General features: G+C 71.8%; 58 protein-coding genes and 1 pseudogene (1 of these 59 only partly in view). 28 read left to right on the top strand and 31 right to left on the bottom strand.

Annotated features, from left to right (window positions below):
- The 6 genes from IE290_RS23670 to IE290_RS23645 all read right to left on the bottom strand — a co-directional run.
- On the bottom strand, positions 1-422 hold the beginning of the coding sequence (locus IE290_RS23670) for a monocarboxylic acid transporter (RefSeq protein ID WP_191246863.1). 1,177 nt of this gene lie to the left of the window's left edge; the window shows 422 of its 1,599 coding nt (coding positions 1-422); the start codon lies at positions 420-422; its stop codon lies beyond the left edge, outside the window.
- Positions 419-754 carry a DUF485 domain-containing protein gene (locus IE290_RS23665; RefSeq protein WP_094004135.1) on the bottom strand — a complete coding sequence of 112 codons (336 nt, stop codon included), beginning with the start codon at positions 752-754 and terminating at the stop codon, positions 419-421. The genes IE290_RS23670 and IE290_RS23665 overlap by 4 nt, the downstream gene beginning before the upstream one ends.
- 77 nt (positions 755-831) lie before the next feature.
- The gene (locus tag IE290_RS23660) at positions 832-2,571 is read right to left on the bottom strand and encodes a sodium/solute symporter (RefSeq protein ID WP_191246862.1); all 1,740 of its coding nucleotides are present in this window, start codon (positions 2,569-2,571) and stop codon (positions 832-834) included.
- Positions 2,571-2,915, bottom strand: a complete 345-nt coding sequence (locus IE290_RS23655; RefSeq protein WP_191246861.1) for a hypothetical protein — start codon at positions 2,913-2,915, stop codon at positions 2,571-2,573. The genes IE290_RS23660 and IE290_RS23655 overlap by 1 nt, the downstream gene beginning before the upstream one ends.
- Positions 2,915-3,679 (bottom strand): LytR/AlgR family response regulator transcription factor, encoded by a 765-nt coding sequence (locus IE290_RS23650; RefSeq protein ID WP_191246860.1) that lies wholly within the window; start codon positions 3,677-3,679, stop codon positions 2,915-2,917. Before IE290_RS23650 ends, IE290_RS23655 begins: the two co-directional genes overlap by 1 nt.
- Positions 3,676-4,755: a sensor histidine kinase gene (locus tag IE290_RS23645; RefSeq protein ID WP_373300501.1), complete on the bottom strand. Its 1,080-nt coding sequence runs from the start codon at positions 4,753-4,755 to the stop codon at positions 3,676-3,678. The genes IE290_RS23650 and IE290_RS23645 overlap by 4 nt, the downstream gene beginning before the upstream one ends.
- A gap of 150 nt (positions 4,756-4,905) precedes the next feature.
- On the opposite strand from IE290_RS23645, the gene IE290_RS23640 reads away from it, so the two are divergent.
- The 3 genes from IE290_RS23640 to IE290_RS23630 all read left to right on the top strand — a co-directional run bounded on the left by IE290_RS23640 (position 4,906) and on the right by IE290_RS23630 (position 7,525).
- Positions 4,906-5,958 carry a hypothetical protein gene (locus tag IE290_RS23640; RefSeq protein ID WP_191246859.1) on the top strand — a complete coding sequence of 351 codons (1,053 nt, stop codon included), beginning with the start codon at positions 4,906-4,908 and terminating at the stop codon, positions 5,956-5,958.
- Complete coding sequence (locus IE290_RS23635) at positions 5,939-6,439, top strand: TetR family transcriptional regulator (protein WP_191246858.1); 501 nt, start codon at positions 5,939-5,941, stop codon at positions 6,437-6,439. Before IE290_RS23640 ends, IE290_RS23635 begins: the two co-directional genes overlap by 20 nt.
- Positions 6,440-6,658: 219 nt before the next feature.
- Positions 6,659-7,525, top strand: coding sequence for an SAM-dependent methyltransferase (locus tag IE290_RS23630; protein ID WP_191246857.1), 867 nt, complete (start codon positions 6,659-6,661; stop codon positions 7,523-7,525).
- A 4-nt stretch (positions 7,526-7,529) separates the two neighbouring features.
- Here IE290_RS23630 and IE290_RS23625 read toward each other — a convergent pair whose 3' ends face one another.
- Positions 7,530-8,582, bottom strand: coding sequence for a hypothetical protein (locus IE290_RS23625; protein ID WP_191246856.1), 1,053 nt, complete (start codon positions 8,580-8,582; stop codon positions 7,530-7,532).
- A gap of 385 nt (positions 8,583-8,967) precedes the next feature.
- Here IE290_RS23625 and IE290_RS23620 point away from each other — a divergent pair, with 385 nt between their 5' ends.
- Complete coding sequence (locus IE290_RS23620; RefSeq protein WP_191246855.1) at positions 8,968-9,654, top strand: histidine phosphatase family protein; 687 nt, start codon at positions 8,968-8,970, stop codon at positions 9,652-9,654.
- Positions 9,651-10,427: an SAM-dependent methyltransferase gene (locus IE290_RS23615; protein WP_191246854.1), complete on the top strand. Its 777-nt coding sequence runs from the start codon at positions 9,651-9,653 to the stop codon at positions 10,425-10,427. The genes IE290_RS23620 and IE290_RS23615 overlap by 4 nt, the downstream gene beginning before the upstream one ends.
- Positions 10,428-10,473: 46 nt before the next feature.
- Here the strand turns inward: IE290_RS23615 and IE290_RS23610 are convergent, their stop codons facing one another.
- Together IE290_RS23610 and IE290_RS23605 are read right to left on the bottom strand one after the other, a co-directional pair.
- The gene (locus IE290_RS23610) at positions 10,474-10,839 is read right to left on the bottom strand and encodes a hypothetical protein (protein WP_191246853.1); all 366 of its coding nucleotides are present in this window, start codon (positions 10,837-10,839) and stop codon (positions 10,474-10,476) included.
- A gap of 36 nt (positions 10,840-10,875) precedes the next feature.
- A complete protein-coding gene (locus IE290_RS23605; RefSeq protein ID WP_191246852.1) occupies positions 10,876-12,060 on the bottom strand; it encodes an MFS transporter in 1,185 nt (394 codons plus the stop codon).
- Between the two features lie 148 nt (positions 12,061-12,208).
- Here IE290_RS23605 and ybiA point away from each other — a divergent pair, with 148 nt between their 5' ends.
- Positions 12,209-12,748 carry a riboflavin biosynthesis intermediates N-glycosidase gene (gene ybiA / locus IE290_RS23600; protein WP_191246851.1) on the top strand — a complete coding sequence of 180 codons (540 nt, stop codon included), beginning with the start codon at positions 12,209-12,211 and terminating at the stop codon, positions 12,746-12,748.
- 3 nt (positions 12,749-12,751) lie between these two features.
- Entirely contained in the window at positions 12,752-13,090 is a 339-nt protein-coding gene (locus IE290_RS23595; protein WP_191246850.1) for a hypothetical protein, read from the top strand.
- Positions 13,091-13,116: 26 nt separating this feature from the next.
- Here IE290_RS23595 and IE290_RS23590 read toward each other — a convergent pair whose 3' ends face one another.
- The 6 genes and pseudogenes from IE290_RS23590 to IE290_RS23565 form a co-directional block, all read right to left on the bottom strand.
- Entirely contained in the window at positions 13,117-14,256 is a 1,140-nt protein-coding gene (locus tag IE290_RS23590) for an alpha/beta hydrolase family protein (protein WP_191246849.1), read from the bottom strand.
- 86 nt (positions 14,257-14,342) lie between these two features.
- Positions 14,343-14,943 (bottom strand): annotated as a pseudogene (locus IE290_RS23585) (SDR family NAD(P)-dependent oxidoreductase).
- A complete protein-coding gene (locus tag IE290_RS23580) occupies positions 14,940-15,890 on the bottom strand; it encodes a fumarylacetoacetate hydrolase family protein (RefSeq protein ID WP_191246848.1) in 951 nt (316 codons plus the stop codon). Before IE290_RS23580 ends, IE290_RS23585 begins: the two are co-directional and overlap by 4 nt.
- Before the next feature lie 10 nt (positions 15,891-15,900).
- A complete protein-coding gene (locus tag IE290_RS23575; RefSeq protein WP_191246847.1) occupies positions 15,901-16,839 on the bottom strand; it encodes a VOC family protein in 939 nt (312 codons plus the stop codon).
- Between the two features lie 14 nt (positions 16,840-16,853).
- Positions 16,854-17,975 (bottom strand): FAD-dependent oxidoreductase, encoded by a 1,122-nt coding sequence (locus tag IE290_RS23570; protein ID WP_191246846.1) that lies wholly within the window; start codon positions 17,973-17,975, stop codon positions 16,854-16,856.
- Positions 17,976-17,983: 8 nt separating this feature from the next.
- Positions 17,984-18,949 carry a cyclase family protein gene (locus tag IE290_RS23565; RefSeq protein ID WP_191246845.1) on the bottom strand — a complete coding sequence of 322 codons (966 nt, stop codon included), beginning with the start codon at positions 18,947-18,949 and terminating at the stop codon, positions 17,984-17,986.
- Positions 18,950-19,057: 108 nt separating this feature from the next.
- On the opposite strand from IE290_RS23565, the gene IE290_RS23560 reads away from it, so the two are divergent.
- The 8 genes from IE290_RS23560 to IE290_RS23525 all read left to right on the top strand — a co-directional run bounded on the left by IE290_RS23560 (position 19,058) and on the right by IE290_RS23525 (position 28,468).
- The gene (locus tag IE290_RS23560; RefSeq protein ID WP_191246844.1) at positions 19,058-19,975 is read left to right on the top strand and encodes a LysR family transcriptional regulator; all 918 of its coding nucleotides are present in this window, start codon (positions 19,058-19,060) and stop codon (positions 19,973-19,975) included.
- Between the two features lie 14 nt (positions 19,976-19,989).
- The gene (locus tag IE290_RS23555; protein ID WP_191246843.1) at positions 19,990-20,472 is read left to right on the top strand and encodes a DUF3237 domain-containing protein; all 483 of its coding nucleotides are present in this window, start codon (positions 19,990-19,992) and stop codon (positions 20,470-20,472) included.
- A 65-nt stretch (positions 20,473-20,537) separates the two neighbouring features.
- The gene (locus IE290_RS23550; protein ID WP_229874663.1) at positions 20,538-22,367 is read left to right on the top strand and encodes a glycoside hydrolase family 3 protein; all 1,830 of its coding nucleotides are present in this window, start codon (positions 20,538-20,540) and stop codon (positions 22,365-22,367) included.
- Positions 22,364-23,644, top strand: coding sequence for an MFS transporter (locus tag IE290_RS23545; RefSeq protein ID WP_191246841.1), 1,281 nt, complete (start codon positions 22,364-22,366; stop codon positions 23,642-23,644). Before IE290_RS23550 ends, IE290_RS23545 begins: the two co-directional genes overlap by 4 nt.
- A 37-nt stretch (positions 23,645-23,681) precedes the next feature.
- On the top strand, positions 23,682-24,029 hold the full coding sequence (locus tag IE290_RS23540) for a hypothetical protein (RefSeq protein WP_191246840.1): 348 nt from the start codon (positions 23,682-23,684) through the stop codon (positions 24,027-24,029).
- 34 nt (positions 24,030-24,063) lie between these two features.
- Positions 24,064-25,515, top strand: a complete 1,452-nt coding sequence (locus IE290_RS23535; RefSeq protein ID WP_191246839.1) for a CYTH and CHAD domain-containing protein — start codon at positions 24,064-24,066, stop codon at positions 25,513-25,515.
- 48 nt (positions 25,516-25,563) lie between these two features.
- The gene (locus IE290_RS23530) at positions 25,564-27,174 is read left to right on the top strand and encodes a LuxR family transcriptional regulator (protein ID WP_191246838.1); all 1,611 of its coding nucleotides are present in this window, start codon (positions 25,564-25,566) and stop codon (positions 27,172-27,174) included.
- Between the two features lie 124 nt (positions 27,175-27,298).
- Positions 27,299-28,468, top strand: coding sequence for a flavin-containing monooxygenase (locus IE290_RS23525; RefSeq protein WP_191246837.1), 1,170 nt, complete (start codon positions 27,299-27,301; stop codon positions 28,466-28,468).
- 26 nt (positions 28,469-28,494) lie between these two features.
- On the opposite strand, the gene IE290_RS23520 is transcribed toward IE290_RS23525, so the two are convergent.
- On the bottom strand, positions 28,495-29,271 hold the full coding sequence (locus IE290_RS23520; RefSeq protein WP_191246836.1) for an IclR family transcriptional regulator: 777 nt from the start codon (positions 29,269-29,271) through the stop codon (positions 28,495-28,497).
- Positions 29,272-29,418: 147 nt separating this feature from the next.
- On the opposite strand from IE290_RS23520, the gene IE290_RS23515 reads away from it, so the two are divergent.
- On the top strand, positions 29,419-30,135 hold the full coding sequence (locus IE290_RS23515; protein ID WP_191246835.1) for a CoA transferase subunit A: 717 nt from the start codon (positions 29,419-29,421) through the stop codon (positions 30,133-30,135).
- A gap of 2 nt (positions 30,136-30,137) precedes the next feature.
- Positions 30,138-30,779, top strand: a complete 642-nt coding sequence (locus IE290_RS23510) for a CoA transferase subunit B (protein ID WP_191246931.1) — start codon at positions 30,138-30,140, stop codon at positions 30,777-30,779.
- A 216-nt stretch (positions 30,780-30,995) separates the two neighbouring features.
- Here the strand turns inward: IE290_RS23510 and IE290_RS23505 are convergent, their stop codons facing one another.
- The 4 genes from IE290_RS23505 to IE290_RS23490 are packed head-to-tail and all read right to left on the bottom strand — an operon-like array spanning position 30,996 to position 33,870.
- Positions 30,996-31,583, bottom strand: a complete 588-nt coding sequence (locus IE290_RS23505; protein ID WP_229874662.1) for a hypothetical protein — start codon at positions 31,581-31,583, stop codon at positions 30,996-30,998.
- Between the two features lie 23 nt (positions 31,584-31,606).
- Positions 31,607-32,050: a GNAT family N-acetyltransferase gene (locus IE290_RS23500; protein WP_229874661.1), complete on the bottom strand. Its 444-nt coding sequence runs from the start codon at positions 32,048-32,050 to the stop codon at positions 31,607-31,609.
- Positions 32,051-32,059: 9 nt separating this feature from the next.
- On the bottom strand, positions 32,060-32,458 hold the full coding sequence (locus IE290_RS23495) for a cupin domain-containing protein (protein ID WP_191246834.1): 399 nt from the start codon (positions 32,456-32,458) through the stop codon (positions 32,060-32,062).
- 11 nt (positions 32,459-32,469) lie between these two features.
- Complete coding sequence (locus IE290_RS23490; RefSeq protein WP_191246833.1) at positions 32,470-33,870, bottom strand: APC family permease; 1,401 nt, start codon at positions 33,868-33,870, stop codon at positions 32,470-32,472.
- Positions 33,871-34,085: 215 nt separating this feature from the next.
- Between IE290_RS23490 and IE290_RS23485 the strand changes: the two genes are divergently transcribed.
- From IE290_RS23485 to IE290_RS23475, 3 genes are read left to right on the top strand one after another with little or no spacing between them, the layout of a single operon-like run.
- The gene (locus IE290_RS23485) at positions 34,086-35,324 is read left to right on the top strand and encodes an acyl-CoA dehydrogenase family protein (RefSeq protein ID WP_191246832.1); all 1,239 of its coding nucleotides are present in this window, start codon (positions 34,086-34,088) and stop codon (positions 35,322-35,324) included.
- 50 nt (positions 35,325-35,374) lie between these two features.
- Positions 35,375-36,259, top strand: a complete 885-nt coding sequence (locus IE290_RS23480) for an alpha/beta hydrolase (RefSeq protein WP_229874660.1) — start codon at positions 35,375-35,377, stop codon at positions 36,257-36,259.
- Positions 36,256-36,723, top strand: a complete 468-nt coding sequence (locus tag IE290_RS23475; RefSeq protein WP_191246830.1) for a flavin reductase family protein — start codon at positions 36,256-36,258, stop codon at positions 36,721-36,723. Before IE290_RS23480 ends, IE290_RS23475 begins: the two co-directional genes overlap by 4 nt.
- Here IE290_RS23475 and IE290_RS23470 read toward each other — a convergent pair whose 3' ends face one another.
- Both IE290_RS23470 and IE290_RS23465 read right to left on the bottom strand, forming a co-directional pair.
- Positions 36,724-37,332: a TetR/AcrR family transcriptional regulator gene (locus IE290_RS23470; protein WP_191246829.1), complete on the bottom strand. Its 609-nt coding sequence runs from the start codon at positions 37,330-37,332 to the stop codon at positions 36,724-36,726. It abuts the gene before it with no gap.
- Positions 37,333-37,378: 46 nt separating this feature from the next.
- Complete coding sequence (locus IE290_RS23465) at positions 37,379-38,329, bottom strand: GlxA family transcriptional regulator (protein WP_191246828.1); 951 nt, start codon at positions 38,327-38,329, stop codon at positions 37,379-37,381.
- A 130-nt stretch (positions 38,330-38,459) separates the two neighbouring features.
- Here IE290_RS23465 and IE290_RS23460 point away from each other — a divergent pair, with 130 nt between their 5' ends.
- The gene (locus tag IE290_RS23460) at positions 38,460-38,918 is read left to right on the top strand and encodes a DUF2269 family protein (protein ID WP_191246827.1); all 459 of its coding nucleotides are present in this window, start codon (positions 38,460-38,462) and stop codon (positions 38,916-38,918) included.
- Here the strand turns inward: IE290_RS23460 and IE290_RS23455 are convergent.
- The 3 genes from IE290_RS23455 to IE290_RS23445 form a co-directional block, all read right to left on the bottom strand.
- A complete protein-coding gene (locus IE290_RS23455; protein WP_191246826.1) occupies positions 38,915-39,289 on the bottom strand; it encodes an STAS domain-containing protein in 375 nt (124 codons plus the stop codon). The genes IE290_RS23460 and IE290_RS23455 overlap by 4 nt on opposite strands.
- Positions 39,290-39,372: 83 nt before the next feature.
- Positions 39,373-39,789 (bottom strand): hypothetical protein, encoded by a 417-nt coding sequence (locus IE290_RS23450; RefSeq protein WP_191246825.1) that lies wholly within the window; start codon positions 39,787-39,789, stop codon positions 39,373-39,375.
- A gap of 105 nt (positions 39,790-39,894) precedes the next feature.
- A complete protein-coding gene (locus IE290_RS23445; protein WP_191246824.1) occupies positions 39,895-40,857 on the bottom strand; it encodes a sigma-70 family RNA polymerase sigma factor in 963 nt (320 codons plus the stop codon).
- A 66-nt stretch (positions 40,858-40,923) separates the two neighbouring features.
- Here IE290_RS23445 and IE290_RS23440 point away from each other — a divergent pair, with 66 nt between their 5' ends.
- Both IE290_RS23440 and IE290_RS23435 read left to right on the top strand, forming a co-directional pair.
- Positions 40,924-41,715, top strand: coding sequence for an alpha/beta fold hydrolase (locus IE290_RS23440; RefSeq protein ID WP_191246823.1), 792 nt, complete (start codon positions 40,924-40,926; stop codon positions 41,713-41,715).
- A 359-nt stretch (positions 41,716-42,074) separates the two neighbouring features.
- Complete coding sequence (locus tag IE290_RS23435; protein ID WP_191246822.1) at positions 42,075-43,409, top strand: MFS transporter; 1,335 nt, start codon at positions 42,075-42,077, stop codon at positions 43,407-43,409.
- Here IE290_RS23435 and IE290_RS23430 read toward each other — a convergent pair whose 3' ends face one another.
- Both IE290_RS23430 and IE290_RS23425 read right to left on the bottom strand, forming a co-directional pair.
- A complete protein-coding gene (locus IE290_RS23430) occupies positions 43,410-44,399 on the bottom strand; it encodes a YihY/virulence factor BrkB family protein (RefSeq protein WP_191246821.1) in 990 nt (329 codons plus the stop codon).
- Between the two features lie 59 nt (positions 44,400-44,458).
- Positions 44,459-44,857, bottom strand: coding sequence for a MarR family winged helix-turn-helix transcriptional regulator (locus tag IE290_RS23425; RefSeq protein WP_191246820.1), 399 nt, complete (start codon positions 44,855-44,857; stop codon positions 44,459-44,461).
- 85 nt (positions 44,858-44,942) lie between these two features.
- Between IE290_RS23425 and IE290_RS23420 the strand changes: the two genes are divergently transcribed.
- Complete coding sequence (locus IE290_RS23420) at positions 44,943-46,367, top strand: MFS transporter (RefSeq protein ID WP_191246819.1); 1,425 nt, start codon at positions 44,943-44,945, stop codon at positions 46,365-46,367.
- Positions 46,368-46,451: 84 nt separating this feature from the next.
- On the opposite strand, the gene IE290_RS23415 is transcribed toward IE290_RS23420, so the two are convergent.
- Together IE290_RS23415 and IE290_RS23410 are read right to left on the bottom strand one after the other, a co-directional pair.
- Entirely contained in the window at positions 46,452-47,669 is a 1,218-nt protein-coding gene (locus IE290_RS23415) for a phthiocerol/phthiodiolone dimycocerosyl transferase family protein (RefSeq protein ID WP_191246818.1), read from the bottom strand.
- Positions 47,670-47,728: 59 nt separating this feature from the next.
- The gene (locus IE290_RS23410) at positions 47,729-48,688 is read right to left on the bottom strand and encodes an HpcH/HpaI aldolase/citrate lyase family protein (RefSeq protein WP_229874659.1); all 960 of its coding nucleotides are present in this window, start codon (positions 48,686-48,688) and stop codon (positions 47,729-47,731) included.
- A gap of 78 nt (positions 48,689-48,766) precedes the next feature.
- Here IE290_RS23410 and IE290_RS23405 point away from each other — a divergent pair, with 78 nt between their 5' ends.
- From IE290_RS23405 to IE290_RS23390, 4 genes are all read left to right on the top strand, one after another.
- Positions 48,767-49,678 (top strand): hydroxymethylglutaryl-CoA lyase, encoded by a 912-nt coding sequence (locus IE290_RS23405; RefSeq protein WP_191246817.1) that lies wholly within the window; start codon positions 48,767-48,769, stop codon positions 49,676-49,678.
- 102 nt (positions 49,679-49,780) lie between these two features.
- Positions 49,781-50,020, top strand: a complete 240-nt coding sequence (locus tag IE290_RS23400; RefSeq protein ID WP_191246816.1) for a hypothetical protein — start codon at positions 49,781-49,783, stop codon at positions 50,018-50,020.
- A gap of 98 nt (positions 50,021-50,118) precedes the next feature.
- A complete protein-coding gene (locus IE290_RS23395; protein ID WP_191246815.1) occupies positions 50,119-51,075 on the top strand; it encodes an ATP-binding cassette domain-containing protein in 957 nt (318 codons plus the stop codon).
- Complete coding sequence (locus tag IE290_RS23390) at positions 51,075-51,854, top strand: ABC transporter permease (RefSeq protein ID WP_191246814.1); 780 nt, start codon at positions 51,075-51,077, stop codon at positions 51,852-51,854. Before IE290_RS23395 ends, IE290_RS23390 begins: the two co-directional genes overlap by 1 nt.
- Here IE290_RS23390 and IE290_RS23385 read toward each other — a convergent pair.
- Both IE290_RS23385 and IE290_RS23380 read right to left on the bottom strand, forming a co-directional pair.
- On the bottom strand, positions 51,832-54,957 hold the full coding sequence (locus IE290_RS23385) for an ATP-binding protein (protein WP_191246813.1): 3,126 nt from the start codon (positions 54,955-54,957) through the stop codon (positions 51,832-51,834). The two genes, IE290_RS23390 and IE290_RS23385, sit on opposite strands and share 23 nt — an antisense overlap.
- A complete protein-coding gene (locus tag IE290_RS23380) occupies positions 54,954-55,358 on the bottom strand; it encodes an MmcQ/YjbR family DNA-binding protein (RefSeq protein ID WP_191246812.1) in 405 nt (134 codons plus the stop codon). Before IE290_RS23380 ends, IE290_RS23385 begins: the two co-directional genes overlap by 4 nt.
- Between the last annotated feature and the right edge of the window lie 326 nt (positions 55,359-55,684).

The raw sequence follows: 55,684 nt of genomic DNA, 5'->3' as shown, positions 1-55,684 counted from the left end.
TAGAAGAAGCTCACCGCGAGCGTGGACGTCGCCGCCGCCGCGCGCACCGGCCGCTGCCGCATCCGGAACGCCAGCACGTCGCCCATGGTGAACTTGCCGGTGTTGCGCAGCAGCTCGGCGACCAGCAGCAGCGCGACCAGCCACGCCACCAGGAACCCGATCGAGTACAGGAACCCGTCGTAGCCGTAGACGGCGATGGCGCCGGCGATGCCGAGGAACGACGCGGCCGACAGGTAGTCACCGGCGATCGCGATGCCGTTCTGCGGACCGGTGAACGCGCGACCGGCCGCGTAGTAGTCCGACGCGGTCTTGGTGTTCCGGCTCGCGCGCAGCACGATCACCAGGGTGATGACCACGAACAGGGCGAAGATGCTGATGTTGAGCGCGGGGCTGCTGCCCGCGACTCCCGCGGCGAGGGTCATCGCGCGCCTCCCTCGACTTCGTCACGGATGCGGTCGGCGATTGGGTCCAGCTTCCGGTTGGCGAAGCGGACGTAGAGACCGGTGATCAGGAACGTGGACACGAACTGCAGCAGTCCCAGCAGCAGCCCGACGTTGAAGTTGCCGACCAGCTTGATCGACATGAACCCGTGCGCGTAGTCGGCGAGCAGGACGTAGAGCAGGTACCAGCCCAGGAACAACGCGGTCATCGGGAAGACGAAGCCCCGCAGCCTTCGGCGCAACTGCGCGAATTCGGGGCTGGAGTGGACGCGCGTCCACTCCTCGTGGCCGAGATCGTGCTCGGTGGCCGCCACTGGAGACCTCCTTGTCGTGTGGTGGCGGACACGTTAGGAGGTCACGACGTGCGGTGCCGCGCCGTGACGACCAACCGTCAGCGGGCGCGACGAACGGTCGACAAGCGGTAGCGGAAACCGGTCGAACGGCGGCGCGGCCCGGCCTGGTGCGGCGGGTTCTCGTCCAGGTGCAGCCGCAACATGGCGGTGATCGCCCAGGCCGGCGGCCGTCCGCGCAGGGACACCACCACCATGGTGCCGAAAGCCAGCGGAACCGACCAGGGCGCGGGCTGGGCGAGCAGGATGGCGAGCACGCCGTGCACCTCGGCCCCGGCCATGGTCGCGAGGATCGCGCCGGAGGAGGCGAGCAACCCGGTGAGCACCCCGGCGATCGCGCCGCGCGCGGTCAGCCGCGACCACCAGATCCCGAGGACGAGCAGCGGGCAGAACGTCGACGCGGCGACGGTGAACCCCCACGTGACGAGCACCCCCGCGTCCAGGTGCACCGCGAACAGGGCGAGCAGCACCACCGCGGCCGCGGCGGCGACCACGGTGCCGCGCAGACGGGCCAGTCCGCCCGGCGCGAGGTCGTGCGCGATCGCGCCGGACACCGCGATCAGCAGGCCGAGCGAGGTGGCGAGGAACGCGGCGAACGCGCCCGCGGTGAGCAGCCCGGTGAACAGCGTGCCCGCCCAGCCGGTGTCCACCTGCAGTGGCAGCGCGACGACCGCGGTGTCGGTGGCGCCGGACAGGTACAGGTGCGGCACCAGGACCCGGCCGAGCACGCCGTAGACGCCGGGGAAGACGTAGAAGGCGGACAGCAGCGCCACGGTCAGGGCGGCGGTGCGGCGGGCGGCGCGGCCGTCCGGGCTGGTGTGGAAGCGCATGATCACGTGCGGCAGGCCCATGGTGCCCAGCACGATCGCGACCAGCACGGCGAGCGTGCCGAGCAGCGGGTGGCCTTCGTTGTTCAGGTTCAGCAGTGGCCGTTCCCAGCCCGGCGCGCCGGGCGCGGCGACGCCCTGGACCTGGGGGACCGGTTGCCCGGCGCGGAAGACGAGTTCCTCCCCGGCGGCGAAGGTGTGCGGGCCCGGGGCGAGCGTGACCGGGGTGCCGTCGGGTTGCCTGGCCTGGATGGGCTGGGCGGCCTCCAGGGTGACGTCGACGCGGAAGACCACGCGGGTGTCCTGGCGCAGCTGGGTGAACTCGGCGGGGTGCAGGGCCTCGTCGCGGACGGCGGCGCCGGCGGTGATCGCCAGCCACAGCGCGGGGACGGCGAACAGCACGACCTTCAGCACGAACTGGAAGGCCTGCACGTAGGTCGCGGCGCGCATCCCGCCGAGCGCGAGCGTGGTGGCGACCGCGGCTCCGGCGAGGACGACGCCGACCCAGTAGGGCGTGCCGCTGACCACGCTCAGCACCAGGCCGGAGGTGCGGAACTGGGGGACGAGGTAGAGCGCGCCGATGACGAGCACGACGACGGCGGCGAGCCGGCGCAGCGCGGGTGAGGCGAGGCGGGCCTCGGCGAAGTCGGGCACGGTGAGCGCGCCGGAGCGGCGCATGGGCGCGGCGACGAGGACGAGCATGGCGATGTACCCGGCGGTGAAGCCGACCGGGTACCAGAGCGCGCCGACGCCGTCCTTGACGACGAGCCCGGCGACGCCGAGGAATGAGGCCGCGGACAGGTACTCGCCCGATACGGCGGCCGAGTTGAGCAGCGGGGTGACCCGCCGGGAGGCGACGAGGAAGTCCGACGTGGTGCGCATCGCGGCGACCCCGCGCAGCCCGATGAGCAGCGTGACGAGGACGACCGGGGCGACCGCGAACAGACCGGTCATCAGCGCCGCTCGGCCCGTTCCGCGCGGCGCAGGTGCCAGTGCCCGAGCGCGATGAGCAGCGGGTACGGCCCGACCGCCAGGACCAGCCAGGAGACCGGCACCCCGGCCAGGCGGGTCCGGTCGAGCGCGGGCCAGAGGGCGAACAGAACGGGCAGCCCGGCGAGGATCGCGAAGAGCAGCAGGAGGGCGGCCACGGCGCGGCGGCGTTGCAGGCGGTAGTTCCGCAGGGCGCGCTCGGCGTCGGCGGCTTCCAGGCGCGGCAGCCGCCAGCGCCCCCGCTGCCGGCGGCGCGCATGGGCGAGCCGGGTCTGCGGACTCATCACGGCGACGCGACGGTTGGGCATCAACGCCCCCGCTGGTTCAGCTCGCTGCGCTGGGCCGCGCGCAACAGGCGTTCCCGCAGCTCACGGGCATGCCGGCGGCTCACCGGGACGTCCCCGGCCGCGGTGTGCGCCAGCAGGCCGCCCACCGAATCGCTGCGCAGCTCGCGCACCGCGTCCAGCGCGACCAGGAACCCGCGGTGCACCCGCACGAACCCGCTGCCCTCCCAGTACTCGGCGAGCCGCGAGATCGGCATCCGCACCTCGTGCACCCCACCGCGCGTGTGCAGCTTGACGTAGTCGCCGTGCGCCTCGACGAACAGCACCTCGCTGCGCCGCACGTACCGCGTCCGCCCGCGAGACTCCACCGGCAGCGCGGCGAGCGCGTCGGCCAGCTCGGGGGACCGCGGCGCGCCCGCGGGCAGCATCCGCAGCACCTTGCCCAGCGCGGCCGACAACCGTTCCGCGCGCACGGGTTTCAGCAGGTAGTCCACCGCGCCGATGCCGTAGGCGGTCACCGCGTGCCCGTCGTGCGCGGTGACGAACACGATCACCGGCGGTTCGCTCAGCTTCGCCAGCAGCCCGGCCAGTTCGAGACCGTCCAGGCCGGGCATCGAGATGTCCAGGAACACCGCGTCGAACCGCTCGCTCTGGATCATCCGCAGCGCGGTCAGCGCGTCACCGGCGCCGGTCACCTCCGCCACCTCGGGGGCTTCCCGCAGCAGCTGGCAGATGTCCTCGAGCGCGGGCGGCACGTCGTCCACCGCGAGCACGCGCAGCCCGCTCACGGCAGGATCACCCCGGGCTGGAACATCGGCACCCGCACCACGACCCGGGTGCCCGCGCCCGGCGCGGTCTCCACCACCAGGCCGTACCACGGGCCGTACACGCTGCGCAGGCGCCGGTCGACGTTGGCCAGCCCGACGCGCTCGCCGTCGCCGGAGAGCACCGCTTCGGCGTCCGCGGGCGGCATGCCGACGCCGTCGTCCTCCACGCTGATCACGCAGTCGTTCCCTTCCGCCTCGCCGCGCACCGAGACCGTGCCGGGCTTGCCGAGCGGCTCGATCCCGTGCCGGATCGCATTCTCGACCAGCGGCTGCAGCACCAGGTAGGGCACCGGCACAGCGAGCACGTCCGGCGCAACGCGGATCTGCACGCGCAACCGGTCGCCGAGGACGGCGCGCTGCAGGGCGAGGTAGGTCTCGATGGCGTGGAACTCGTCCGCGAGCGCGGTGTACTCGCCGTGCTTGGCGAGACTGTGCCGGATGTAGTCGGCGAAGTCGAGCATCAGCTCGCGGGAGCGGTCCGGGTCGGAGCGCACCAGGGATGCGATGACGGTGAGCGCGTTGTAGACGAAGTGCGGGGAGATCTCCGCGCGCAGGGCCCGCAGCTCCGATTGGGCGGCCCGCTCGGCGGAGGCCTCCAGCCTGCCCCGTTCGAGCGCGGCGGACACGAGTTTCGCGACCTCCTGCACGGCTCTGCGCGGGGCGTCGCCTTCGACGACGAGCACGCCGGCGAGCTCGTCGTCGACGTCGAGGGGCACCGCCCGCAGCGGCGCCTTCCCGCCGGGGGTCTCACTGTGCAGGACGGCGGAGACGAGTTCGCGGGCGGCGTCCTCGTCGGCCGGGTGGCCGGCCCAGGTGATGGCGCCGGAGAGGTCGGCCAGGCCGGCCGCGGGCACGCCGAGCAGGGAGCGGACGCCCTTGGCCGCCGCCCGGGTGCCCGGCGCGGTCAGCCCGTCGGCGAGGTGCCCGCCGATCCGCCGAGCGGCGGCGAGCACGTCGGCGGCGTCCGGAACACGCCGGGCATGCCACAGCGCACGCACACCCGCCGTCTCCTCCTCGGCGACCACCAGTCCTCCCATCGACCAGATGAGTGCCGGTCGATCCTACGGGTCGAACGTGCCCCGCGCGGGGGTTGGCGGGGGCGGCGGTCCTGGTATACAAAGAGGTGAGCCCGTCCCCGCGATCATGGGGTGTGGCAGCCGTGAACCCTCGCCGAACGGGATCCTGCTGTGACATCGGGCTTCGTCCACTCCCTGCGCGACCTCGCCGCGCTCGAGATCAGCCACGTCCGCCGCTACTCCTGGTGGACGACGCCGTCCCTGCTGGACGACCGCGTCGAGCTGTGGACCTCCTCCGCGGCCCTGGCGTTCGGGGACGAGGTGGGCCACGTGGAGCTGGCCGTGGTGGATCTGGCGGAGCGCACGCTCGAGCAGATCGACCTCGCGTTGTTCGACGGGCTCGCCGACGGCGTGCGCGGGTTCCTCGCCGAGCACGTGGACCTCGCGACAGGCAGGTTGACCGCTGCCATGGACGCACTGGTCACCGCGGGTCCGGCGCGCGCGGTGGTGGTGCGGGACGTGTGGGTGGAGCGCGACTGGGGGGAGCTCGGGCCCGCTGTCCTCACGAGCGTGCTGTGGGACCTGCGCCGGGTCGCCCGGTTCGCGCTCGTCGGCCCGGAGCAGCTGGGGCGCGTGCGTTGGTGGCCCGGGCAGCGGGAGCACGCCGGTCTGCGGTCGTGGGCCGGTCTGCACGTGGCCGACCTGCAGGACCAGCGGCTGCTCCGGCCGACGCGGGAGGTGCTGCGCCATTACGAGGGGGCCGGGGTCTGCGGCGCCGTCACGACCCTGCCGGAGGAGGCGTTGCGCGAGCTGGCCGCGGTGCCCGGCGGGCGGCTCGTGCCGAGGCTGGACGCCGAGTGCGTCCTCGAACCCGGTCACGGCGGCGCCGACCCGCGGCACTGCGCACGCGTGCAGATCGCCGGCGACGAGCACCACTGGGTGCTGTGGGACGAGTGCGGCCGGGACCTGGTGGTCCGGCCGCAGTGCCTGATCCCGCCGCCGCGGCGGGGCGGGCCCGCGTTGCTGCGGGCGGTTCTCGACCCGGACGCCGAGCATCCGCCGCTCTGCGCGTTCCCCGCCGGGCACAGTGGGCGGCACCAGTTCGAGTTCGGCCAGGGCCGGCCCCGCCCGCGCATCGACTTCCACACCCGCGGGGGCGCGGAGATCGAGGTCCGGTACAGCGAGAGCGGCATCGAGGTCCGGGATGTCGACGCCCATCCGTGAGCGCGCGCCGATCACGCCTGCCGTGGTCGTCACGGCCGCACTGGACCTGACTCGGCGGCGGGGCCTGTCCGGTTGGACACTGCGCGATTTGGCCACCGCGGTCGGCGCGCGCACCAACGTGATCCGCTACCACGTCGGCAACCGGGCGGACGTGGAGGCGGCCGTCGTGGCGGAGGTGTGCGCCGCCATCCGACTGCCCGAGCGCGGCTCGTGGACGGACTGGATCCGTGTGCTTGCCGCCCGGATGCGCGAGGTGTTCGACCGGTATCCGGGTGCCGGACGGGCGGTGGCCGCCGGAACCGGTCCCGCCGCCCCGCTGCTGGAGGCTGTGGTGGCGGAGCTGGAACGGGCCGGCTTCGGCGCGGAGAGCGAGCTGGCCGCGCTTGCGGTAATGGTGGAGATCTGCCTGTCCCGCGGGCCCGGGCTGGAGCTCCTGATCACCGGGCTGACAGCACGGCTGACCGAACTGCGACGGAGGTGAGCGCCGGTGACCGCGCGAATCACCGAGGTTCCGGCCCGCGGCACCGGACCGGTCACCAGAAGCGGTCCCGCGTGGAGGTGGCGGGGGAAGCTGATCCTGTCCCGTCTGTTCGGGCGTCAGCCGGTCCCGGTGCGGTTCACTCCGCCCGGATGAGCGGCAGGACGTACTTTGAGCGGGAGATGTTGATGTTCCACCACGAATGGCGGAATCGGGGGAGCCATGGCGAGTGATTCGGGCGGCGGGTCGACCGGGATCGTCTACGGTCCTCGCCACACCACGGACCGCGCCACCTGCGGTGGTGTCTACGACGTCCAGTTGGGCGGTAGCGGCGTCACCGAGCACGACCGGGAAGCGGCTCGCCGCATGCTCGCGGAATTTCCGCCGGAGCATCGCGACGTGCCGGAGAACGTGGCCCGGTTCAACCGTCAGTTCCTCGTCCGGTCCGTGCGGTACGCGCTGAACGCGGGTGTCCGCCAGTTCCTCGAGCTGGGCTGCGGATTCCCCCGGTGGGGCAACGTGCACGAGGTCGCGCAGCCCGGCCAGCCCGACGCCCGGGTCGTCTACGTCGACTACGAGCACGCGCCGGTGCAGGAATACCGGCGGTTGCTGGCGGGGAACGCGAAGACCGCGGTGGTGCACGCCGACCTCCGGGAACCCGAGATGATCTTCGACGACAGCGCGGTGCGCGCCCAGTTGGATTTCAGCGAGCCGGTTTGGCTGGGCATGCTCTGCGTCCTGTCGTTCGCGCAACTCCGCGACGGTGAGGACCTTTACGACGTGGTGGGGCAGTACACCGACCGGTTGGCGCCCGGGAGCTGTTTCGCGCTGTCCCTTGGCTGCGGTGAAGATCTTCCCGCGGAAGCTCTCGCACCGTTCATCGCGCTTTCGCAGGTGTACGAACAGGATCTCGGCACCCCGTTCGTGTTGCGCAACGTGTCGCAGGTCGAGCGGTTCTTCGACGGGATGACGCTGGTCACCCCAATCACGTACCTCCCGGACTGCCTGCCCGAGCCGGGAAGCCACGTCAGTCACGCCGACTGGGCCAAGCGCACGATGCGCGGTGCGGTGGCCATAGTGGACAACTAGGCCATCACGCCGGTTCGGTGATCCGGCACACGACGTAACGAACCTCGTCGCCCCGCGTGGGCGCGTCGCCGACGGCCAGGAACTCGAATTCGCGCCACACCTCCGCGGACAACGTGGCGAGGCGCAGCCGTTGCGGACCCACCGGGTGTTCCGGTGCTGCTCCGGCTTCCCCCAAGAGTTTGGTCAGGGCGGGCACGTCGAACGGGTGCACCAGTTTGCGCACGTGGTGGTCGGTCGGCACCGCGAGGTTCAACCCGTCGAAGAGCGAGTTCGCGGTGTCCAGCTCTTCCAGCATCCGGTCGACGACGATCAGCGGGTCCCGGGACGCTTCGAGAAAGGCCTGGGCCAGTGGGCGAGGCGTCGGAGAAGTCGCGTTCTCCCGCGCCCCGACGTCGATGGTGGCGATGCCGTGGAACCACCCCGGCATGCCGGCGGCGGCCCGTCCGGCGAGGCGAAGTGCGACCGGTTGGCCGGTCACCCGGTGCTGGGTCTTGAAGCTGCAGAGGTGCAGGCCGCCACTGTTGTCGTGGAGGAGCCGGTCCCGGAACTCCTGAACGGCGGGCCGCCACGAGTCCATCACCAGGTTGTGCAGGAAGTAGGTGCCGTCCCACCAGCGGCCGTGCGGAAATCGCCGGCGAACCGCGGGCTCCTCCGGCGCGCCCGGCTGGCGTTCCTCGTCCGGTGGGGCCAAGCCGTACAGCTCGAACAGTTCGTCGGTCCAGGCGATCGTGTTCTGGTGATCGGCTCCCGCTTCGGTGATCCGCCACTCCCAACTGCCCACGAGCGGGGGCGGCACCGTTGCCCAGTCCGTGGCGGCGTCGAGGTAGCACCCCATCGCCGCGACCACCGTTCCAGTGACGGGGGAGGTGATCGGCAGGACGCGGACTTTCCACTCGCGGCCCGCGTAGGTCACCCGGTCCGCTTCGACCCGGTTCCCCTCGCGCACGGCCTGCTCCAGCCGGTACCTGAGCAGGTGCTGGGCCAGGCGATGGTCGAGCGCGTTCCGCGGCGCGACTCCGTGGTAGCTCGCCTGGCCCACCGCCAGGAGGAGTCCCACCTTGCGCCCGCGGTGCCTGTCGCGCCGAGGATCGTCGGGCCGGGTGTCGACCAGTACCCAGTTTCCTTCCGCGGTCCCCGGCTGTCGCCGAGCGGCGTTCACGTTCTTCACCGACCTTCGTCCGGTCAGGTACCGATCGATTCGGAACCTCGGTTCAGAGGTTAACCAAATGTGAGGCCAGGTGAAACTGATCCACCCGACCAGGCCTAGACGGGGTGGTGGGACGGTATTTACCGTTTTACGCGGCAGCACCGTAGGACGCGGTGCTGCCGACACATTGTGCCCGTCCCGTTGCCATTCCGGGCGTGGCCGAAGCGGTATTGCCCTGCGCGTACGCCGTGCGGGGCGATTCGTCAAGGCTGCGGAATCCGGCGGGAGGGCCAGGATGGAGAACACTGGTTTGGTTATCGCGCGCCACGGGGAGTCTCGGTGCGGCCGAGAAGGGGTTGTGGGAGGCCCTCGCGGATGTACCGGACTGACCGAGTTGGGGCGGTGGCAAGCCGCCCGGCTGGCTGCCGTCCTCGCGAAGGAGCACGACGCCAAGCGGTTCGCCGCGCTGTACGCCACTTCGGTGCGGCGTGTTGCGGAAACGGCCGAGATCGTCGCAGCACGGCTCGATCTTCCGCTCACCGTCGCCGACGACTTGCGCGATCCCGACTACGGCGAGGCCGACGGCCGTCCCTGGCGAGAAGTGCTCTCCGAGGTCCGCGCGGGGCCCGAGGACGGGCTGGAGATCGCCATCGCGCCGGGAGCGGAGACCTGGAAGGACTACTTCGTCCGCGTCACCGCGGGGCTCACCCGGCTGCTCGATCGGCATCATGGAGAGCGGATCCTCGTCATCGGACATGGGGAAACCGTCACCGCAGCCGCTCACCTGTTCCTTCGGTTGCCGCCGGACGTCCGGGTGCACGCCGGGTTCGAGGTGACCCCGACGGGCATCACCCGCTGGGAGCGGCAGGCCCTCGTACCCGGAATTCGGGAGCGACACCATCGCTGGGTGCAAGTCACCCACAACGACACCGCCCACTTGGGCGGCGCCGGTATGGCAAGCGAAGGAGAAGCCCGACCTTGACCACTGACGACGAACGCCCAAGTGCGTCCCGGCTGTACAACCTCTACCTCGGCGGTGAGCACCACAGCGCCCTCGAACGGACCTTTGCCGAGGAGACGGTCTACCCGTTGATCCCTTTCATAGTGGAGTGGGCCCAGCTGAGCAGGGAGTTTCTCAAGCGCGCGGTCACCTTCTGCCACGATCAGGGGATACGCCAGTTCGTCGACATCGGAGCCGGCTATCCGACTCCCGGGGGCAACGTCCACGAACTCGCCTACGACGCACGCGTCGTCTATGTCGACAACGACCCGGATGTTGTCACCGCGCTGTCCGACCTCACCCGTGATGATTCCCGCGTTCAGGTTATTTCCGGTGATCTTCGTCGTCCGGCCGACGCGTTGCGGCAGTTGGACGGCGTGTTGAACCTTTCGGACCCCACTGCTTTGCTCATGAATGCCGTACTGCATTTCGTCGACCAGCCCGCTCCACTGGTCCACGAGTGGGGTGGGGCTTTCGCGCCGGGCAGCTATCTCGTCATTTCGCACGGAGCGGTCGACGACGCGTCGGCGAGTCCCGATGCGCGCGCCGAGCTGGTCCGGCGTTACACCCGCAATTCGGCGACGGTGATCCCGCGGACGGCTGAGGAGATATCGGAGTTCTTCCGGGGGCTCGAGATGGTCCCACCGGGCTTGGTTCCGGCGGCGGATTGGCGGTCGGGTATCCCGCGAGCACTTCACGACCAGCGTGCCCGTCGAGGCAGCCTGGCCGGAGTCGGCTGCAAGCCGCTTCGGTGAACCGCCGGGCGGTCACCCTTTGGACCGCTCGGCGGCGTCACTTCTGTTAACGGACCACCAGGAACGTCGTCGTGTAGGTGTTTTCCGGGCAGGTGATCGTGGCGGTGTGTTCGCCCGGCTTGGCCTTGCGGGAGACCGTCGCCGACCAGTGGGTGGGCTCGGCGGTCGGGGTGAAGTTCAGCAGCACGTCCGACACCGGGGACGCCACCGCGTTGCGGCAGTTGGCTTCCACGTCCACCACGTCGCCGCGGTGGACCACGTCCGGCTCGACGTTGATCCACCCGCACGACCCGGTCGATCCCGGGTTCGGGTCGCAGTCCGACCCCTCGGACGCGTTCGCGGCGGGTGCGGCGAACATCGCCAGCCCGATCGCCCCGGTCGCCGCCCCCATGATGATTCCCTTGATGCGCATGCCCGTTCCTCCCTGTCGGTGGGCTTACGCACCTCCCTACGCCGCCGGCGAATCCGCGGTTGCCCTGCCGCGCAGGAAAACCAGCACCACGGAGATCACCAGGCCGAGCGCGCCGGCGAGCACGAACGTGGTCCCGAGCCCGACGCCGGCGACCACCGGTTGCGCGATCAGCGGAGAGGCGAACTGGCCGAGGAACAACGCCGACGTCAGCATCCCGAGCGCGCGGGTGCGTGCCGCGGGATCGACCGAGGCCACCACCCAGCCGTTGAACACCGGGTTCTGCAGCCCGATGCCGAGGCCGGTGATCAGCATGCCGAGCGCTGCCATCCAGATCCCGCCGGCGAGGCCGAGGACGACCAGGCCGGCCGCGTAGGCGGCGAAGACCGCCGCGGCGAGGACCCGGAAGTCCCAGCGGGCGCGCAGCCGCCGGAAGTTCAGGCCGACCAGCGTCATGACCAGGTTCAGCGCGGCCATCAGCACGCCCACGACGACCGGGCCGGCGCCGGTGACCTCGCCCAGCCAGAACGGCGCCTGCGTGGGGACGGTGTAGAAGACGATCACGCCGAGGAACATCAGCGCGTACAGGCCGAACAGCCGCGTTGTCCCTTGTGGACCGTCCGGCGACGCCGGGGCCTTCGGCGCCTCGGGCACGAACCGGAGGACGAGTGCGAGCATCGGCAGGGCGAGCAGGTAGATCGCGAACGGCCCACGCCAGCTGAGGTCGGCCAGCACCCCGCCGAGCAGGAGGGCGACGACACCGCCGAACCCCATCGCGGCGCCCTGCAGGCCCAGCACCCGGCCGTGGTCGGTGGCCGGGTAGTGGTCGGCGAGCAGGGCGGTCGAGGTGACCATGATCGCCGCGATGCCCACGCCCAGCACCGCGCGGCCGGCCAGCAGCCCGGGCAGCCAGTCGAGCACCAGGCCCGACCCGCCGCCGACGACGTAGAGGGTGAGGCCCGCCGCGAGCACCCGGACCCGCCCGGCGCGGCCGCTCAGCCGGGCGAGCACCGGCGCGGCGAGCATGATCGCGAGGCCGGGCAGGGTCAGCACGAGGCGGACCAGCAGCGCGGCGTTCAGGGTGGCCGCGAAGTGGTGTTCCATGCCCGGCAGGGCCGGCGTGATGGTTGCGCTGGCCATGATGGTCATCGTGCTGACGCCGAGCAGCGTGAGCAGAAGTGTCCGGGGTGGCAGCCGCACCGCGGACGCCGTCGCGTTCGTCATGGGAACAACGCTAAGAGCTCCAGCTAACTCGAGGTCAAGCGCGGATGATCAGGCGGTGCCGCGTCGAGCGGCCGCGAGCTGCTCAAGAGCGGCCGCAGCGCGGGAAAAGACGGTGATTCCGGGACTCCGATCGGCGATACTGCCGGACATGCGGGCGGAGCTGATCGAACGCACGCGCCGGGGCGAGCGCGTGAAGTACCTGTTCTTCTGGGGCCACCGGCCGGAGCGGGACGGCAGTGCCGGGCGCGGGTGCCTGAGCCAATGGTGGCCGGCGCGGTTCGCGGTGGACGGCCGCGAATTCGCCACCGCGGAGCACTACATGATGTGGCGCAAGGCGATGCTGTTCGGCGACACGGCGACGGCCGAGCAGGTGCTGCGCGCGCCGCACCCCCGACGGGCCAAGGAGCTGGGCCACCGGGTGGCGGGCTTCGACGAGGAGCGCTGGGTGGCGTCCCGGTACGACATCGTGGTCGCGGGGTCGGTCGCGAAGTTCGGGCAGCACCCGGAGCTGCGCCGGTTCCTGCTGGGCACCGGCGAGCGGGTGCTGGTGGAGGCGAGCCCGGTCGACGCGACCTGGGGAATCGGCCTCCCGGCGGACGACCCGCGCGCCCGGGAGCCGGAGCAGTGGCCCGGGCTGAACCTGCTGGGCTTCGCGTTGATGGACGCGCGGTCCGAGCTACGGGGTTGAGCGATGGGCGTCTTCAACGTGGTGGAGGTACCCGGCGAGCAGATCTGCCGCGACTGTGGGCGGCCAAGCCGGCGCGACGCGCAGTTCAGGTTCGGCGCGTGCGACCTCAGCCGGTACCGGATCGGCGACTTACTGCATTGGGGAGAACGGGACGCGGGCGTGCCGGGCCGTCCACTCGTGGCGGCACGGGGCTACGGCTCGCGGTGCCCTCATTGCGGCTACAACGATGAGCTGATGTTCGACGTCATCATCGAGCACGACATCGTGACCGCGGTCCTGCCGGAGACGGGAAAGATCGACTACTCCAAGCAGGACGACGAGTGGGTCGTGTTGGGGCGGTAGCTGCCCCAACACGACCCACTCGCCGGTCAGCGACCTTCGAACACGTCGGCCACCCAGTCGGCTATGTAGCTGCTCACGTGGGGCAGGTGGTCCAGCCCGATGTGCTCCGTCGCGCCCTCGGCGGGTGTGAAGATCCGCAGGTCGCGCCGCGGGCTGGCGGTCGCCTGCTCGTAGGAGCGGTGGGCGTACGCCAGCGGGATCTGCCGGTCGTTCTCGCCGTGGCAGATGAGGAACGGGACGTCGATCTTCTCCGCCACGCCGTCCAGGTTGACCGCGTCCGCGAAGTCGATGAACTCCGCCAGGTCGGAGTGCCCCCACACCCACAGCACGTGCTCCCAGTAGTGCGGCACCGGCCGCTCGCCCTCGCGCTCCAGGCGGCGCCGCTGCACGGCCCCCCAGTCGTGGTTCGCGCCCCACGCCACCACCAGCGCGAGCCGCTTCTCGAACGCCGCGGCGCGCGGCGCGTAGTAGCCGCCCAGCGACCAGCCGACCAGGCCGATCCGCGACGAGTCCACATCGGACCGCCCGACCAGGTAGTCCACACACGCCGCCGCCCACGCCTCGGTGTCCACCCGCGCCGTCAGGCCCTGCAGCCGCAACGCCTCCCCCGACCCGGGGCAGTCCACCATCAGGCACGAGATCCCGCGGGCCGCCAGCTCCTCCCAGTGCCCGGAGGAGTACATGTGCTCCTTGGTCGAGTCCAGTCCGTTCCACATGATCATCACCGGCGCCGGACCCTCCACCGGCGCCGCGCTGAAGTACGCGGGCAGCGTCGTGCCCTCGTACGGGATTTCCACCCGCGACACACCCGGCGCAAACGCTTTCTCCTGCAACGCGAGCACCCGCCGGTAGGTGTCCAGCCGCCCGGGCGCCGACGCGCTCTGCATCCGCTCGGCCTGGCACAGGTAGTTCGTGGCCCGCGCGTACAACTGCCGCGCGGTGCGGGTGTGCCCGGCCGCCTCGGCCGCCTCGGCCTGCCCGACGAGCTGGTCGGTCAACGCGGTCCACGCCGTCAGGAAGTCGGCGGTCCCGGCGTCCTCACCGCGCTGCGCGGCCTCCTTGATCGGACGGCAGGCGCGATCGACCTCGTCGATGAGCCCGCCGCTGTTGAGCGTCGCGACGACGCCCAGGTTCCAGACGTAGTTGCCCGGGAAGTACTCGAACATTGAATTCCTTTCAGCCACGCGGAGCGTGTCCGTTGAGGGTGGTGGGCCGGCGGGCGGGCCTTTCACAAGAGAGTCACTGATCGATTTCATGCCACCGTGCGGCCCAACGGTGTTTCGGCGATGTTCGCCTCCCGGAACGCCGCCGGGGCCGACGCGGTCATCGGCGTCTCGATGTAACCCGGGTGCACGGCGTTGACCCGGATCCCGCGAGCGCCCAGCTCCAGGCACGCCGCCCGGGTCAGCCCGCGCAGCGACCACTTGCTCACCGTGTACGCGAGCGGGTAGTGCCCGGTCAGCGCCGCGACCGAGCCCACCGTCACGATCGACCCGCCCCGCCGGCATCACCGACAGCACCGCCTGGATCGCCCGGACCACGCCACCGACGTTCACGTCGTGCACCCGCGCCAGGTCGCCCGGATCGACCTCGTCCAGCCGCGCCCGCCAGGTGATCCCGGCGTTGGCGACCAGCCCGTCCACCCGGTCCAGCCGGGACACCAGCGCGGACCAGCCCGCCGCGTCGGTGACGTCGAGCCGCGCGTATTCGACTCCGGGCAACGGTTCCGCCGGCGCCGGGCCGAGGTCCACGCCGATCACCCGCGCGCCCTCCTCGGCCAGCAGCCGAGCCTCCACCGCGCCCTGCCCCCGACCGGCGCCGGTCACGATGACGACTTTGCCCGCGACCTTCATCGCTCGCGCTTCCGCGGCCGGGCCCGCGCCGGCCGCACCGGAGGCAGTTCCACACCGGCCACCACGGTGTTCCGGATCGTGCCGATGCCCTCGACGGTCATCTCCACGACGTCACCCGGCGCCAACGGCGGCACATCCCGCCCCCGGCCCCACAGCTCGGCGAGGCACCCGCCGTTGCCGCAGGTCCCGGAGCCCAGCACGTCCCCGGCCCGCACCCACGTGCCACGCGAGGCGTAGGCGACCAGCTCCTCGAACGGCCAGCTCATGTTGGACAACAGGTCCTGCCCGATCTCGGTGCCGTTCACCGACACCCGCAGGTCCAGCTCCAGGAACCCGTCACCGTCGCGATAGGACTCCAGCTCGTCGGCGGTCACCAGCCACGGCCCGAGCGTCGTCGCGGAGTCCTTGCCCTTCGCCGGCCCGAGCTGCACCTTCATCTCGCGCCGCTGCAGATCGCGCGCCGACCAGTCGTTCAACACCGTGTAGCCGAAGATCTCCACCTGCTCCGGCGTCAGCGACGACCCGTCCCGGCCGACCACCGCCGCGACCTCCAGCTCGAAGTCGAACAACGACGACCCCGGCGGCACCGGCACGTCGTCGAACGCGCCGAGCAGCGCGTACGGGTTGGTGAAGTAGAACGTGGGCGCCTCGTACCACTGCGGCACGACCCCGGACCCGCCGGAGACGCTGGCGACCACGCCCTCCACGTGCTCTTCGAACGCGACGAAGTCCCGCACGGTCGGCGGCTCCAGCGGCGGCAGCAACCGCACGCGGTCCAGCGGCACCGGCGGTTCGCCCAGGACGGCCGAACCCGCCTCCAGCGCGGCCGGAAGACCCGATCGCACCAGGTCGAGCACCGTCACTCCGGGCGGTAGCGGGTGGATGCCGTCGCCGGCCACGACTCCGGCCCGGACCACGCCGTCCAGCGAACAGGTCGCGAAACGCATCAGGAACTCCTCACACCGGCGGGGCGACGAACAGACCCTTGTCCGGGTCGTTGAAGGACTTCTGGGCGACGAACTCGTTCATCGCGTTCGCCGTGCCCCACTGGTCGGACACCTCGGGGTCGCTGAAGTCGTAGAGGTGCGGGTGCCAGGTGTCCTCGTCGATCAGCTCCAGCTCGGTGGTGTACTCCATCGTGTTGCCGTGCGGGTCGAGGAAGTAGCTGAACGTGTTGTTGCCGGCCAGGTGGCGGCCCGGGCCCCAGATCTTCTCCACGCCGGCGCGCAGCAGCCGCCCGGTGCCGCGCATGTACTCGTCCAGCCCGCGCATCTCGAACGACACGTGGTGCAGCGACGGGTGCGGGCAGCGGGCGATCGCCATGCTGTGGTGCCACGAGTTCACCCGCATGAACCACATCATCTCGCCCATCCGGGGGTGCATCAGGATGTCCGAGAGCCGGAACCCGAGGTGCTTCTCGTAGAACGCGCGGGTGCCCTCCGGGGCGGCCGAGTTGATCACCACGTGCGAGAGCCGCACCGGGACCGACTCGCCCTCCTCGATCTTGCGGTGCGCGCGCACGGCGACGTCGGCGCTGATCTCGATGGTGCGGCCCTCGTTGTCGAAGAACCGGAACCCGTAACCGCCACCGGGGGTGTCGATGACGCCGGGTTCGCTCACCAGCTTCACGCCCGACGACGCCAGCCGGACGGCCAGCGTGTCCACATCGGATGGTGTGGCGGCGCCGAACGAGATCAGGTCGATGCGCTTGTCGGCGGCCTGGCGCAGCCGGATCACGTACTGTTCGGGTGATCCCTCGGCGGCCAGGAACGCGATGCCGGAGTCGGTGTGCTCGGTGGTCAGGCCCCACGCGCCGGTGAAGAAGTCCTGCTGCCGGGCCAGGTCCGGCACGGCGAGGTCGACGTGGCGCAGGTGGGTGATGAGTCGGTCGGTCATGAGGTCCTCCTGGATCAGGCGGGCTGGGTGACGAGTGCGGCGACGCGGCCCATCAGGCCCGGCACGTCGCCCTGTTCGTGGTCGAGGAGCCACCGGCCGAGCTGGTTGGACGCGTCCACGACGGCCTTGGCCCGCTCGTAGCGGCGGTCGGTGAAGGCCCGCCACAGGTCGTCGTCGAGCTTGTCCGCGGCGAGCAGCAGTTCGGTGAGGACCGCGGCGTCCTCGAGGGCCTGCGCGCCGCCCTGCGCGAGGGTGGGCGGGCAGGAGTGCGCGGCGTCGCCGATGAGCACCACGCGGCCGCGGTTCCACGGCGGCGGCAGCACGTGGGTTTCGAACCAGGTGTAGTTGACGCGGGACGGGTCGGTGAGCGTCTCCCGGATCTCGTCCCACGGGCCGTGGTAGGCCGCGGCCAGCTCGCGCATCGTGGCGAGCCGCTCGTCCGGCGTCAGCGCGGAGCGGTCCTGGGCGTCCTCGACGACGTAGGCGTACAGCGAGTTCTCGCCGGTCGGGCAGTACCCGGCGATGTAGCACGGGCCGCCGTAGAACAAGTCGGTGCGCGTGACCGACGCCGGGCGCGGGCCGAACGCGCGCCAGATACCCATGCCGGTGGCGCGGGTCTCCAGCTCGATGCCGAGCATCCGGCGCACCGACGACCGGATGCCGTCGGCACCGACGACCAGGTCGTAGCGTCCGGAAGAGCCGTCGGAGAGCACCACGCTGCCGTCCGGTTCCAGCTCGGTGACGGTGACGCCGAAGCGGGTCTTCACCCCGGTTTCGGCGGCGCGGTCCAGCAGGATCCGCGCCAGCGCCGGGCGCGGCATGCCCATCGTGGCGGGCAGGTCGGGGCCGCCGGTGCGGGCGTCCGGGATCTCCACCAGCAGGGTGCCCGCGGGGTCGGGCGCGCGCAGGCCGAGGCTGTCGAACCCGAACCCTTCCGCGCGCACCCGCTCCCACACGCCCAGGTCGCGCAGCTCGCGCAAGGCGTTGCCCTGCAAGGTGATCCCGGAGCCGATGGCGGCGACGTCGGGTTTGATCTCGACCAGGTCGACGGCGACGCCGTGCGCGGCGAGCCCGATCGCGGTGGCCGTCCCGGCGAGGCCGCTGCCGACCACCAGGACGTTGTTCACGGCTGGCATGGGAACTCCTACTTGACGGCGACAGGGGCGACCGGGGCGCCGACCGCGCCGGTCACCGGGATCGGGTCGGCGGCGAGGAAGAACTCGTACACCCCGTCGGCGGCGCAGTCGGTGGCCAGCGCGTCGAGGTCCCACATCTCGCCGAGGAACAGGCCGATGTGCGGGATGCAGACCTGGTGCAGCGGCTGGAACGCGACGTCGAACTCGTTGGGCCGCACCTCGAAGCCCCAGGTGTCGGTGGCGATCCCGGCGATCTCGGTGCCGTGCAGCCAGTCCGCGGTGGTGAACGACAGGCCGGGCGCGTCGCCGCCGGCGTAGTCGCCCCAGCCCTCGCGGCGGGCGCGGGTGAGCCGGCCGGTGCGCACCAGCAGCAGGTCGCCGCGGCCGACGCGGGCGGTCTCGCCCTGCGCGGCGATCGTGGCCTCCAGGTGCTCGACGGTGATCGCGAACCCGTCCGGCAGTTCGCCGTCCGTGCCGATCGCGCGCCCGACGTCGAGCAGCACGCCGCGGCCGGCGATCCGGCCCGCGGTGGTCTCGATGCCGGTGACCTGGTCGCCCTCGCTGGTCACGACGTCACCCGCGCGGCGGCCGTTGTAGGCGGTGCCGTGGTCGAAGATGTGGCCGAGCCCGTCCCACTGCGTCGAAGCCTGCAGCGGCATGAACACGACGTCGTCCGCGCCACCGAGGCCGTGCGGGAAGCCCTGGCCGCGTTCGGCGTCCAGTCCGGTGTCGAGCATCGTGTGCACCGGGTTGGTGCGGCGGCGCCAGCCCTTCTGCGGGCCGCCGGCTTCGAACCGCTGCGCCAGCGAGAAGCTCTTGCCCTGCCGGACGAGCGCGGCGCCTTCGCGGCGTTTGGCCTCGTCCAGGAAGTTCAGCGTGCCGAGCACGTCGTCGGCTCCCCAGCGGCCCCAGTTGGAGCAGCGCTTGGCCGCGGCGGCGATCGCGCCTTCGGGATCGGTGCGGTCGTGGATCACGTCGGTTCCTCCTCGAGCGACGAAGTCCACTGTCGGGCACCGCGGCGGTATCAGGGAAGACGAAATCGGTTATGCGCGTTATCAGTGTCGCTGATGTAGCGTGCGGTGGTGAACCTCGCGAGCCTGGACCTGAACCTGCTGGTCGCGCTGCACGCGCTGCTGCAGGAACGCAGCGTGACGCGGGCGGCCGAGCGGATGGGCCTGAGCCAGCCCGCGGTGTCCGCGCACCTGGGCAAGCTGCGCCGCCACTTCGGCGACGACCTGCTGATCCGGGTCGGCAACTCCTACCGGCTGACGCCGCTGGCCGTGCAGCTCACCGAACGCGTGCGGGTCGCGATCACCGGTGTGGAACGGGTTTTCGCCGCCGAGCCGGACTTCGACCCGGCGTCCTCGACCCGCGAGTTCTCGCTGCTGATCAGCGACTACGGCGTCGCGGTGCTGGGCTCGGAGATCGCCGCGCTGCTCGCCGCGGAGGCGCCCGGGACGCGGCTGCGGCTGACCGCCAACACGCCGTCGCTGGTCGAGCAGGCGGCCCAGGCGCTGGTCAACCACGACCTGCTGCTGATGCCGCACGGGTTCATCACCGACCTGCCCTACCGCGAGCTGTACCTGGACGACTGGGTCTGCCTGGTCTCCAGCGACAACGCCGAGGTCGGCGAGGAGCTGACCGTGGAGCAGCTCAAGGCGATGCCGTGGGTGGTCACCTACCACGGCCCGACCGCGTCCACGCCCGCCGCGCGGCAGATGCGGATGCTCGGCATCGAGCCGCACGTCCAGGTGGTGACCGAGACGTTCCTGACCGTGCCGGGCCTGGTCCGCGGCACCGGCCGGGTCGCGTTGCTGCAGCGGCGGCTGGCCGCGTCGGTGCCGGCCGAGCTGGGTGTGCGGGCCCTGCCGTGCCCGTTCGAGGTCGGCCCGCTGCGCGAGGCGATGTGGTGGCACCCGATGTACGACGACGATCCCGAGCACCGCTACCTGCGGGACGTGGTCCTCCGCGCGACGGCTGTCCTGAGTCAGGATTCCTGATAGTTTGCCGGGCCATGGTGACCCCGCAGCAGCCACCACGGCCGGAGCTGGAGTTCCTCGCCAGGGCGGAGGTGACGCTGGACGAGGTGCTCGACCTCGGCGGCACGCCCCACGGCCGCCGCCGGATCGTGCCGATCACCGGCGGGCGCGTCGAGGGCCCGCGGCTGACCGCGGACATCCTGCCCGGCGGCGCGGACTGGCAGATCGTGCACACCGGCGGCTGGGTCCGCGTCGAGGCGCGCTACACCGCGCGGGCCGATGACGGATCGCTGGTGTCGATCACCAGCCGGGGGGTGCGGCACGGACCGCCGGAGGTGATGGCCGCGTTGCTCGCCGGGCAGTCCCCGGAGCCGTCCACGTACCGCTTCCGCACCGCGATCAACTTCGAAACGGCCGAGGACTCGCCGGACTACGCGTGGCTGAACCACGTGGTCGCGGTGAGCTCGGCACTGCGCCGCCGGGACGCGGTGGTGCTGGACGTCTACGCCGTGCGCTGAACGGGCGTGCCAACCAATGGCACAGTCGTGGAACGCCGCTGGTCACGGGCGTCATGCTCGCTCCCATGCTGGTGCCCTACAAGGATCCGGACCGCCCGATCGAGGAGCGCGTCGCAGACCTCCTCGGCCGGATGACCCTCGCCGAGAAGGCCGGGTTGCTGTGCCACGCGCCGGTCGCCGTGACGCCGGACGGCGGGTTCGTCGAGGAGTCGGTCGGCATCATGCCCACCGCCCCGACCACGGAATCCGTGCGGGACAAGCACCTGCGCTGCCTCACCCTGATGGCGCCGGTCGCCGCCGGGCCGCTGGCCCGCTGGCACAACCGCCTGCAGGACCTCGCCGCCCGCAGCCGTCTCGGCATCCCCGTACTCGTCTCGTCCGATCCGCGCCACTCGGCCAACGACAACCCGCTCACTTCGGTCGCCGACGGCGGCTGCTCGCGCTGGCCGGAGCCGCTCGGGTTCGGCGCGATCGGCGACGAACAGCTGGTGCGCGAGTTCGCCCGCGTCATCCGCGCCGAGTACACCGCGGTCGGCATCCGCATGGCCACCCACCCGATGGCCGACCTCGCCACCGAACCCCGCTGGGCACGCACCGTCGGCACGTTCGGCGCCGATCCAGACCTGGTCGGCCGCCTCGCCGGGGCCTACGTCGAGGAGCTGCAGGGCCCGCGGCTCGGCCCCGGATCCGTGGCGAGCATGGTCAAGCACTGGCCGGGCGCGGGCCCGCAGGCGGGCGGCGAGGACGCGCACTTCGCGAACGGCACGGACCAGGTCTACCCGGCCGGGCGGTTCGAGCAGCACCTCGACCAGTTCCGCCCGTCCCTGCGCGCCGGGGCGGCCGCCGTCATGCCGTACTACGGGCGCCCGGTCGGGGTGCCCGGTCTCGCCGAGGTCGGCTTCGCCTTCGACCGCGAGGTGGTGGCCGGGCGGCTGCGCCGCGACGAGGGCTACGACGGCGTCGTCTGCACCGACTTCGGCCTGCTCACCGACTCGGTGCTGCCCGGCGGGACGGTGTGGCCCGCGCGGGCGTGGGGCGTGGAGCACCTGGACCGCGCCGAGCGCGCCCTGATGCTGCTCGACGCGGGCGTCGACCAGTTCGGCGGCGAGTGGTGCCCCGAGGTGATCACGGACCTGGTGACCGGCGGCCGCGTGAGCGAGACCCGGATCGACGAGTCCGCGCGCCGCGTGCTGACCGTCCTGTTCCGGCTGGGGCTGTTCGAAAACCCATACGTGGACGAGGAAATCGCGGTGACGACGGTCGGGCGGGAGGACTTCGCCGCGGCCGGTGCGGCGGCGCAGCGGCGGGCGATGACCCTGCTGACCGACTCCGTGCTGCCGCTGCCCTCCGGGTGCCGGCTCTACGTCGAAGGCGTCGACGCCGGGACCGCAGCCGCGTACGCGACCATTGTGGACAGTCCGGCGGACGCCGACTACGCCCTGGTCCGCATCGCCGCCCCGTACGCGCCGCGCCGGACGTTGCCCGAGGCGTTCTTCCACCAGGGGCGGCTGGACCTGCCCGAGGACGAGCGCGCGCACCTGCTGGAGCTGGCCGCCACGGTCCCGACGGTGGTCGACGTCTTCCTGGACCGGCCGGCCGTGATCCCCGAACTCGCCGAGCACGCCGCCGCGCTGGTGGCCGACTTCGGCGCCACCGACGACGCCGTGCTCGACGTCGTGTTCGGCCACGCCCGCCCCGAGGGCCGGCTGCCGTTCGAGCTGCCCCGGTCGATGGCCGCGGTCGAGGCGCACCCCGAGGACCTGCCGGGCGGCAGCGCGGACCCGGTGTTCCCGCTCGGCCACGGGCTCGAGGCCACGAACTGGCGGCCCAGGACGGTGCCGGCCGTGGACGGGACGCCCGCGGTTCGCAACGAGGCGAAAGGTGCCCGACGATGAGTACGTCCTCCCTGCCCGGAACCACCACGACGACGCCGCGCACCTGGACCAACCCGGGCCGCAGCTTCCTGTTCTTCCTCGGCTTCGCGGGGATCGGCGCGGCGATGGCCCAGCTGGTGCCCGCGGTCCTGACGCTGTCGCTCAAGGCGACGCTGATCGACCCGGTCGGCGCGACGACCATCGTCTCGATCGTCACCGGGGTCAGCGCCCTGTGCGCGCTCGTGGCGTTCCCGGCGTTCGGGCGGCTGTCCGACCGCACGACCGGACGGCTCGGGCGGCGGCGGCCCTACCTGCTGCTGGCCGCGGCGCTGTTCGCGCTCGGCGCGCTCGGCATGCTCGCCGGCACGAACACGCTGACGCTGACCCTCGCCGGGGTCGTCACCGCGATCGGGCTGACCTCGGCGACGGTGGCGATCACCGCGGTGATCCCGGACCAGTTCGCGCCGGACCGACGAGGACCGGCGTCGGCCGTGGTCGGGCTGAGCCTGCCGGTCGGTGTGGTGATCGGGTTGTTCGTGGCGCAGCTGGTGTCGCCGAACCTGCCGGCGATGATCCTGCTGCCCGCGGCCATCGCGGTCGTCGGATGTGTGCTGTTCGCGGTGGTGCTGAAGGATCCGCGGCTGCACAAGGCGGACCGCCCGGCGTTCGGGCGGCGCGAGCTGCTCGGCACGTTCTGGCTCGATCCGGTGCGGCACGCGAACTTCTCCTGGGCGTGGCTGAGCCGGTTCCTGCTGTTCCTCGGTGTCGCGGCGGTGCAGGCGTACCAGGCGTTCTACCTGATGATCGTGCTGCGCTTCCCGCCGGCCGAGGTGGCGGGCGCGGTGTTCCTGTCGACGCTGGTGCTGACCGCGGCGGCGCTGATCTTCGCCCCGGTGGCGGCGAAGGCGTCCGACCGGCTCGGCCGGCGCAAGCCGTTCGTGATCGCGTCCGCGGCGATCTTCGCGGCCGGGCTCGTGCTGGCGGCCGTCGCGGACTCGTTCCCGTTCTTCCTCGCCGCGATCGCGGTCGTCGGGCTGGGGCAGGGCGTGTACTTCGCGGTCGACATCGCGCTGGTGACGGAGGTGCTGCCGGACCCGGCGAACCCGGCGAAGGACCTCGGGCTGATGAACATCGCGAACAACCTGCCCGGCTCGGTGGTGCCGGCGGTGGCCCCGGCGGTGTTGTCGATCGGCGCCACCGCGGCGATGCCGCAGAACTTCCCGGCGCTGTTCCTGCTCGGCGCGGCGGCGGCCGCGGTGGGCGCGATGCTGATCCTGCCCATCCGCGGCGTGCGGTAGGCGGGTAGCGTGCAGCGCGGTGGCTGAGGGGGGTCGGGTGGACCGGGAAGCGCTGGCGGACTTGCTGGACCAGCCGACCGGGGCGTGCCGCGCCGCCCGGCTCGCGCTGCGGCAGGGTGGGGACTACCAGGTCTGGATCGACAGTCGAGTGCCCGCTCATCATCTGGTGAGCACCTACCGGCGACGGCTTCGCAGCACCGAGCGGCGCGGTGTCGCAACCCTGGATCTGCGGGCCACGGTCGAGGCCCTCGAACAGCTGGGTGATGAGCCGGTGGTGGGCGGGTATGTCGAAGCCGCCGACGGCGCGTGGGCCTACATCGTGTTTCTGCGTCCCGGCTGCGCGGAGCTGATCGCCTGCACCGGCGTTCGCCAGCGGCAGCGCTGAGTTTCCCCCGGGGACAGCCGGGGAATTCCCCGACATGGGCGCGAAAACGGTCACCGAGCGGGAGCGGAAGTTCGACTTCGACGACGGACGGCCGGTGCCCCGGCTGGCGGGCGTGGGACCGGTGGCCGATCAGGCCCCGCCGCGGGAGTCCCGGCTGGACAACACCTACTACGACACCCGCGACCTCCGCCTGGCGCGCGCGGGCGTGACCCTGCGCAGGCGCACCGGCGGGGAGGACGCGGGCTGGCACCTCAAGCGTCCCGCCGCCGACGGCGCCCGCGAAGAGACCCAGTTCCCGCCCGCCGACCAGCTCCCCGGGGAACTCGCCGAAGCCGCGCGCGAGTGGACCGGTGGTGCGGACCTCGTCGAGATCGCCCACCTGCGCGTCGACCGGTTCACCCACGACCTGACCGCCGCCGACGGGCGGCGGCTGGCCGTGCTGACCGACGACCACGTCCACGGCGAGCGGGCCGGCGAGCACGCGCACCTGGACCGCTGGCGTGAACTCGAGGTCGAACTCGACACCGGCGACCCCGAGCTGCTCGACACGCTCACGCGGGCGCTCGTCGCGGGCGGGGTGCGCCCGGCGCACTGGCCGTCGAAGCTGCGGCGCCTGCTCGCCGCCGACCTCGCCGCGCCCGGCGAGCCGGGCAACGCCGGGGAGACCGTGATGGCCTACCTGCGCGCGCAGGTCGAGGCGATCCGGCGGCACGACGAAGGCGTCCGGCGCGGGGACGACGACGCGGTGCACCAGCTGCGGGTCGCGATGCGGCGGGCGCGCAGCGCGTTGCGCGGCTACCGGCGGCTCTTCGTGCGCGAGCGGGCGAAGGCGCTGGCCGACGAGCTGAAGTGGGCGGGGCGCGTGCTGTCCCCGGCGCGGGACGGCGAGGTCCGGCGCGAGACCCTGCTGGGTGAGCTGGCGAAGTTCCCGCGCGAGCCGGAAACCGAGCACGCCCGCCGCACCCTCGAGTCGCGTTTGGACGAAGCCGCCGAGCGGGACCGGCGGGTGCTGCTGGCAGAGCTGACCGGCGAGCGGTACGCGCGGCTGCTGGGCGCGCTCGACGAGTGGGTGGCCGACCCGCCGCTGACCACCTCCGCGGAATCCGGGCGCCGCGAGCTGCGGAAGGCCCTGCGCCGCGCGGACCGGCGGCTGACGGCGGCGGTGGCGGCCGTGCGCGACGCGCGTGACCCGGACGCCGCCCTGCACGAGGTGCGCAAGAAGGCGAAGGCGGCGCGGTACGTGGCGGACGTCGCGCGACCGGTGCTGGGCAAGCGGGTCCGCTCGTGGCGGCGGGCGGTGAAGTCGGTGCAGCGCGAACTGGGCGACTACCACGACCTGGTGAGCGCGGGCCAGTTCCTGCGGCAACGGATGGGTGACTCGGTGACCGACGCGTTCGTGTTCGGCCGCCTCTACGAGCGGGGCCGCGCCCGGTGCGCCGCCCTGCGCACGGACTTCGAACGGCGGGACCTGCCGCGCGCACCCTGACCGCGAACGGCCCTGGTCACGGCCGCACCGCGGGCGTTTAATGACCCGATGGACACGCGCGTCCTGCTCGAGCGGGCCGGCGCGGCTTACGACCGGCGGGCCTGGGCCGACGCCTGTGACACCCTGGCCGCCGTCGACCGGGACACCCCGCTCGGGCTGCCGGATCTGGAGCGCCTCGGCGAGCTGGCCCTGTTCCTGGGCCGCCCGGACGAGGCCGCCGACGCGTTCCGCCGCTGCTACGAGCAGCACGCGCGGGCCGGCGCCGTCGGACGGGCCGTGCGGTGCGCCTTCTGGCTGCGCGAGGTGTGCGCGTTCCAGGGCGAGTTCTCCCGCGCCCAGGGCTGGATCGCCCGCGCGGCGCGGCTGCTGGCGACCGACCCGGACTGCGCGCAGCGCGGATACCTGCTGATCAGCGAGGCCGAGCGGCAGACCGGGGACGCCGCCTACGCCACCGCCGCGGAGGCCGTCGAGCTGGGCAACCGGTGCGGCGACCGCGATCTGGTGGCCATCGGCCTCCAGGCCCAGGGACGGGCCCGGCTCGCGCAGGGCCGCGTCGATGAGGGGCTCGCGTTGTTCGACGAGGCGATGCTCGACATCACCGCCGGCGCGTGCTCCTCGCAGGTGACCGGCTGGATGTACTGCAGCATGATCGCCGCCTGCCGGGACGTCCACGAGCTGGGCCGCGCCCGTGAGTGGACGGCCGCGGTGAACGCCTGGTGCGACGCGACGCCCCAGTTCACCGGCGCCTACTCCGGCATCTGCCGCGTGCACCGGTCCGAACTGCTGCAGCTCGTCGGCGACTGGCCGGACGCGATCCGGGAGGCGCGGACCGCGTGCGCGCGGCTGGACCAGCGGTTCGGGCAGGTGGTGGCCGGCATGGCCTACTACCAGCTCGCCGAGATCCACCGGCTGCGCGGCGAGTTCACCGACGCGGAACGCTCTTACCGCCGCGCCGGCGAGAGCGGCTGGGACATCCAGCCCGGCCTCGCGCTGCTGCGCCTCGCCCAGGGCCGCGCCGACGCGGCGGACGCGTCCCTGCGCCGCGCGCTGGGCGAGGCCGAGGACGACATCAGCCGCTCCCGCCTGCTGCCCGCGCAGGTCGACGCCGCGATCGGGAACGGCGACCCCGGGCACGCCCGGGCGGCGGCCGCCGAGCTGACCGCGATCGCCGGCCGGTTCCGCACGGCGGCGCTGCGGGCACTGGCCTCCTTCGCGACCGGTTCGGTGTGCCTCGCCGCGGGCGAGGAGCCGGCAGCGCTGCCGGCGTTGCGGACCGCGCTGCGGTTGTGGTGCGAGCTGGACGCGCCCTACGAGGCCGCCCGGACCCGGGTCCTCGTCGGGCTGGCCTGCCGGGCGCTCGGCGACGAGGACGCCGCGGAGGTGGAACTGGACGCCGCGGCGGAGGTGTTCGCGCGGCTCGGCGCCGAACCGGACCTGGCGCGCCTGCGTGACTCCCGGCGCGGCGCGTCGCCGCTCAGCCCGCGCGAGACCGAGGTGCTGCGGCTGCTGGCCGCCGGCGCCACGAACCGCGGCATCGCCCGGGAGCTGGTGCTGAGCGAAAAGACCGTGGCGCGGCACGTCAGCAACATCTTCACCAAGCTCGGGGTGGGCTCGCGCACCGCGGCGGCGGCGTACGCGTTCCAGCACCGGATCGGCTGACCGGTCACCGGACACCGCCTGGGCAGAACTACCCATGCCGCGCGGCGGGGTTTGGGTCGTTCGCCCGAAGTGACCGCGGCCGGGCCCGGCCTAGCGTCGGTCTCCTCGAAACAGGAGGTGGACGATGAGGTTCGACACGGTGGTCATCGGCGGCGGGCAGGCCGGGCTTTCGGCCGGGTACCACCTGGCCCGCGACGGCAGGCGGTTCGTGATCCTCGACGCGCACGAGCGGATCGGCGACTCGTGGCGCCGGCACTGGGACTCGCTGCGGCTGTTCAGCCCGGCGCGCTACGACGGCCTGCCGGGGATGCGGTTCCCCGCGCCGCCGGGCAGTTTCCCCACCCGCGACGAGATGGCCGACTACCTGGAGGCCTACGCGCGGCGGTTCGAACTGCCGGTGCGCTGCGGCACCCGGGTCGACCGGCTGTCGCAGGAGGACGGACGGTTCGTGGTCGCCGCGGGGGACCAGCGGTTCGAGGCGGCGAACGTGGTGGTCGCCTCCGGCGTGTGGGGCGCGCCGTCCATCCCGGCCTTCGCCGGCGAGCTCAGCCCGCGGATCCGCCAGATGCACTCGAGCGAGTACCGCAACCCCGCGCAATTGCGGCCGGGGCCGGTGCTGGTCGTGGGGGCGAGCCACTCCGGCGCGGACATCGCCTACGAGGTGGCCCGCGAGCACCCGACGATCCTGTCCGGCACGGACACCGGCGAAATCCCGTTCCACTTCGAAAGCCGGGTCGCGTCGGTGGCCCTGCGGGTGCTGTGGTTCGCCGCGACGCGGATCCTGACGGTCGACCGGCCGGTGGGCCGCAAGCTGCGGGAAGAGGTGCGCGGGCACGGCGGGCCGCTGATCCGGGTCAAGAAGGAGGACCTGCGCGAGGCCGGCGTCGAGCGGGTCGTCGACAAGACCACCGGGGTGCGCGACGGCATGCCGGTGCTGGCCGGCGGGCGGGTGCTGGACGTGGCGAACGTCGTGTGGTGCACCGGTTTCCGTCCCGACTACGGCTGGATCGACCTGCCCGTGACCGGTCCGGACGGCTACCCCGAGCAGGAGCGCGGCGTGACCTCGGTGCCCGGGCTGTACTTCGTCGGGCTGCCGTTCCTGCACTCGTTCAGCTCGATGCTGGTCGGCGGAGCGGGCCGCGACGCCGAGTACGTGGTGCGGCACCTGACCCGGCGCACCCCCGAGGTGTCGGCCGCCGGGCTGACCGCGCTGGGGATGGACCGGCAGGCGCACGGCGACCTGACCGAGGCGCGGCGCCTGTACCAGCGGGCGCTGCGGACGCTGGACCGCTGACGACGAACGGACCGGCGCTGGGCGGCCTACTGAGCCGCCCAGCGCCGGTCCGCGCGCAGTGTGGTCGTCAGTGCGTGGGCCTCCTTGAGCAGCAGCGCGCCCATCTGCGTCCGCCGCGGCTCGCGGAAGCGGGACTCCACCCCGGTCAGCGTCAGCGCCCACGCCGGCTCGCCGGACGAGCCGAACACCGCCGCCGCCATGCCCCAGCTGCCCTCGACCACCAGCCCCGGGTTGACGGCGTACCCGCGCTCCCGCGTCTCGGCGATCCGCTCGCGCAACGGCCCCGGCGCGTGCGCCTCGCCCCACCGCTGCGTGAGGTCCACCCGCGCAAGGTACTCGTCGATCTCCCGGTCGGACAGCAGCGACAGCACGACCAGCCCGGCCGACACCACCCCCAGCGGGAACCGAGCGCCCTCGTACAGCACGAACGACCGGATCGGGAAGTCGCCGTCCTCGCGCAGCAGGCACACCGTCTCGTCACCGCGGCGGGCGGAGAAGAACGCGCTCTCCCCGGTCGCCGCCGCGAGCCGGTGCACGCTCGCCCGCGCGTGTTGCGTCACGTCGTAGCGCGCGGCCGCCGACTCGCCCAGCAGGTACAACTCCGGACCGAGGTACCACTGGCCGCTGCGCTGGTCGCGGTCGACGAACCCCTCGTCGGCCAGCGCGGCGAGCAGCCGGTGGACCGTCGGGCGCGCCAGCCCGGTCAGGCGCGCCACGTCCGACGTCGACGCGCCGGGCTCGCCCGCCGCGGACAGCGCGCGCAGCACGATCGCGGCCCGGCCGATCACATGGGCAGGCGGCATGCCCCCATGGTATGTCCACTCAGTGGACGCCCGCACCCGGGATGTTCATCTGCCGAGAGATCCAGAGTGCTCGCTTGACCGGGTTTCCCCAGGTCGTCTTGACTGCGGACAGGTGCTCATTCCACGGACGCTCGAAGGAGAGTTCACGTGTCCAAGGTGTTCGGCGCGGCCGCCGACGCGATGGCCGGCGCGCTGCGGGACGGCATGACGATCGCGGTCGGCGGGTTCGGCCTGTCCGGAATCCCCTACGACCTGATCGAGGTCGTCCGCGACTCCGGGGTCCGCGACCTGACGATCGTGTCGAACAACATGGGCGTGGACGGCAAGGGGCTCGGGCTGCTGCTGGAGAACAAGCAGGTCCGCAAGGTGATCGCGTCCTACGTCGGGGAGAACAAGCTGTTCGCGCAGCAGTACCTGGACGGCTCGGTCGAGGTCGAGTTCGCGCCGCAGGGCACGCTGGCCGAGCGGATGCGCGCCGGTGGCGCCGGGATTCCGGCGTTCTACACCAAGACCGGGGTCGGCACGCCCGTCGCCGAGGGCAAGCCGCACGCCGAGTTCGACGGCGAGACCTACGTGCAGGAGCGCGGCATCGTCGCCGACCTGGCGCTGGTGCACGCGCACACCGCCGACCGCGAGGGCAACCTCGTGTACCGGATGGCGGCCCGCAACTTCAACCCGGTGGTCGCCACGTGCGGCCGGGTGACGGTGGCGGAGACCGAGGTCCTGCTCGACGGCTACGTCGACCCGGACCTGGTGACCACCCCCGGCGTGTTCGTCGACCGCCTGGTGGTCGCCACGCCGCGGGAGAAGGAGATCGAGAAGCGCACGGTGCGCCCGCGGGCGCTCGCCGGAACGGAGGCGTGACCATGGGCTGGAGCCGCGACGAGATGGCCGCGCTGGCGGCGGCGGAACTGCGTGACGGGGACTACGTCAACCTCGGCATCGGGATCCCCACGCTGGTGGCCAACCACATCCCGGACGGCGTGCGGGTGACCCTGCAGAGCGAGAACGGGATCCTCGGTCTGGGCCCGTTCCCGTTCGAGGGCGAGGAGGACGCCGACCTGATCAACGCCGGCAAGCAGACGGTGACCGTCCAGCCCGGCGCGAGCTTCTTCGACTCGGCGACGTCGTTCGCCATGATCCGCGGCGGGCACATCGACCTGGCGATCCTCGGTGCCCTGCAGGTGGCGGCCAACGGTGACCTGGCGAACTGGACCGTGCCCGGCGCGCTGGTGAAGGGCATGGGCGGTGCGATGGACCTGGTCGCGGGCACCAAGCGGATCATCGTGATCACCGACCACGTGGCGAAGGACGGCAGCCCCAAGATCGTCGAGACGTGCACGCTGCCGCTGACCGGCGCGGGCGTGGTGGACCGGATCATCACGGACCTGGCGGTGCTGGACGTGACCCCCGAGGGCCTCCGCCTGGTGCGGCTCGCGCCGGACGTGTCGGAGGAGGAGCTACGGGAGAAGACGGGCGCGAAGGTGCTGGAGCCGGTCGCCGGCTAGGGCTCCGCACGGGGTCCGGCCGGGTAGGACCGGACCGGGGGACAACTGATCGACAGCTCGCCCGGCCCTCCGACGCCGCCTACCCGCAGCGGCCTCGCCTGCGCCACCTTCACAGTCCGAGTGGCACTTCCGCCTCCGGCGCCGTGACCCGGCGCCGGAGGCGGAAGTGGTACCCGGCGGCCACCGTGCACCACCCCGCCGGCACCGCACGCGGGGTCAGGGCATTCGCCACACCAGCGGACTGCCGTCGTAGTCGTTGCCGTCGTAGCGGGCCGCCACCACCGGGGCGTCCGGGGAGGTCGCGTCGAGGTCTGCGTTTTCGTACCGCGCGCCGGGGTGGTCGAAGTCGCCGGGGGAGAGGCGTGGGGCGCAGCTCGGGATGTCGCCCGTGATGAACGTTCCCGTGGTCTCCCCGTCGCCGACCAGGGCCTCCAGCTTCGGGCCGACCTTGGTGCCGAAGTCGATCCCGGTCAGGTTCTCCACGGTGTAGCGGATGCAGTACGGCGTCAGCCCCTGCGCCCTGTCCCCGAACGTGGTCCGGAACTCGTTCTGGTCCGCCTGCTCGATCGCGGTCACCGTGATCGCCAGCAGACCCTCGTCGATCCCGTCGGAGTAGCTGACCACCGCGCGCTGCCCGACGGTCAGCGAAGTGCCCGGCGGCGTAGTGGGTTCCACGATGGGCGGCGGGGTGCTGCTGCTCGTCGCCGGCGGGGCCGGAGCGTCCGAAGAGGACGATCCGCACGCCGAGGCGGTCAGCGCCGCCACCACCACCGCTGCTGTCCGGAAGAAAGATCCACGCTTCACGCCGGTCATGATGCCGTAGCCGATCAAGGCGTTCCGCGGTACCTCATCGCGATCTTGCGATCACGGCGGCGCACCTCGCGGAAACCCAGCCGCCGGTACAGCTTGTACGCCCGCGTGTTGACCGCCAGCACGTCCAGTTCCAGCGCGAACCCGCGCCGGTCCGCGTCGGCGATCAGGTCCGTGATCAGCCCGCTCCCGACGCCGCGCCCCTGGAACTCGGGCAGCAGTTCGATCCGTCCCAGGTAGAGCGAGCCGTCGCGCTGCTCGACGCTGAGCATGCCCGCGTCGGTCCCGTCGACCGTCACGACCTGCCAGCGGCCGGGCGCGAAACCGCGGTCGTGGTAGGCGCGCTGCTCCCGCTCGTCCCAGCCCCACACGGCCGCGACGTAGGCGCCCATCGCGGCTTCGTGCAGCCGGAAGCAGAACTCGCGGTCGCCCTCCGTCGCGGGGCGCAGGGCGACTCGCACGTGACCTCCCTAGAACGGCTCGCCCGTCCGGACGTCCACCGCCGAGCCGCGGTCGTTCGTCTCCGACGGCAGCTCCACCGGGCTGGGCGACGGTTCGCTGATCAGCTCCACGATGTAGTGCGTCACGGCGTGGTCCTCCAGGTTCCGGATCCGGTGCGGCGTCAGGGGCCCACCGCTGCCGACGGTCTTGAACGCCACGTACCCGGCCTCCGCCGTCTGCCGCAGCGACCAGTCCTCGTCGCCGAGGCGTTGCGCCTCCGCGCGGCCCGGGTCCGGCCAGATGATCAGGTGGTCGTGGTGGTGCTGGTGCCAGTCGTACATCCCACGCGGCGGCAGGGTTATCGACCACACCCGCACGCGGTCGTTCTCGAACACCAGCGTGTCACCGGGATTGGGCGTGTAGCTCATCGAACTTCCTTTCAGGCCAGGGCCGGTTGCTCGGTCACGGTCCGGGTTCGCGCCGCGATCCAGCCGTAGACCGCGGCGACGACGAGGGACAGCGGCAGTGCGCTGATGACGGGCGAATCGCTGCCGGTGATCTCCGTGTAATGCGCGACGATGACCACCCCGCAGCTCACCAGCGCCACGCCCGCGATCGACGGCGCCACGCGCACCGTCCACACCGAACCGGTGATCCGCCCGCGCACGGCGGCGGTGACGATGCTCGCCGAACAGGCGGCCATCAGGTAGATGATCGCCAGTGCGGTGATCCCGGAGACCGCGGGGAAGAAGGTCACGATCGGATCGGCGCCCGCCACCGCGAACGGCACGACCACCAGCACGCACACCACCAGCTGCACGGTCCCCGCCGATACCGGCGTCTGCCGCCGGGGGTGCACCAGGCTCAGCCGTCGCGGCAGGAAACCGTCGCGCGCCAGGGAGAACATGTACCGCGACGCGATCGCGTGGAAGGACAGCGCCGCCGCGAAGAAGCTGAACGTGATCATCAGGCTCAGCACCGGCCCGGCCCACCCGCCGAGGTGCGCGGTGATCGCCGCGACCAGCAGCGCGCCGGGATCGGCCTGCGCCACCGCGACCGCGTCCGGGAACGCCGCCACGATCGCCCACATGACGAACACGAACGTCACCGCCAGCACGATCAACGCCGAATACGTTGCCCGGCCGACGTTCCGCCGCGCCGACCGCGCCTCTTCGCCGTAGATCGCGGCCGCCTCGTACCCGGCGAAGGACAGGATGCAGAACACCACGGCGAGGCCGAAGTTGCCGCCGAGCACGGTGCCCGGCGCGAACACCTCGACCGAGAACCCGCCGGGCCGCCGCACCAGCACGGCGATCGCGAACGCCAGCAGCATCGCGAACTCGGTGACCGCGACGAAGACGTTGACCTTCCCCGCGATCGTCACGCCGAAGTAGCCGACCACCCAGGTGGCCCCGACCGCCACCAGCGCGATCACCCACCACGGCACGTCCACCCCGAGGTAGGCCGACAGCCCGAGGTGCCCGAAGTACCCGACGGCCACGGACATCCCGGCCGCCGCGAGGTTGTAGGCCAGCGTCGCCACGAGCGCCGACGCCCCGCCCATCCGCCGCCCGAGGCCGAAGCCGATGTAGGCGAAGTAGGCGCCCGCGTTGACCACCTGGCGGCTCAGGGCCACGTAGCCGGCGGAGAACACCAGCAGGATCACCAGCACCAGGACGAGCACGCCGACCGTGCCGGTGCCGGTGCCGAACGCGAGGCTCAGCGAGAGGTTCGAGGCGACCGCGGTCAGCGGTGCGGTCACCGCGATCACCATGAGGATCATGTCGAAGATGCCCACCGCGTTGGCGCGCAACCGGTGGTGGTTTCCGTCTGGGTTCATGAGCACTCCTGGACATCCGGGGTGAATGGCGGTCCCCCCACCACGCCACGGAACAGCGCTCGCGAATGGTCGATACGGTATCGTCGCGTCCGAGCAGCGTACGCCGGGCGTTCCCGGCCTGTCCAGACTCTTGTTGGTCCGCTCCGGACGAGTTACCGTGGTCGAGACGATACCGTCTCGTCCATTCATCGAAATCTCCCGGAAGGACGACGTTCATGTCCGTGACCACGCAAAACCGCGAAATCCCCGCCTGGCCGTCGGCGCCGGCGAGTTACGACGAAATCGTCGCCCGCGCCAAGGCGCTGCGACCGCGCATCGCCGAGCTGGGCGTGGAGGTGGACGCGCTCGGCGTCGATCCCACCGAGGCGATGCGCCTGCTCGGCGAGGCCGGCCTGCAGCGCGCGAACGTCCCCGTCGAGTTCGGCGGCCTCTGGACCGGCGGCACCTTCGCCGGCTGGGACCGGGTGATCGAGGCGGCGCTGGAGGTGACCGCGGGCGACGGTTCGACCGGCCAGTGCTGGGCCACCACCGCCCTGCAGGCCCGCGAGGTGATGTCCGCGCCGCTGCCCGCGTCCACCAAACAGGCGCTCGCCGACGAGCTGATCTTCCAGGGGCGGCGCATCGTCGCCTCCAACGCGGAAACCGGCGGCACCGGACCGGTCACCGGGCGCCGGGTCGACGGCGGCGTGGTCGTCAACGGCGTGAAGACGTTCAACACCAACAGCGGCGGCGGGGGTCGCGACCTGGCCAACGTCAGCTTCCGCATCACCGAGCCGGACGGCGCCACCTCCCGGCACCACGCGCTGATCCGCCTGGACGCGCCGGGTGTGGAGGCGCACGGAGACTGGGACAACATGGGCCAGCGCGGCACGATCAGCCAGACCATCACCTACGCCGAGGTGTTCGTGCCCGACGGCTGGCACTACGCGGCGCCCGAGTCGGAGGTCGTGTTCGTCGACCTCGTCCTGCCCGGGCACGCCTTGCTGCTGCAGGGAATCGGGGAGGGCGCGTACGCGGCGATGCTGGAGTACCTGCGCGGGCTGAACCGGCCGAGCATGCCGATGTTCGGCTCGGCGATGGAGGATCCGCTGATGCACCGCCAGATCGGTGAGATGGCCGCCGCCCTCGCCGCGAGCCGCGCCTACCTGCTGGACACCTGCCGGAAGCTGGCGAACTCCGACGCGACCACCGACCTGCGTGCGCTGATGACCGAGTTCTTCAAGGTCAAGGTCGCCTGCACCAGGGCGGCGCTGGACGTGACCGCCCGCGTGCACGACCTCACCGGCGCCCGCAGCACCGCCAACAAGTACCGTCTGGACCGGTTCTGGCGCAACGCGCGCACGTTCGCCAGCCACGACAGCATCGACGCCAAGAACGCGTTCGTCGGCGCCGCCGAGCTGACCGGCCAGATCCCCGACGCCGGCGACTACCTGCCGGGGGTGCGCAAGGCATGACGCTCCCACATCCTTCCGAAGTCCCGTTCACACGACCGGCTTCGCACCACATGGCCGAACCTCGCTTGTGGACGGTCCGGCCGGTGCGCGTGCTCGACGGGGCCGAGTCGTACCTCAACGTCAAGTATGCGACCCCGGTCGGCTGGCGCCCGCTGACGCTGGACCTGCACGTCCCGCTCGACGCGACCGGTCCGGTGCCGGTCGTGGTCTACGCGCACGGCGGCAGTTTCCTCGGCGGCGTCAAGGAAATGGGCCCGTGGGCGGCGCTGCCGCGGCACGCGATCGCGGTGGCGTCGCTGGACTACCGGCTCGCCGGCGAGGCGCGCTACCCGGAACCGGTGGAGGACGTGCTCGCCGCGATCCGGTGGGTTCGCGTGCACGCGCACCGGTACGGGCTGGACGCCACGCGGATCGCCGGATGGGGCAGCTCCGCGGGTGGGTACCTGATGGCGCTGGCCGCGCTCACCCACCGGATCGGACGACCGGTCGGCGACCACCCCGCGGTGTCCGCGCGGCTGTCCGCGGTGGTGCTGCACTACCCGGTCACGGATTTCTCGCGGATCGTCGACGACGCGTTCGAGCCCACGCGCGAAGGTCTGCGGAACATGGTGGACGTCGGGTCGCAGTTCTTCGGGTTCCCGCTGGCGTCGCGGCGAGACGTGGTGGCCGGGGCGGCGGTGTCGCGCGCGGTGGCGGCGGCGTCGCGGGTGCCACCGTTCCGCATCAGCCACGGCGACGCCGACCGCCGGTGCGGGCTGGGGCAGAGCCGGCGGCTGCACGAGGCGGTGCTCTCCGCGGGCGGAGAGTCCACTTTGGAGGTCATTCCCGGTGCCGACCACGCGACCGCGGTGTTCAGCAGCCCGGAGGTGGTCCACCCGGCGGTGGAGTTCCTCCGCGACACCTGGTCGTCCGAGCGGGAAGGAGTGGCGAGATGATCGACGGGACCACGTTGCGGGCGGCGTTCGGCCAGTTCCCGAGCGGTGTGGCGGCGGTGTGCGCGCTGGTCGGCGGCGAACCGGTGGGCATGGCGGTGAGCACGTTCACGGCCGTGTCCCTGGACCCGCCGCTGGTGTCGGTGTGCGTGCGGAAGGAGTCGCGGACCTGGCGGCGGCTGCGGGAGGCGCCCTCGCTGGGGGTCAGCGTGTTGTCGGCCGGGCAGGGCGGGATCTGCCGCAGCCTGGCGATGCCGGAGGGCGACCGGTTCGCCGGGGTGCCGTGGGTGGCGCGCGGGAGTGCGGTGCTGGTCGAGGACAGCGCGCTGCAGATGGAATGCCGCCTGACCGGCGAGATCGACGCCGGCGACCACGTCATCGCGCTGCTCGGCATCACGGCGCTGACGGATTTCCCCGGTGCGGAACCGGTGGTGTTCCACCGCAGCACGTTCCGGGTGCTGCGGTGACTACTCCTTCGGCGGCCGGGCGCCGAGGAACGCCAGCGTCGAGTCGACGAGCTGCGCCAGGAACTCGGGCGTGATCTCGCTGCGGCGGACGGTGTGGCGCCAGTAGATCGGGGCGGCGAACATGTCGAGCGCGAGCTCGCGGTCGACGTCTCGCGGCAGCTCGCCCCGGGCGATCGCGCGGTCGAGCACCGGTTCCGCCTTGGCGCGGCGGGGGTTCTCCAGGTGCTCGGACAGCGCCTTGGCCAGGGCCGGGTTGCGCTTGGCCTCGGCGGTGAGGTCGGGCAGGATCCGGCCCAGGCGCTCGTCGCTGAGCCACTCGGCGACCACCTCGAACGCGCGCTCGACGTCACCGCGCAGGGAGCCGCTGTCCGGGATGTCGACCAGCGGGACGCTGAGCTGGGACACCGCGTCGACCACCATGTCCTGCTTCGAGGACCACCGGCGGTACAGCGAGCTCTTCCCGACCTCCGCCCGCTTGGCGACGCCGTCCATGGAGGTGCGGGCGTAGCCCTTCTCGGCCAGCTCGTCGATCACGACCTCGACGATGGCGTCGGTGAGTTCGACACGCAGCACGGCGGCACCACTCGGCGCGCGACGGGTCCGGGTCATGTCCGGGACAGTACCAGGAATGGACGGGACGGGTCCGTCTCGATCGTCAGGAGTCCCGCTTCTGGAACGCCGCCCGGTAGGCGTTCGGGCTCGTGCCGACCACCCGCCGGAAGCGATCCCGGAACGCGGTCGGGGAGCCGAACCCCACCTGGCCCGCGATGCGGTCCACCGGGTGCCGCGTCGTCTCCAGCAGGTACTGCGCCTGCCGGATCCGTTCGCGGTGCAGCCACTGCAGCGGCGTCGTCCCGGTCTGCTCGCGGAAGTGGCGGTTCAGCGACCGGGTGCTCATTCCCGCGCGCGCCGCCACGTCCGCCAGCGTCAGGTCCCGGTCCAGGTGGTCGGTCATCCACCGCAGCACCGGCTCCAGCAGCGAACCCCGCGGCGCCGGCGGCTGGTCGTGCACGATGAACTGCGCCTGGCCGCCCTCCCGTTCCAGCGGCATCACCGACAGCCGCGCGGCGTCGGCGGCCACCGCGGAGCCGTGGTCGCGCCGGATGAGGTGCAGGCACAGGTCCAGCCCGGCCGCCGCGCCCGCCGAGGTGAGGAACTGGCCGTTGTCCACGTACAGCACGTCCGGGTCCACCTCGACCTCCGGGTGCCGCCGCGCGAGCTGGTCCGCGGCGACCCAGTGCGTGGTCGCGCGAAGCCCGTCGAGCAGCCCGGTCGCGGCCAGGACGAACGCGCCGGCGCAGATCGAGGCGATGCGCGTGCCGTCGGCGGCCGCCTTGCGCAGCGCGTCCAGCACGTCCTCCGGCACCGGCACCGCCGGGTCCACGCAGCCGGGCAGGATGATCGTGTCGGCGTCGGCGAGCGCCTCGAGGCCCCACTCGGCCTGCAGCGTGAACGTGCCCGCGTCGACGGTCGGGCTCGGGGCGCAAACCCGCACCCAGTAGGCCGGGCGGCCGTCCGGCAGCCGGGTGCGGGTGAAGGCCTCGATCGGGGTGGCCAGGTCGAACGGGACCACGCCGTCCAGCGCCAGCACGGCGACGGTGTGCATGGCGACACCGTAGGCCCTCGCCGCCCGGCTCCGCCAGGACCGCCCTGGTCAGCCGGTTGGCGAGAATCCGGTGGAAGTTGGCCATCGAGCCAGTTCCCGAGATCACCGGCGGCCGTTACCGTCCCTGCCCGTGACGAAGGTTCTGCTCTCCCTCCACGTGCTCGCGGCGCTCGTCGCGATCGGCCCGGTCACGGTCGCGGCCAGCATGTTCCCCGCCGCGACCCGCCGCGCGATCGCCGGCACCGACCACGACCTCGCAGTTCTGCGCACCCTGCACCGCATCTGCCGGGTCTACGCCGCCGTCGGCATCGCGATCCCGGTCTTCGGCTTCGCGACCGCCGGCAGCCTGGGCGTGACGGGCGACGCCTGGGTGGTCGTGTCCATTGTGCTCACCGCGATCGCGGCGGGCGTGCTCGTGCTGGTGGTGCTGCCACGTCAGCAGGGCATCCTCGACGGCATCGCCGAGCAGGCGGAACCACAACCGCGCGCCCCGGCACGGCTGGCGATGTACACCGGGATCTTCAACATCCTGTGGGCCGTGGTCACGGTTCTGATGATCGTGCGGCCCGGGTCCACCACTAGCGCCTAGTCCTCGAGATACCGCCGGGCCGCTTCGCGAGCCTCGTCGAGCGAGGCGGTGATCGTCAGGATTCCGTCCAGGCCGGTCATCTCCAGCGGCCGCGTGACGACCGGCGTCGGGCAGACCAGCGCCAGTGCCTGCTCGGCGGAGTGGCATTCGGCGGCCGTCTCGACCAGGACCGCCAGGCCCAGGGAGTCCAGGTGCTCGACCTCGGACAGGTCGAGGATGACGGTGGTGAGCGGCACCGGGGCGACGCTGTCGCGGGCGTCCTTCACGGCTTCGCGGACGCGGGGCGCGGTGGAGAGGTCGACCTCGCCGGCGATGGTGACGATCACTTCGCTCCCTTCGCGCGTCCAGCGGGTGGCGAAGGGCTGCGGCACGGATCCTCCATCGTCGGTCTGTTCAGCCCGTACACTCTATCGGCTGCCGCCGGTGGCCCGGAGCCCGGACCACCGGCGACCACTCAGGCCGGTTCCGTCACGTGCACCGCGTCCAGCGCCGGTCCGTCCGGCGCGACCGGTGCCGTGACCGGGACGTCCGCCCACAGCACCGTGCCGCCGCGGCGTGGCGTCACGCCCCACCGGGCGGCGATCCCGTCCAGGACGTCCGCCGACGTGCCCAGGTCACCGCGAGCGGGCGGCTCGGCGGCGATCGTCACGTCGACGCGGATGGTGTCCGCGCCCGCCCAGCCCAGCCGCAGCGTGAACGGCTGGCGCGTGGACAGCCAGGCGATGCCGGCGATCTCGTCGCTCACCAGCAACGCGTCGACGACGTGGTGTTCGGCGACGCCCGCGAGCATGAACCGCACCCGCCGCCGCAGAGCCGCCAGTTCCGACGGCCCGTCCACGACGCTGGTGAACCGATCCGGCCGATGCACCATGTCGTGCACGATGCATCACCTCCTCCGCTGACTCGTCAACCGGAGGATCTTCGGTTTACCCCGGCGTGACCTCCGGTAAACCGGTCCACTGAGGACCGTGCGCCGTCAGCCCAGTTCGTCCGGCAGGCCGAACGCCGCGAAGTGCTCGCGTCCGACGAACGAGGTGACCGCCGCGATCCGGCCGTCCCGCGGCGTCAGCACGTTGATCGACCAGCTGCCGAACGTCCCGTCCGGCTCCGTGCGCAGGTACGAGGCCACCGCGGGCAGCCCGTTCGCGGCGACGATCCGGTGCCGCCAGGAGCCGCAGGACGCGAGGGGGTACTGCCGCGCGAAGGACATCACCGCGTCGATCCCGTGGTACCAGTGCGGCATCGGCGGCATCGACCACGTCACGTCCTCGGTCAGCAGCGCCACCAGCGCGTCCGCGTCGCCCCGCTCCAGCGCGCCGGCGTAGTCCGACGCCAGCATCCGCACCCGCGCGTCGTCCGGTACCGGTTCGCGCGTCGGCATGACCCGCCGCGCCCGTTGCAGCGCCGAGTTCACCGACGCGGCCGAGGTGTTCATCATCGACGCGATCTCGGCCGCCGAGAACCCCAGGACCTCGAACAACACCAGCGCCGCCCGCTGGTTCCCGGGCAGGTGCTGCAGCGCGGCCACGAACGCCAGCTCGACCGCCTCCCGCTGTTCGGCCCGCGCGTCCGGGCCGGTCGGGTACGGGCCGAGCCACGCGACGTCCGTGCGCGGCGCGTCCTCGGTGACCACGTGATCGCTGGACGGCCCGAGATCCATCGGCAGCGCGCGCCTGCCCCGCCGCTCCACCGCGTCCAGGCAGGTCCGGGTGGTCACGGTGTAGAGCCAGGACCGCAACGAAGCGCGCCCCTCGAAGCCCGGCAGCCCCCGCCACGCCCGCAGCAGCGCCTCCTGCAACGCGTCGTCGGCGTCGTGCACCGAACCCAGCATCCGGTAGCAGTGCGCGTGCAGCTCCCGCCGCAGCGGCTCGACCAGCCGGGTGAACGCCGCGTCGTCCCCGGTGCGCGCCCGCTCCAGGTCCACGGCCAGTTCCGTCACGAGCGATGATTCTGCCCCACGCCGCCGGTCACCACCTTCGAAACCACTTTCCCCAGGAGGATTTCGATGTCCCAGACACTGCCCGTCCCCGGCGCGCGGCTCTACCACGAGATCCGCGGGCGGGGCCCGCTGGTCGTGCTCGTCGGCGCCCCGATGGACGCGCGCCCGTTCGCCCCGCTGGCCGACCTGCTCGCCGTCGACCACACCGTGCTCACCACCGATCCACGCGGCATCAACCGCAGCCCGGTGGACGACCCGGAGCAGGACTCCACGCCGGAGATCCGCGCCGAGGACCTGGCCCGGCTCATCGAGCACGCCGACGCCGGCCCCGCGGTCGTGCTCGGCTCCAGCGGCGGTGCGGTCAGCGCCCTCGCGCTCGCCCAGGCACGCCCGGACCTGGTCACGACCGTGATCGCGCACGAGCCGCCGCTGAACGAGCTGCTGCCGGACCGGGACCGGATCCGCGCGCAGGGGGAGGAGGTCATCGCGACGCACTTCGCCGGTGACCCGGTGGGCGCCATGCGGAAGTTCCTGGTCATGGCGGACATCCACCTCCCGGAGCCGGTGTTCCAGCAGTTCTTCGCCCAGGAGCCGAGCCCGCGGGACCTCGCCGACGCGAACTTCCAGTACGCGCACATGTACCGCCCGACCACCCGCTGGATCCCGGACTTCGAGGTCCTGCGCACCCGCCCGGTGGTGATCGGCATCGGCGAGGAATCGGCCGGTCAGCTGTGCGAACGCACGTCGGAGGCGCTGGCGAAGGAGCTGGGTGTGGAGCCCGCGCGGTTCCCCGGCGACCACACCGGCTTCGCCGCCGACCCGGCCGCCTTCGCCACGCGCCTGCGGGACTTCCTCTGATGTGGCGGCGGGTGGGCTCGCGCGCGCCCACCCGCCACCGAGGGCCTACCGCCTGACCGCGCCGGGCTGAGGCCTCCACCGAGCCGTGCCGGGACGGTGGGCCCGCGACGGGGGCCGAGTCCGGCAGCCCGCGCCGCGCCTGCCGGCAGCGGCTCGCCCGCCGCGGTTGCCCAGCCGACCCAGCCGACCCGCGTCGAGCTGGGTCGTCCCCGGGCCGCCGTCCCGCTCACCCGCCACGGAAGGTCTCAGGACGGTAAAGGTCTGCACCCGCCCCTGGTCTTCCGGCAGTGTGGCATCTACGTTGCCAGGGAACTAATCAAACCTTTGATCTTCTTTCCAATGGCGGGAAGGGATGGCCCATGACGCACACGCCCGAGGCTTCGGCCCGGACGAGCCGGTCGCACGACGGCAGGCAGCTTCGCCGCGTCGTCGGCGCGAGCCTCGTCGGCACGACGATCGAGTGGTACGACTTCTTCATCTACGCCTCGGCCGCGAGTCTGGTGTTCGGCAAGCAGTTCTTCCCCTCGCTGGACGGCACCGCGGCGCTGCTGGCCTCGTTCGCGACGCTCGGCGTGAGCTTCGTGGCGCGGCCGATCGGCGGGATCGTCGCCGGGCACCTCGGTGACCGCGTGGGCCGCAAGGCGGTTCTCGTCGCGACCCTGCTGCTGATGGGGATTTCCACGATCGGTGTCGGCCTGCTGCCCGCCTACGACTCGATCGGCGTCGCCGCGCCGATCCTGCTCGTGGTGTTGCGGCTGCTGCAGGGCCTGTCCGCCGGCGGCGAGTGGGGCGGCGCGGCGCTGATGTCGGTAGAGCACGCCCCGCCCGGCCGCCGCGGCTACTTCGGCTCGTTCCCGCAGATCGGCGTGCCGATCGGGCTGCTGCTGGCGAACCTGGTGTTCTTCAGCGTCTCCGCGGCGACCACCGCCGACCAGTTCGCCCGCTGGGGCTGGCGCATCCCGTTCCTGCTCAGCGTCGTGCTCATCGCGGTCGGCTTCTTCGTGCGGGCCCGCGTGTCCGAGAGCCCGGTGTTCAGCGAGCTGCGCGCCCGCCGCGCCCGCCGCTCCGCGCCGCTGGCCGAGCTGCTGCGCACCAACCGCCGCGAGCTGCTCATCGCGATCGGGTTGTTCATCGCCAACAACATGGTCGGCTACATCCTGATCGCGTTCATCAACTCCTACGGCACCCGCACGCTGAAGCTGTCCAGCACCACGATGCTGTCCATCGGCATGGTCGGCGCCGTGGCGTGGGGCGTGTTCACGATGCTGGCCGGGCACTGGTCGGACCGCTGGGGCCGTCGCCGCACCTACCTCGTCGGCACGCTGGCGATGGGCGCCTGGACGTTCCCGTTCTTCCTGCTGTTCGACACGCGTTCGGTGCCGCTCATGCTGGCCGCGGTGATCGTGCTGGGCTTCGGGCTCGGCCTGACCTACGGCCCGCAGGCGGCGGCCTACAGCGAGCTGTTCCCGGCCGGCATCCGCTACAGCGGCGTGTCCTTCGCCTACGCCTTCGGCGCGATCCTCGGCGGCGGGTTCGCACCGCTGGTGTCGACCTGGCTGGTCGGGGAGACCGGCACCTCGCTCGCGGTGTCCGGCTACATGTTGCTGGCCTGCCTGGTGACACTGGCCGCGGTCCTCGCCCTGCGCGAGCGGCCGGCCGCCGAGCGGGAGGCGTTCGTCACCGGCGCCGAGTAGTCAGCGGCGCTGCTCCGGCGGGAACTCGGTGTCCACGCGCTCCTGCTCGTGGTACGCGCGTTCTTCCGCGTAGGACTCGTAGGCGCGGTGGTCGGCGTCCGTTTCCGGGGCGCCGACCAGCGCGCGCGGGTGCAGCCGGTCCTTGAGGACGACGTTGAGCTGCGCCCCGAGCAGCGTGATGATGCTCTGCAGGTAGAACCACCACAGCAGCGTGATGACGGTGGCGAACGTGCCGTAGGTGTTCTGCGCGTTCTGCAGGTAGCGGCTGATGATCAGCGACGAAAGCGTTTGCAGGACCCAGAACAGCACGCCGGACAGCACCGCGCCGGGCAGCACGTCGCGCGTCGAGATGTCGCGGTCGGTGAGGATCCGGAACGCGGCCACGAACAACCCGATGTCCAGGACGATCGCGACGGCGTAGCCGAGGATCCGGCCGAGCCACCCCAGGTTCAGCAGGTCCGTGCCGCTGGAGACGAACCCGCTGATCAGCGTGCTGACGACGAGCCCGAGCCCGATCGTCACCAGCACGAGCAGGCTGCGGCCGATCTGCTCGGGCAGGCTCGGCCGCGCGTGGAAGGGCAGTTCCCACACCGAGTTGAACGCGGTCTGGGTCGCCCGCACCACCGCGATCCCGCTCCACAGCGCGGTGACCAGCCCGAGGACCAGCGCCCACACCGAACCGCCGAAGCCCTGCATCGTGGACGGGTCCAGCAGCGGCAACATCTGGCTCACGTGCCCGAGCACGTCGGTCTTCAGGTTGTCCGGCACGAAGAACCCGAGCAGCGTGATCAGGACGAGGAACAGCGGGAAGATCGAGAAGAACGCCCAGAAGGCGATCATGCTCGCCAGGTTCGTGGACTGGTCCTCGAGGAACTTCTTGACCACCGCGACCGGCACGGACAGCGACTTGTGCTCCTGCTGCACCGCGTCCACGCGGTCGAGGCCGGCTTTCGCCCGGCCGGCAAGGCTTTCCCTGTTGTGCTCGCTCACGGTTGCACTCCCACCCCGGCGTCTGCGCGTGGCGGTGAGCTACCCCCTGGAGCGGCGGGTCAACCGGCCTTCGGGATACGGGCCTGACCGAGTGTGTCGCGCAGCACCTCGCGGTGGGTCGGCTTCGCCTCCTCGTAGCGGCGCCGGCCGGCCTCGGTGAGCGAGACGAAGACGCCACGCCGGTCCTGCTCGCACATCGCGCGCTCGACCAGGCCCTCCTTCTCCAGGCGGGCGACCAGGCGCGAGGTGGCGCTCTGGCTGAGGTGCACGGCGTCGAGGAGGTCGGCGGAGCGGCACTTGGTGTCGCAGGTCGCGAGCCGCTCGAGGGCCTCGAACTCGCTCACCCCGATGCCGTGCCGGTCCTGCAGGCGGCATTCCAGCTCGCCGAAGACGGTCGCGTACAAGGCCATCAGCTCGTGCCACTGCTGCACGAGCCGTCCTTCGGCGACGTCACCCATGGCCGCACCTTAGCATGCGCCGGAATCTGATGCAAACGCATTAAACCCTCTTGCATTAAATGCGCATGCATGTAATCTGTCTGCCATGACTTCTCCTGCGCACCTGTCCACCACCTCGACACGGTGGGACGCGCGGCTGTGGGCCGTGCTGCTGACCGTGTCCACCGTCGTGGGACTGGACGCCCTCGACGTTTCGATGGTCGGCGTCGCGCTGCCGTCCATCCAGGCCGAGCTCGGCCTGTCCACCAGCGCGTTGCAGTGGGTCGTGAGCGGGTACGTGCTCGGCTACGGCGGGCTGCTCCTGCTCGGCGGTCGCACGGCGGACCTGCTCGGGCGGCGGCGGGTGTTCCTCGTCGCGGTGGCCGTGTTCGCGGTCGCCTCGCTGCTCGGCGGTCTCGTCGACAACGGCGCGCTGCTGATCGTGAGCCGGTTCATCAAGGGCCTGGCGGCGGCGTTCACCGCGCCGGCCGCGTTGTCGATCATCACCACCACGTTCCAGGAGGGCCCCGCCCGCAACCGCGCGATCAGCATCTTCGCGGTGTTCGGCGCCAGCGGGTACTCCGCCGGCCTGGTGTTCTCCGGGCTGCTGACCGAGGTCGGCTGGCGGTGGACGTTCCTGCTGCCGGTGCCGATCGCATTGATCGCGCTGGTGTCGGCGATCAAGGTCGTCCCGTCCTACGAGCGGGACCACTCCGCGGGTGGCTACGACCTGCCCGGCGCGATCACCGGTGCGGCCGGTTCGCTGCTGCTGGTGTTCGGTGTCGTCGAGGCGCCGGAGGTCGGCTGGGCCGCGCCGCGCACGCTGATCACGTTCGCCGTCGCGGTGGCGCTGCTGACCGCGTTCGTGGTGATCGAAAAGCGCAGCAGCCACCCGTTGCTGCGGCTGGGCATCCTGCGGTCCGGGCCGCTGGCGCGGGCCAACCTGGGGGCGGCGCTGTTCTTCGGGGCCTACATCGGCTTCCAGTTCGTGGTGATGCTGTACCTGCAGGACGTGCTGGGCTGGTCGGCGCTGGAGACCGCGCTCGGGTTCCTGCCCGCCGCGCTGATCGTGGCGTTCGCCTCGCCGCGGATCGAGCCGCTGATCGACCGGGTCGGCACGTCGCGCACCATCCTGGGTGGCGTGCTGGCGCACGTGATCGCGTACGTGCTGTTCCTGCGCGTCGACGAGCACTCCGGGTACGCCGGTTCGGTGCTGCCGAGCATGATCCTGCTCGGCATCGGCTTCACGCTGGCGTTCTCGTCGCTGAACATCCAGGCGACGACCGGTATCAGCGACAACGAGCAGGGTCTGGCCGGTGGCCTGCTGAACACGTCGCTGCAGGTCGGCGGCGCGATCGGGCTGGCGATCGTGACGGCGGTGCTGACGGGCAGCGGCGGGGGCTCCCTGCTGACCGGCCTGACCCCGGCGCTGACGGTGATCACCGGGATCGCGGCGCTGGGTCTGCTGATCGCGGTGTCCGGCGTGGTGCGGCTGCGCCGCGCGCCGGAGCCGGAACTGGCCCGAGTCTGACGTTCCACGGGGGATCGCGGGGGCCCGTCCTCGGGGGGACGGGCCCCCGCTCGTGCGAGTGGTTTACGGGGCGACGGCACGCGGTCACGACGCAAGCAGTCGCGAACCGTCCTGCAATCGGGCCGTGGTGTTCTCGACCAGAAGTCTCACCTCGTCCTCGGTGAAGTAGTCCGATCGATAGCGGTTGATAACGCTCAAGGAGTTGTCGATCGTGAACGCCGAAAAGTTCGGATAAGGAGTTCCGAGCCGATCCGCTATCGAATGGAACTTGGTGATTCGCATGTCGTCTGGCGTCGGAAGAGCCGGCAGGACGCCGTAGTTGCTGACGCTGGCACTGCCGATGTGCGGATCCAGGCGTTCGCCCTCCGCCGGCCTCGATTCCAGGGCGGAGCCGAGCGTGAGCGCTCCATCTGAAAGTCGAAGTCGTTTTTCGATCAACGCCGCCTTGAGATCCTTCTGCAGCCTTTGTCCGATCTCGTGCCATGATGTTGAACGGCTGTAGGCGATGTCGGCTCGATGCATCGCGAGGAAGTTGGTGGTGTCCGTCACCCCGACCGGTGGGGTCACCCGGTTGCGGAGGTCGACGGGCGACCAGCAGGTGAACGCCACCGGCTCCGAGACGTCGACCAGCGTCGACAGCTGTGTCTCGATGATGATGCCGCACAGCATCGCGTGAACTGTCAGTCCTCTGACGCGGGCGGCTCGGAGGATGTCGGAGCTCTGTCGCTCGTCGAGCTCGATGACGTGCTGGAATATCGAGTATCCAGGCCGTTCGCCGAGGCTGTCGGGCTTCGCAGGTGGTATGTCCACCATTTCTCGGAACCGGTCGCGCATCACTGCGTGGTTGGAATCCGGAAGTCGTCCGGGTTCCGCGGCGACAGGAGCTCCCTCGACCAGCTGTGTGTAAATCTGCCAAAGCTCGGTGAACACCGTCGTCAGATGTCGGCCGTCGAGAGTCGCGTGATTCGCGCGAAGAGCGACCGCGCCGCCTCGTTCGCCGTCCTCGATCAAGAGGAGCTGCGCCATTTCTTCCCGAGCGTCGCAAGGTTCGCCGACTGCCCGGCGCAGAGTCTCATCGTCGCCTGCGAGTACCGTCATCGAGGGGCGAAAGTCGGGGGTGGCACGGAGGAACCAGCGGCCGTGTTCGAAGATCGTGCGCGCTCGCAACACCGGGTGACGGTTGCACAGCACTTCGAAGGCCTGCTTCAGGGCCGAGTGGTCCACGCGTCCCGTGTAATCCACAGCGTACGCGGGAGTGTACGCCAGTTTGCCGATCTCGATGTCGTCCAACTCGCGCTGCATGTTCCGTGGTCTCCAAGGCTGCTGGTAGTCCGTTTTGTTCCAGGAGTGCGTTGGGGCGGTCATGTGTCCTGTGTCTGCTTCGACCGGTGGCGTTCCCAGTTCCGCAACGTTTGTCGAGCGCGTTCCACCATCGGTTTGCCGATCAGTTTGCCATCCAGTGCCGTGACAGATCCGCCGTCTGCCTTGTCCAGAATGGCGCGAGCGTGAGCTGCTTCGGCATCGGTCGGGGTGAACGCATCGTTGACCAGGCGAACTTGACTCGGATGTACACAGATGCGGCCGGTGAAGCCGAGCGCTCGAGCGTGGACCGAGTCCTCGCGGAGAATTTCCTGGTCTGTCAGAGATGTCGTCGCTCCGTCCAACGGACCGGCTATTCCAGCTGCCGCCGACGCCGTGACAATGGTCGATCTCGCGTGCAGCAGTGCCGGCCATGAGGTTCCGTCCGCGCCGAGGTCCAATGCCATGTCCCCGTTCCCGAAGGCCGCTCGTGCGACCCCTTGCACCCGGCAGATTTCCGCGGCCGCCAGGATTCCAGCCGCTGTCTCCAGTAGCGGGATGATGCACGAGCCGTCGGGAAGTTCTTTCGATATCGCGAGAACTTCCGAAGCGCTTTGTGGTTTCGGGATCATCACGGCGGCCTGATGCTTCTGTACCATCCTGAGATCTTCCTCGAACCATCTGGTGTCGGGACCGTTGATGCGGACGACGGCGGTCTCGTCGTTGGCTATCCACTCCCGTACATGTTCTCGGGCGCTGTCCTTCAAATTTTCGGCGACCCCGTCCTCCAAGTCCATGACGATCGCATCGGCTCCACTGCGGTAGGCCTTCTCGAACAGTTCGGGACGATGCGCCGGGACGAACAGCAGACTGCGGGCGTGAGCGACGCCGGTTGTGCTGCGGAACATCAACACTCCAGATGTTGTCGGCGTGTCCTGTCTGACTGGGCGTGGCATGACAATGTCAACGTGCCGAGCTGCGATCCAGAGGTCCAGTTCCGCCGCCACGAGCCGTTGGGGCATTGACCCGAGCATACCGCCTACGTATCGTAGAGTGAACCATTAGTTTCATCTAGCGCATCGCGATGGTGAGGAGTGCACGTGCTCGGGAAGGTGTCGGTGTGCGACGTCGGTCCACGGGACGGACTGCAGAACGAGCGTCGAGTGCTGGAGCCGTCAGTGCGTGCCGAGCTGTGCGACCGGCTGGCCGCGGCAGGATTGCGGCGAGTCGAAGCGGTCAGCTTCGTCCGCGACGACCGGGTTCCGGCGATGGCCGGAGCCGAAGCGGTGCTCCGATCGATCGACCGCACGAGCGATGTGCGATGGGCAGCGTTGGTGCTCAATGCACGCGGTTACCGCCGCGCCCTTGACGCCGGCGTGGACGAAATTCGCTACGGGTTGCCGGTGACCGACGCGTTCGCCGAGCGCAATCAAAGCACGTGTGTATCCGCGGCTCTGGACCTCGCTCTCCGACTGGTGGAGAGCGCGCGTCGGGACGGTCTTCGGTGCACGATCAGCTTGGCGGTGTCATTCGGTTGTCCGTTCGAAGGGCGAGTGCCGCCCGAGTCCGTCCTCGCCATCGCGGAGAAAGTTCTGGCGGCCGGGCCGGACGAACTCGTTCTGGCCGATTCGATCGGGACCGGAGTACCCCGGCAGGTTCGCAGGCTGGTCGGCGCTCTCGCTTCACCCGGTCGGGTCATCGGCTGTCATTTCCACAACACCAGGAACACCGGTTATGCCAACGCGCTCGCTGCTGTCGAGGCAGGCGCGACAGTGTTGGACGCGTCGTTGGGCGGGTTGGGAGGTTGCCCGTTCGCGCCGGGAGCGACAGGCAACATCGCGACCGAGGATCTGGTCTACCTCCTGGAAGGCATGGGCTACGACACCGGGATCGACCTCGACCAGCTGCGGATGTGCTCGCTGTGGCTCGCCGAGCAGGTCGGGCACGAGCTACCCGGTCTGGTGGCTCGCGCGGGAGACCCCTGCGGGATCGCGTCGCCGTCTGGACGTTGACACCCTGCGGGTTTCGTCGCGAGACCGCTACACGCGACTGACGGGATTGCGGCGGCCCGTCCTCGGGGGCGCTCGCGTCTCCGCGCGGCCATACTGGTCGGCGTGCTCCCCGTCGAACCGATCCGGGCCCTGCTCAACGAGTGGGACCCCATCGGCGTCGCGGACTGTGTCGACGACGAGTACGACTGCCTGATCTGGCCGTTGCTCTCCCGGCTGCGCGGCGGGGCCGATGCGGGCGGCATCCGTGAGTTCCTCCGCCACGAGATGGCCGATCACTACGGACTGGCCCCCGACGTCGACGCGTTCGCCGAGCGGCTCGTCGCCTGGTGGCGCTCCCGCTGAAACCGTTCCCGGCACCCCTGAAACCGCGGTGAAGCCCGCCTGAAGCTCCCTCCTCCGATGCTCCTCGCAGCAACGGAACTCACACCGAGGAGGGGGCTTTGACCACCACCACGACCATCCCGGCCATCGAGGTCGCCGGGTTGCGCAAGGCGTTCGGGGACAAGGTCGTGCTCGACGGGATCGATCTGCGCATCCCGGCCGGCTCGATCTTCGCCCTGCTCGGGCCCAACGGCGCGGGCAAGACGACCATGGTCCAGATCCTGTCGACCTACCTGCGGGCCGGCTCCGGCAGCGCCCGCATCGCCGGGCACGACCTCGCCACGCAGGCCGATCAGGTGCGCGCCGCCATCGGTGTCACCGGCCAGTTCTCCGCCGTCGACAACAAGCTCACCGGCGAGGAGAACCTGTGGCTGATGGCCGACCTGCACCACCTGCCCAAGGCCGAGGGCCGCCGCCGGGCCGCGGACCTGCTCGAGCGCTTCGACCTGGTCGAGGCGGGCAAGAAACTCGCCGCGGTCTACTCGGGCGGCATGCGCCGCCGGCTGGACCTCGCGATGAGCCTGGTCGGCGAGCCGCGCATCATCTTCCTCGACGAGCCGACCACCGGGCTCGACCCGCGCAGCCGCCACACCATGTGGGGCATCATCCGCGACCTCGTCGCCCGCGGCGTCACCGTCTTCCTCACCACCCAGTACCTCGAGGAGGCCGACGAGCTGGCCGACCGCATCGCGGTGCTCGACCACGGCGTGCTCGTCGCCGAGGGAAGCCCGGCCGAGCTCAAGCGCCGCATCCCCGGCGGGCACGTCGAACTGCGCTTCGCCGACGCCCGCACCCTCGACCTGGCCGCCCGCACGTTCGGCGAGGTCTCCCGCGACGACGAGGCCCTCACCCTGCAGATCCCCGGCGACGGCGGCGTCCGCTCGCTGCGCGCCCTGCTCGACCGCATGGACCACGCCGGCATCGAGCCGGAGGCCCTGGCGGTGCACACGCCCGACCTCGACGACGTCTTCTTCGCCCTGACCGGCCACCCCACGGAAGAGAAGGTTTCCCGCTGATGCCTGCGCTCACCGACTCCGCCACCATGCTGCGGCGCAACCTCCGCCACGCGCTGCGCTACCCGTCGCTGACGCTGAGCGTCGCCGCGATGCCGATCCTGATGCTCCTGCTGTTCAACTACGTCTTCGGCGGCGCGATCGGCGCCGGCCTCACCGGCAGGCCCGCCGGCGGCGACTACCTCGCCTACCTGGTGCCCGGGATGCTGCTGCTGACCGTGGGATCGGCCACGATGCCGGTCGCCGTGGCGATCTGCACCGACCTGACCGAGGGCATCGTCGCCCGCTTCCGCACCATGGCGATCGCCCGCGCGTCCGTCCTCACCGGACACGTCCTGGGCAACGTGATCCAGGCCGTGGCGAGCCTGGTGATCGTCCTCGGCGTGTCCCTGCTGCTGGGCTTCCGCAGCTCGGCCGGGGTCGGGGACTGGTTGCTCGTGGCCGCCGTCCTGCTGCTGCTCACGCTCGGGCTCAGCTGGTTCTCCGCCGCGCTCGGCCAGATCTCCAAGACGCCCGAGGGCGCGAGCAACATCGTGATGCCGATGACGTTGCTGCTGCCGTTCCTGTCCAGCGCTTTCGTGCCGCTGGAGTCGATGCCGGCCGGCATCCGCTGGTTCGCCGAGTACCAGCCGTTCACCGCGGTCATCGAGACCCTGCGCGGGCTGCTCGCCGGCACGCCGATCGGCTGGTACGGCTGGGCCGCGGTCGGCTGGGGGGTGGGCATCGCTCTGCTCGGCTACCTGTGGGCGAAAGCCCTGTTCAACCGCGAACCAACGCGCTGACCAGCTCCAGCGCCGCCGCGCGCAGCTCGTCCGGGCCCAGGCCGGCGTACTCCGACACCGCGTCGGCGTACGCCGGCCCGTCGGCGTTCTCGGCCGCGGCGCGGAACCCGGCCGGCGACATCGTCGGCTGGAAGTTGCGCAGGAAACCCAGCCGCTCGGCCAGCGCCACCATCCGCACACCGCCGGTGTCGCCGCGGTCCAGCGCCAGCATGCCCAGCGCGAGCAGGACCGTTCCGCGCACCGCCATGCCGATCAGGTAGGCGGGCAGCTTCGCCGCGCTCTCGCTGAACAGCGGCGGCACCAGCGCGGGCAGTTCGGCGACCAGGTCGGGGACCAGCTCGAGCCGGCCGTGCTGCGCGTGCGCGATCACGGTCACCGAAATCAGTTCCAGCGTCCACGAATCCAGGCCGGGCGCTTCGCGCAGCGGCAGCACACCGCTGTTGCGCTGGCGTGTCACCGCCTGCCGCCACAGCGCCAGCCCGTGATCGATCTCGTTGCGGGCCGGCGCGATCTCCGCCCGCACCCCGAGGTCGAACGTGATGACGTCGAAGCGGTCGTCGACGCTCTCCGGGCTGGGCCGGGTGAGCCACCGCTCCGCCTCGTCGACCGCGCCGGCCTGGAGGGCGGCGAGCATGAGACCCCACCGGATGCCGATCGTGTCCGGCCAGGGCGCGAGATCCAGCAGCAGCCGCATCGCCGCGCCCAGGTGCCGGGTGGCCTCCCCGGCGTCGCCCCGCTGCAGGTGCAGCTCGCCGAGCCGGGCGCGCGCCATCAGCCGCAGCCAGGGCGCGTCCGGGACGCCGGCGACGTCCAGCATCCGCAGCGCCGAGGCGAGGGCGCGGTCGGCGTCGCCGTCGGTCTCCCACCAGTAGCTGTCCACGCCGTGCGCGACGTAGGCGAGCAGCGGCTGGTCGCTCGCGCACAGGGCGTCCAGCACGCGGCGATCGGACCGCGTGACCTCGGGGAACCGGCACAGGACCGCGGACAGCGCCCGGATCAGCGTGGTCGGCGGCGCCTCGGGCAGCCGCCGCAGGACCAGCAGCGACCGCACCGCACGGGGACCCTGGAGCATGAAGGTCGCGGTGACGCACACGGTCGCGGCGGTGCGGGTCACCTCGACGAACTCCGGTTTCGGGTGGAAGTGCGCGAGCACCGCGGGCACTTCCGTGGTGAGCGCCGCCAGGCGGGAGTAGTTGGAGTCGGCCGTCCACAGTGCACCCAGCGCCGCCGCCGTGGCCGCGACCGTCGGGCCGTCCCCGCGCTCGATGCCCAGCCGCATCGCCCTCACGAGGTTGTCCTGCTCGGTGCGGATCCGTTCGCTCGCCGTGTACGGGTCGGCGCCGAACACCGATTCGTGGTGCGCCAGACCGAAATCGCGGGCCCAGGCCAGGAAGTCCTCGACGACGCGGGCGGTCCCGCCGGCCTCGTCGAGGCGGGCGGCGCTGAACTCGCGCACCGTCTCCAGCATCCGGAACCGGGCGCCGACCGGGGTGTCGACGACCTTGAGCAGCGACTGGCCGCACAGCTCCTCGAGCACGTCGAGGGTGTCGCGATCGCCCAGCAGGTGCCGGGCGGCGTCCTCGGTGAACCCACCCGGGAACACCGACAGCGTGCGCATCGCCGCCTGCGCGTGCTCGTCGAGGAGGTGCCAGCTCCAGTCGACGACGGCCTGCAGCGTGCGGTGCCGGTGGGGCGCGTCGCGCGGGCCGCCGCGCAGCAGTGCGAACCGGTCGGACAGGCGCCGGGCGATCTCGGGCACGGACAGCACGCGCACCCGGGCCGCGGCCAGTTCCACCGCCAGCGGCAGGCCGTCGAGGTGACGGCACAGGTCGGTCACGACGTCGGCGGGCAGTTCCGCGTCCGGCCGCGCGGCCCGCGCGCGCTCGGTGAACAGCTCGATCGTGGTGTCCAGGTCCAGCTCCGGCAGCGGGTACACCGACGCCGAGGACAGCCCCAGCGGCGCGCGGCTGGTGGTGAGCACACGCAGGTCCCTGGTCATCGACACCAGTGCGCCGACCAGGTCGGCGACGCCGTCGAGGACCTGCTCGCAGTTGTCCAGGATCAGCAGCGCCGGTGCGGCGCCGAGGATCTCGGCGATGCCGGTCAGGTCGTCCGGCGGGAGCAGGCCGGGCGTGCGGCGCGCCTCGCCGACGCCGAGCACGGTGGCGACGTGACCCACGACGTCCTCGTCGGCGCGGACGCCGGCCAGCGCGACGAAGTGGACGAGCGGCTGTTCGGCATCGCGGCCCACGGAGTGGGCGAGGCGGGTCTTGCCCAGGCCGCCGGGGCCGACGATCGAGGCGACCCGCGAGCGGCGCAGCAGCTGCGTGATCGCCGCGATGTCGTCCGCGCGGCCGAGCAGCGGGTTGGGGTCGTGCGGGATGCCGTGCCGGACCACGGGCTGCTCGCCGGCGAGCGCTTCCCGTTGCCAGGACAGCAGATCCGGCCCCGGATCGGTGCCGAGGTCGTCCCGCAGGGCGCGGCGGTAGGTCTCGAACCGGGCCAGCGCCGCCGACGGGCCCGCCGTCGCGGACTCCGAGCGCAGCAGTTCCAGCAGGACTTCCTCGTCCCGCGGCCGGTCCGCCGCGGCGGCGGTGAGCGGTTCGAGCGCCTCGGCGTGGCGGCCCAGCCGGGACAGCGCCAGCCCGCGGGCCCGGACCAGGAAGCGGTGGGCGGGCTGCCGCTCGCGGCGCAGGGCGGACAGCGGGTCCAGGCCGTCGTCGGCCGAGCCGTCCCAGAGCGCGAGCCCGGCGTCGGCCGCGGCGAGCGCGGTCGCGGGATCGTCGGTGCGGGCGGCGGAGGCGTGCTGGAGCAGCGCGGCGGCGTCGACCTGGGCGGGTTCGAGCGTGAGGCGGTAGCCGGCCGGCGTGCTGGCGATCAGGTCCGGGCCGAGCTGGGAGCGGGCGCGCGAGACGAGGATCTGCAGCGCCTTCACCGGGTTGTCGGGCTGCTCGTCCGGCCACAGCCCGTCGACGAGCCGGCCGGTGCCGCAGCCGGTGGTCAGGTCGGCGGCGAGCAGCGCGAGGAGGTTCCGCAGCCGGGGCGCGGTGATCTCCCGCCCGCGGCAGGCGACGCGCGACAGCAGGCTCAGCTCGACGGTCACCGGCGTAGGTTAGTGGGTCCGCGGGGCGCGTCCTCCTGGCTGAGCGCGACCCACTGGAGTTTCTCCTGCTCCCGGCGCGGCAGCCCGGCCACGACGAGGTCGTAGGAGTCCTCGACCATCTCGCGCACCAGGTCCTCGGGGACCGATCCGTCCAGCACGACGGTGTTCCAGTGCCGCTTGTTGAGGTGGTAGCCGGCGGTGATCGCGGGGTGGTCGCGGCGCAGCTGCACGGCGAGGTCCGGATCGCACTTCAGGCTGACCCGCAGCGGCCTGGACGCCAGCGGACTGAGGGCGAACATCTTGCCCGCGACCTTGAAGACGCTGTTGGCCTCGCCGAACGGGAACTCCTCGCGCGCACCCGGCAGCGACAGGCACAGTCGTTTGAGTTCGCCAGGCGTCATGGCTCCAGGCTAGCCACGGGCGGCCGGGTCGCGGATGGGGCCGGAAGCGGGTTGTCGTTCACGTGCGGCCGGTGCGGGGTGGTGGGGTGTGGTCGGCGTGGGGTGGCGGCGTGCGCCTGGCGCGGGGTGGCAGGGCGCGCCGGCGTGCGGTGGCGGGGCGCGGCTGGCGTGGGGTGGTGGAGCGCGGCCGGCGTGGGCTGGTGGGGTGCGGCCGGCGTGGGCTGGTGGGGTGCGGCTGGCGTGGGGTGGTGGAGCGCGGCCGGCGAGGGATGGCAGGCGCGGCCGGCGAGGGATGGTGGGGCGCGGGGCGCGGCCGGCGAGGGGTG

It is taken from the genome of Amycolatopsis deserti, assembly GCF_014653945.1.
Lineage (GTDB): Bacteria > Actinomycetota > Actinomycetes > Mycobacteriales > Pseudonocardiaceae > Amycolatopsis_E > Amycolatopsis_E deserti.
The sequence above is the reverse complement of the archived record's forward strand: the minus strand, read 5'-3'. Positions and strand labels throughout refer to the sequence as shown.

Coding starts and splice junctions, on each gene's coding strand:
- IE290_RS23660 (WP_191246862.1), bottom strand. CDS start 2,571: ATGACCGGTCTGTTCGCGGTCGCCCCGGTCGTCCTCGTCACGCTGCTC.
- IE290_RS23655 (WP_191246861.1), bottom strand. CDS start 2,915: ATGCCCAACCGTCGCGTCGCCGTGATGAGTCCGCAGACCCGGCTCGCC.
- IE290_RS23645 (WP_373300501.1), bottom strand. CDS start 4,755: ATGGGAGGACTGGTGGTCGCCGAGGAGGAGACGGCGGGTGTGCGTGCG.
- IE290_RS23635 (WP_191246858.1), top strand. CDS start 5,939: ATGTCGACGCCCATCCGTGAGCGCGCGCCGATCACGCCTGCCGTGGTC.
- IE290_RS23630 (WP_191246857.1), top strand. CDS start 6,659: ATGGCGAGTGATTCGGGCGGCGGGTCGACCGGGATCGTCTACGGTCCT.
- IE290_RS23620 (WP_191246855.1), top strand. CDS start 8,968: ATGGAGAACACTGGTTTGGTTATCGCGCGCCACGGGGAGTCTCGGTGC.
- IE290_RS23610 (WP_191246853.1), bottom strand. CDS start 10,839: ATGCGCATCAAGGGAATCATCATGGGGGCGGCGACCGGGGCGATCGGG.
- IE290_RS23605 (WP_191246852.1), bottom strand. CDS start 12,060: ATGACGAACGCGACGGCGTCCGCGGTGCGGCTGCCACCCCGGACACTT.
- ybiA (WP_191246851.1), top strand. CDS start 12,209: ATGCGGGCGGAGCTGATCGAACGCACGCGCCGGGGCGAGCGCGTGAAG.
- IE290_RS23595 (WP_191246850.1), top strand. CDS start 12,752: ATGGGCGTCTTCAACGTGGTGGAGGTACCCGGCGAGCAGATCTGCCGC.
- IE290_RS23590 (WP_191246849.1), bottom strand. CDS start 14,256: ATGTTCGAGTACTTCCCGGGCAACTACGTCTGGAACCTGGGCGTCGTC.
- IE290_RS23580 (WP_191246848.1), bottom strand. CDS start 15,890: ATGCGTTTCGCGACCTGTTCGCTGGACGGCGTGGTCCGGGCCGGAGTC.
- IE290_RS23575 (WP_191246847.1), bottom strand. CDS start 16,839: ATGACCGACCGACTCATCACCCACCTGCGCCACGTCGACCTCGCCGTG.
- IE290_RS23570 (WP_191246846.1), bottom strand. CDS start 17,975: ATGCCAGCCGTGAACAACGTCCTGGTGGTCGGCAGCGGCCTCGCCGGG.
- IE290_RS23555 (WP_191246843.1), top strand. CDS start 19,990: ATGGTGACCCCGCAGCAGCCACCACGGCCGGAGCTGGAGTTCCTCGCC.
- IE290_RS23550 (WP_229874663.1), top strand. CDS start 20,538: ATGCTGGTGCCCTACAAGGATCCGGACCGCCCGATCGAGGAGCGCGTC.
- IE290_RS23545 (WP_191246841.1), top strand. CDS start 22,364: ATGAGTACGTCCTCCCTGCCCGGAACCACCACGACGACGCCGCGCACC.
- IE290_RS23535 (WP_191246839.1), top strand. CDS start 24,064: ATGGGCGCGAAAACGGTCACCGAGCGGGAGCGGAAGTTCGACTTCGAC.
- IE290_RS23530 (WP_191246838.1), top strand. CDS start 25,564: ATGGACACGCGCGTCCTGCTCGAGCGGGCCGGCGCGGCTTACGACCGG.
- IE290_RS23525 (WP_191246837.1), top strand. CDS start 27,299: ATGAGGTTCGACACGGTGGTCATCGGCGGCGGGCAGGCCGGGCTTTCG.
- IE290_RS23520 (WP_191246836.1), bottom strand. CDS start 29,271: ATGCCGCCTGCCCATGTGATCGGCCGGGCCGCGATCGTGCTGCGCGCG.
- IE290_RS23510 (WP_191246931.1), top strand. CDS start 30,138: ATGGGCTGGAGCCGCGACGAGATGGCCGCGCTGGCGGCGGCGGAACTG.
- IE290_RS23495 (WP_191246834.1), bottom strand. CDS start 32,458: ATGAGCTACACGCCCAATCCCGGTGACACGCTGGTGTTCGAGAACGAC.
- IE290_RS23490 (WP_191246833.1), bottom strand. CDS start 33,870: ATGAACCCAGACGGAAACCACCACCGGTTGCGCGCCAACGCGGTGGGC.
- IE290_RS23485 (WP_191246832.1), top strand. CDS start 34,086: ATGTCCGTGACCACGCAAAACCGCGAAATCCCCGCCTGGCCGTCGGCG.
- IE290_RS23480 (WP_229874660.1), top strand. CDS start 35,375: ATGGCCGAACCTCGCTTGTGGACGGTCCGGCCGGTGCGCGTGCTCGAC.
- IE290_RS23475 (WP_191246830.1), top strand. CDS start 36,256: ATGATCGACGGGACCACGTTGCGGGCGGCGTTCGGCCAGTTCCCGAGC.
- IE290_RS23470 (WP_191246829.1), bottom strand. CDS start 37,332: ATGACCCGGACCCGTCGCGCGCCGAGTGGTGCCGCCGTGCTGCGTGTC.
- IE290_RS23465 (WP_191246828.1), bottom strand. CDS start 38,329: ATGCACACCGTCGCCGTGCTGGCGCTGGACGGCGTGGTCCCGTTCGAC.
- IE290_RS23450 (WP_191246825.1), bottom strand. CDS start 39,789: ATGGTGCATCGGCCGGATCGGTTCACCAGCGTCGTGGACGGGCCGTCG.
- IE290_RS23440 (WP_191246823.1), top strand. CDS start 40,924: ATGTCCCAGACACTGCCCGTCCCCGGCGCGCGGCTCTACCACGAGATC.
- IE290_RS23435 (WP_191246822.1), top strand. CDS start 42,075: ATGACGCACACGCCCGAGGCTTCGGCCCGGACGAGCCGGTCGCACGAC.
- IE290_RS23425 (WP_191246820.1), bottom strand. CDS start 44,857: ATGGGTGACGTCGCCGAAGGACGGCTCGTGCAGCAGTGGCACGAGCTG.
- IE290_RS23420 (WP_191246819.1), top strand. CDS start 44,943: ATGACTTCTCCTGCGCACCTGTCCACCACCTCGACACGGTGGGACGCG.
- IE290_RS23415 (WP_191246818.1), bottom strand. CDS start 47,669: ATGCAGCGCGAGTTGGACGACATCGAGATCGGCAAACTGGCGTACACT.
- IE290_RS23410 (WP_229874659.1), bottom strand. CDS start 48,688: ATGCCCCAACGGCTCGTGGCGGCGGAACTGGACCTCTGGATCGCAGCT.
- IE290_RS23390 (WP_191246814.1), top strand. CDS start 51,075: ATGCCTGCGCTCACCGACTCCGCCACCATGCTGCGGCGCAACCTCCGC.
- IE290_RS23380 (WP_191246812.1), bottom strand. CDS start 55,358: ATGACGCCTGGCGAACTCAAACGACTGTGCCTGTCGCTGCCGGGTGCG.